The following is a 57,671-nucleotide window of genomic DNA, read 5'->3' on the forward strand; positions in this document are numbered from 1 at the left end:
GAAGTCCAGCTTCGGATCCACGCCGTGGGAATACATGTTCAAAGCCATGGTCACAATATCCACATTTCCAGTGCGCTCGCCATTGCCGAACAACGTCCCCTCAATCCGATCGGCGCCTGCCAGCAGACCCATCTCGGAATCTGCCACCGCGCATCCTCGGTCATTATGCGGATGAAGGGAAACGATCACGTTCTCACGGTACTTCAGATTTTCGCACATGTATTCCACCTGGCTGGCATAAACGTGGGGCATAGAGTGGGAAACCGTGACCGGCAAATTGATGATCACTTTATTGTCCGCCGCCGGCTTCCAGACATCCAGCACCCGGTTGCAGATTTCCAGCGCAAACTCCATCTCCGTACCGGTAAAACTCTCAGGAGAATACTCAAACTTAAAGTTTCCCTCTGTTTTCGCCGCGTAATCCAAAAGCATTTCCGCTCCGGAAACCGCAATGTCTATGATTTCTTGCCGGGACTTTTGAAACACCTGTTCCCGCTGTGCCACCGAGGTGGAATTGTACAGGTGGACAACCGCCTGTTTTGCGCCTTTCAGCGCTTCAAAGGTTTTTTGGATGATGTGTTCCCTGGACTGAGTCAGCACCTGAACCGTCACATCATCGGGGATCAAATCTTTCTCAATCAGTGTTCTCAGAAATGCATACTCCGTCTCCGAAGCAGCCGGAAATCCCACTTCAATCTCTTTAAAGCCCACCTTGACTAAATATTGAAAAAATGCAACCTTTTCTTCCAGCGACATGGGGACGATCAGGGACTGGTTCCCGTCCCGCAGATCCACACTGCACCAGATCGGCGCTTTGTCCACATACTCCTTTTCCGCCCATTTCATACAGGGTTTGGGCGGCATAAAATAACATCTTGCATACTTCTCCGCGTTTTTCATTGTCACACATCCTCTCTTCTTTTTCTCATTTCCTTCGGAAACTACGAAAGCCTCACCCCGCGTTGTTGCAGATCAAAAAAGCCTTTCGTCCCTCTGTTAGAGACGAAAGGCTTCCCTCTTTCGCGGTACCACTCTAATTCGCATACGGAATATGCGCACTCTGTCAGATACAGGCCTTCTCCCGGCTTATATATCCTCCTGTCTGATAACGGTCAGGCTCCGTCCTCGCCTACTATGTTTCAGCGGGCTGCTCAGAGGTGAGTTTCGATTTCTTCGGCAGCTGTTTCACACCGGCCAACAGCTCTCTGGATACCTCGAAAAATCCTACTATTCCCCGTCAACGCATTTTTCTTTTTCTATATGATATGTCAAAACCATCCCTTTGTCAACCGAATTTCCCGTATTGGCAAAATAAAGGAAAACTTCTTAGAAAAAGAAGCAAAAAACGGGATTTTCTTTTTTCAACGGCTTCCAATTTTTCTATTGGTCTATCTCGTATTTTTCAATGACCCGTGCGGCATATAGATTGACATACAGGCCAATCAGAGACAGCAAAAAAGTTCCGCAGAGAAGATAGATAAGCACGATATTCTGGGTAAAGACCAGCCCGATCAGCAGGCAGCATACCCCCAGGGCCAAGAGATTCTGAGGCAGATTCAAAACCGCCAGAAAGAGCGATTTCTGAATCAGTTTACCGAAGGTCAGCCGGTAACGGATCATCAGCTGGTACAGAAAGAAATGCGCCATGATATCAATCAGCAGAAAAGCGACAATCATCATTTTAAAGCCGGAACCGCCCAGCTGGTGCACAAAATAAAAGCGGACATTGACGACCAGCATATACCCGATGACGCAGTCAACTGCAAAAAGAGCCATAGACTGACGGATGTTTTCCCGCACCGCCTTTGCAAAATCATGAAACAGAAAAACCGGCGTCATTCCCGCATACTGGGCCAGCACATAATGGATTCCAACGGAAAGGGGAGGAATCCCGATGACAGCGATATACAGAATGGCAGCCATATAGTACACGAAGACAAGTCCGTCCGCGGGCTGTATCTCCCTGTAAAAAACCGCGAGCAGGGCGATCAGTGGCAGAGTGATCGCCACCTGAAGCAAATTCAGAACAAACAGTCCCCTGAACTTGCTGAATACAATATCCATGAAGGCAAGAAAAAGATTCTTCTTCTTTTCCTCCTTGGCTACACCTTTTCCCGGCCTGTCAAAATGATAAAACATAACCTTCCTCCCTTCCCTTACAGAGAAAGGGCAGCGCCGCAATGGGTACACTGCGGCTCAGCCCTCTGTCCTGCTTAGAGTATAATATTTACCGTGTTGACGGATTCCTCCCAGCGCACCTCCGCGCCAAGGCTTTCTGAGACAAAGCGGATGGGAACCATGGTTCTGTCCTGAACCAGCTGTGCTTCCACGTCCAGCTCCCTGGTCTCGCCGTTAACCGTCGCAACCTTATTCCCGATGGTCAGCACAATGGTCTTTCCGTTTTTTGTGGCTGTAACTGTCTGGGTGGGATCGTCCCACTCCACCGCAGCACCGAGGCGCTCGAAGATCGCCCGCAGCGGGACAAGGATCCGATCGTTTACCATGACAGGAGCCGTGTCTGTCACCAGGGACATACCGTTGACTGTGATAGGATAGTCGGTTTTGCCAGCTCTGGCGATATAGCCATTCAGATCATTGTTGTAGACCTGCTGGTTGAGTGAATATTCGTCTGTTTTGATACCATAGACTTTATCCAGCGCCTTGACCGCGAACCGAATTCCCAAAAGATGCATGGAATCGGAAGTGAAGTGAGTTCCGTCTATGGTAGAGGTGCCCGCGCTGCTGACCCAATCTGAGTTTGCAACCGCCGAGCCGATGTTCACAATTCTGTCATTGTTTACAATATAGCTGGGCGGATTCATGCTGGCGATGAAAGGAACCTCCTCGGTAACCCCTAACTCGGAGCGAAGCCCTGTCGCAATATTGTTCAGCTTGCCAAGATAATCCTCGGTGTTGGCATCGCCGCAGCCCTGCAGCCAGAAGATTCCTTTCAGGGTTCCCCCTGCGTCAATGGCAGCTTTCGCCCGTTTTACCGCTTCGCCGTACAGATCGTATTCATAGCCGGAATTCTTCTGCCATTTGCCGATGGAGGTTCCTCCTCTGGCGTTGGATACGATGCCGATTCCCACGTCATCGCCCAAAGAGCCAGTCATGGCTCTTGCAAAGGAGCTGGCAAAGTTCAGCCCGTCTATCGCTTCCGTGGTATGCGCAACCACCGTGGAGTACCGGTTAAATCCTTGCATCAGCGCCGGGAATTTGGAGTTTGTGTCCACCCACGGCTGTGCTTTTTCCCATTTTCCGTCACCGTTGAACAGGTAAACGTTATTCAGCTTCACCATCTCCTCCGGCGGCACAATGTCCCTCCCGTTCATGTTGGACTGTCCGATAAACAGGTAGATATGGAATTTATCCTTGCTGTACGGAACGGAATCTACCACCTCCGGTTTGGAAAGGGTAGGTGCAATTTCCTTCTGCGGGACAGCATTGTTCTCATAATTGGGTTTGCCGGAACCATTGTAAACTGAAATTTCACTGATAGACAGCCCTGCCAATGTCTCAGTGACCTTCAGCATCACATATCTCGCGGATACCGCTTCAAAGCTGATCACACCCTCTTTCCCCAGTGCGCCGCCCTCAGCGATCTTTGTCCAGGAGGCCTGGTCATTGGAGGTGTATAATTCATAGCTCTTTATCTTATCGGAATACTCATTCACCCGAATCTGGCTGAAGTTAGCCTGGGCACCCAGATCAAGGATAAAGTGCCCGTACTTTTGCCCCTTGTTTCCGTTGACTTTGAGACGGGTATTTTTGTCTCCATCCACAACGTGTTCCACAGCCGCATCCACCGTACTGTATGCGAAGTCCGTGAATATTTTACAGTTCAAAGCCAGATTGTCACCGGTGACCACTGAGGGCGCCGGGGTTGCGGTCGCAGTAGGTTTGGGAGCCGGTGTGATGACACCCGGCTGGCTTGGATTGTCGATCACTCCGCCGTCCGGATTGTAATAAACCTCAATTTCCTCCAGATAGCCCACCACGGATTTCCCCGGATCCTTCGCGCTTGCGGTGCGCTTCAGCAGGACGCGGACATACCGGGCGTTGACTTTCTCAAAGTTGACGGTGCCGGTGTAATGTGCCTTTTCCCTCTCTGTAGGACAAGCGGGCTGATCGTAACCACTCTCCGCAAGGGAGATCCAGTTGGATTTGCCGTCCTGGGAATAGGAGATGCTGTAGCCGAAAATACGGTTTTCACGGTAGGAATTGTATTCATAGAGATTGATCTGATTAAAGCTGACAACCTCCCCCAGATCAATCACGGCGTTGCTGTTTGCCCTCACCTGCCAAGCGGCGCTGCCGACCGAGATGTTTTTGTCCCCGTCGACGACATACATCTGGTCGCCGGATTCTCTCACCGGGTTTGAGGTAACCGTTTTGTTTGCCGCCAGGTTCGTCTTCGGAGCGGCACTGCCGTATACCTTGTTCTTATTATCGCCGGTGTTTGCCTCATCCTTGGCGATGCTCTCATCCAGATAGACTTCCAGTTCCTCTATGTAGCCGACAACCGATTCTTTCGACGGATCTCTCGCGTCCATTGTCATTTTCACCGTCAGTTTGACATAGCGCGCTTTGGTCTTTTCAAAGGTGATCGTTCCGCTGTAATGGGCATCCACCACATCGTCGGGACATACAAAATGGTTTTCATCCGCCTCGGCGACCTTTGTGAAGCTGCTCCCGTCGGAGGAAACCTCCAGCGTATAGCCGTGAAGCCTTCTGCTCTTGTAGGAGTTGTACTCGTAAACCTTAACCATATTGATTTCTTTTTCTTCGCCGAGATCAACCATGGCATAGCTGTTTTTCCGCATAACGGTAGCTTCTCCGCCGGTCGTAGCATGTGTATTCCCGTCGGTCAGAAATTCTGGATTACTGGCGCTTCCGCTGGCACTGCCTGTCTTGTTCAAAGCCAGGTTTTCCGCTGCCAGCCCTGTGAGCGGCAAAACAGAAAGGCAGGACAGAATCAAGGCGATTGTGAGTAGGGCCGCCAACCCGTTCCTTTTTAACATTTTCATAAAAACCTCCTGTTCTTGTGTATCTGTTTCTTGTAATATATTTTGTTATTGTGTAATTGTTACCGTGTTGGTTGCGCCGTCCCATTGGACGTCCGCGCCGATGTTTTCCGCCAGGAAACGCAGGGGAACCATTGTCCTGTCATTGTGCAGCATTGGAGCTACATCGCAGGTGATCACCTCGCTGTCCACATCGATCTCGTTGTTCCCGATCGTCATAACAATGGTCTTATCGCCCTTGCTGGCAATAACCTGCTCCAGTTCCTCATTCCAGCTCACTTCCATCCCCAGCGCTTCGCAGATAGCGCGGAAAGGCACCAGAAGCCTGTCATTGACAAGAATTGGCTCCACATCCGTGACAAGCGGTTTCTGATTGATCAGAATGGTGTATTCTTCTTTTCCCGCGCCCGCTGTTCCGGAATGAAATATGCGGATCTCAAAAAATGCAGCGGCTTTGTTTTGCTCTGTCTTAGGCACCAGCTTCAGATATCTTGCCTGCACAGGCTGGAATTTTACCGTCTGGTTTCCGCCCGGTCCTCCCGCCGCCTCTGCAGCTTTCTGATAGGCCACGTCATCGTCAGAGATCAGGAGTTCGTAACTTTCAGGAAGACGATTGTAGTCCCAGTCGATTTCAATGGTATCAAAGGTTTTCTTTTCTTTCAGATCGATTTTGAACCACTGTTCCGCAGCGGTGTCCCCCTGCCATTTCGTGGTCGTCGTATTGTCCAGCGCCAGCTGAGCGCTGTCAGAATTGGCGGATGCGGCCGCCTGCCCGCCCAGGGCCAAATTTTCCGCGTCACAATATGCTTCCGCCTCTGTGACCGTCGTCCCGCCGGGAACAACAAATTTCAGATACCTTGCGTTTACAGCGGGAAAAGCGAATATGTCGCCAGTGAAGCTTCCGCTCACTGGCTGATACTGCTGGTTATCGGAAGAATAGAAAACGGTGTACTGCGCGGTGTCCGCTTTCAGAATCGTCCGGTTTACGTTTTTTTCCTCTCCCAGATCCACCGTCAGCCACTGTTCCGCACCGGTGTCCGCTTTCCATGCGGTCTCCAGGCGCCCGTCGTTCAGAAACGCCGCGTTTTCCTGATTGGAGGAGACGTCCGCTTGACGGTTTCGCGCCAGGTTCATCTGATCCCGCATCACCTTCGCCGCACGGATGGCATTTCCCGCCTCAAAAATATACCAGGTCCAGTTTCTGCCTGTCTCCATATATTTTTTACTCATGTTGTACAGCTGCTCGTTTGTTCTCGCTTTATCTCCCATCATGGCAGAAATCACAGAGGTCGCCATCCAGGGGAACTCCGTCTTGCCTACCCGGTAAACACGGTTCGGCTGTTCCGCGCTGAATTTGCTGTACAGATGGATTGCCCGCTCTGAATCGGTAGGCAGAATCTCATAAAGGATCGGGAAAACCTCGCTGACCGAATCGCCGTAAAAAACACTCCAGTCCACCAATCTGGTTTTCGTCGGGACAATATAATAAATATATTCATTCCGGTCTTTCAGCCACATACTCTCCAGCCCCTTGGTGCTCAGCTCCAGCTTCTCCTGATAATAGGCGGTTTTGGCCGGGTCCTTCCAGATATCCCGCTGAAGTTCCACCATATCGGAAAGGGAAGCGTTCACCTGGCAGTTGTCCTGCAGGTATTTTGTCCGATGCCCGTCCTGATTCTTGGCCTCAGCCAGCCCATCCTCCCGCAGGGTTGCGATGGAAGAATCAAAAATCAACTCGATATCCGCTTTCCGCTTGGTGATGAAGTCCAAATCCCCGGTCACTTCATAGAATTTGCGGATCATCATCAAGAAAGTGGATCCCCTGGAGTCGGACGCGGAATACTCATCGGTGGAGCGGTAGTCATTGGGATCCACCGCATTCACTCTTCTGGTATAGATGGTACCGGTCAATCCGTATTTATCAGGCGTCCGGTTGATATGCCCGATATACCAGTCAATCCACTTTTTCACCGCGGCGATATTCTGTTCTTCCGGCACGTCCAGCAAGCCGATACATGCCAACGTGGCAAAATAAGGCTCTATGTTCCACTCGTCTTTTCCGGTGTCAGTATCCCTGGTGAGATTGGCCTTGTTCATGACGATAGCTCCGTCGGTATCCTCTCCGGGATTGTCGATCTGCTGCGCCCGGATCCAATCCGCTTCCTCCTTCATAATCTTGGAGTAGTCCACCATAGCATAACGGCTGGGTTCATCCTGTGTCTGCGCAGGTGCGGCCCCTTCGATCACCTTGCCCTGCTCCTGGGGCTTGGTGTCAAACATCTCGATTTCCTCCACATAGCCGATACCCTTATTCTCATCCCCGCTGGGATCGATGGCGGCCACAACAGTGAAACGGAAAAACCGCGCGGTTACCTTCTCAAACTCTATTTTGGTATAGTAGTGCCCCGGCTTGATCACTGTCTCACAGAGCACATTGTCGGTTCCTTGCGTCTGAATTGTCTCCCAGCTGACACCGTCCTGAGACGCCTGTACTTTATAGCCCCGAAGACGCTGCACCTTATTTCCGTTGAACTCGTACACGTCGATCCGGTTGATTGACTGCTGTGCGCCGAAATCAAATTTTACCCAGGTGTTTTTCCGCACAGTCCAAGCCTCTCCCTGTTTGGAGACACTTTTGTTTCCGTCAATTAGAAACAGGTGATCGTTGGTTGCCCGAAGTGTCAAAGGGGTAAGCTCCGCCTTCGGAGCCAAATTTTCAAAACTGTCCTCCCCGAGAACCGGCAATGCACCCCATATCAGGCAGGCGCACAGCGCCAGGCAGATGATTCTTCTCATAACATTTCTCCTCTCTATCCTTTTACCGCGCCGATCATGACGCCCTTTACAAAATATTTCTGCAGGAAGGGATACAAAAGCAGGATCGGAACCGTCGCCACCATAATGGTCGCATACTGTATAGTCTGAGATATCTGCTCTTTTTCCGCCGCCGAGGAATCCATCAGCATATTGTCCATGCTGTTTGAGATCAGAATCTCCCGCAGGAACAGCTGGAGCGGATACAAATCCCGGTCGGACAGGTAGATCATTGCGTTGAACCAGGAATTCCAATGCCCCACCGCATAATACAGCGTGATAACCGCAATGGAGGGCAGGGTAAGCGGAAAAATAATCTGAAACAGAATCACAAAATCGTTGGCTCCGTCAATCTTGGCCGCTTCCTCGATGCTGTCCGGCAAATTGAAGAATGCGGTTTTCAGGATCATCAGGTTATAGGTGCTGATAACCGTAGGGATAATCAACGCCATTCTGGAATTCAGCAGACCCAAGCTTTTTATCAGCAGGTAGTTTGGAATCAGCCCACCGCTGAAAAACATGGTCACCACAATCATGGTGGTGATCGGCTTGCGCCACATGAAATTCTTTCTGGATATCACATACGCGCCGATAGATGTCATAATGACATTGCAAGCGGTTCCCACAACGACATAGAACAGGGTATTCATATATCCCGTGTAAATATCTTTGTTGGAAAAGACCGCCTTGTACGCGGCGAGGGAAAAACCAACCGGCTTATAGACAATTCCCGTATAGGCCGCGTATTCGTTCGCGTTGCTAAACGACACAAAAACAACATATAAAAAAGGATACAGTGCAATCAGGGTAATCAGCGACAGCAACAGCACATTAAACACGTCGAAGAGCCTTGAAGGCACACTTTTCTTGATAGCCATAATATTCCCCCCATTTCTACCACAAGCTGGATTCGCTGAATTTTCTGCTGAGTGTGTTTGCCGTCACGACAAGAATCAGGTTGATCACCGAGTTGAACAGTCCAACCGCCGTGCTGAAGGAATAGTCCGCATTGATCAGACCTCTCCGGTACACGAAGGAGGAGATCACATCGGCCGTCTCGTACACATTTTCATTGTAGAGAAGAATAACCTTCTCCGCCCCCTGGGACATGAACTTGCCGATATTGAGAATAAAGAGAACGATAATGGTCGGTGCGATGGAGGGCAGCGTCACATGCCAAAACTGCCGGAAACGGTTCGCACCGTCGGTGTATGCCGCCTCATAAAGCGCCGGATCCACACCGGCGAGAGCCGCCAGATAAATGATGGAATCCCATCCGACGCTCTGCCACAGGCTTGTGGTGACATAGATGGGCCGGAACCACTCCGGCTTCAAGAGAAAACTGACCCGTTCCCCCCCGAACATTGCGATAATGTCGTTGATCAGTCCCGACTGGGAGGTGAATTCCACCACCATGCCGCAGACAACCACGACGGATATAAAATGCGGGAGATAGGTGATGGACTGCACGGTCTTTTTAAACCATTTTACCCGCACCTCGTTCAAAAGTAAAGCCAAAATAATGGGAAAAGGAAATCCGAACAGGAGCTGGTAAAAACTCAGAAGCAAAGTGTTGCGGATCGTCCTCCAGGCATAAATGCTGGAGAAAAATTCCTTAAAATGCTTCAGCCCCACCCATTGGCTTCCGAAAATCCCCTTTGATACGTTGAAATCCTGGAAAGCCATTGTAACGCCGTACATGGGAAGATAATGAAATACCACATAGTACGCTACAACGATGATCATCATATAAACGACGATATAGTTTTTGGAATAATCTTTTTTTATCTTGGACCAAAAACTGTCGTCTCTCACTAATAAACTGCTTCCCTTTTCTGTTGTCTTATTCTTATCTCGAAGCATTGTTTCTGTTATGTAGCCGATTGATGCCTACATTCTCCTTTCTCTGTTTTGTCAGCGCCTTATCTATATTTTAATCTTGAGGATGTCAGAAGTAAATCTTCATTTTTTGGAATCCATATTAAAAATATGAAATTTCCTCCCCTCCTTTCCGCTCCAGTGGATTGCTGCCAAATCACCATCACCGTTTTTTATTTTTTAATGATTCATTTTGCAAAATGAATATTTATTTTTTCGACGGTTCATGTTAAGATCTAAAATAAGAAATCTTGATCGAGATATTCATAAAAGCAGGCATGTTTTTCCATTTCTAAAAATAAAAATACATGTCTGTTTTCCGCATCATTTTTATCTGCCGGCGACGAAAGTAAAAATTTGAAGCGGAGGAAAACATAATATTAAATTCCGTTTTTCTCTGTTTACACAACCTTTAAAAAAGGGGGACACAATGAGAAGACATTTATTTTTCAAGAAAGCATGTATTTTCACAGTCATTCTTTCCCTGGCCGTATTATCTTTCGGCGGCTGCAAAGGGGGGGACGATACGGCAGGCACCTTTGACGGTGACGTGAGCTTTCCTTTAAAAGAGCCCGTGACGCTTACCTACTGGGTTCCGTTGGGCGGATCGGTAGGCGTTATAGACGACTTTAGCCAGATGGGCATGTATAAGGAACTGGAAAAAAAGACAAATGTAAAAATTGAGTTTATTCATCCCATTGAAAGCCAGCTCTCTGAGCAGTTCAACATCATGATCGCCTCAGGTACATATCCGGACATTATCGACGGAATGAGTTATTACAGCGGCGGTCTGACCAAAGCTTACAACGACGGCATCATCGTCCGGCTCAATGACCTGATCGACCGCTACGCACCCAACTTAAAAAAAATATATGAAACCTATCCCGCTCTTCTTCCGTATGTACTGGACGAAAACGGGGATCACTTTGTTTTCCCGTCTCTGAAGGGCGGTGCGGTACTCCGCCAGGGGAATGGTCCCATCTTCCGGAAGGACTGGCTTGAAAAGCTGAACTTATCCGTTCCCGAAACCATTGACGACTGGACAAACACGCTGCGCGCATTCAAAAACAACATGAATGCCAAGCGGCCGCTGATCCTCACTACAAAGGATCTGAAAAAGGATATTCTCATAGGGGCTTTCGGCATCAAATACGATTTTTATGTGGACAACGGAAAAGTGAAATACGGTCCCTATGAGCAGAACTATAAAGAGTATTTGAAGCTTCTCAAGCAATGGTATGACGAAGGGCTGCTGGACAAAGAATTCGGTACCCTCAACACCAAAATGATTGATTCGAGCATCTTAAACAATGAGGGCGGCGCCTATATCGGTGTGCTTGGCAACGGACTACAGCGGTATCTAACCCTGACGACCGATCCCTCGTTTGCCCTGCAGCCGGTTCCTTATCCTGTTCTGCACAAGGGCGACAGCCAGACCATAGAAACCCTCGCCAGCATTGTGGGGAGCAAGAACTGTGCGATCACAACAGCCTGCAAAAATCCGGAGATCGCAGCGGCATGGCTCGACTATGCTTACAGCAAAGAGGGAAGCCTGATCTGCAACTTCGGCGTGGAGGGTGAAAGCTACACCATGGAGAACGGCTATCCGACCTTTACAAAGCTTTTAACCAACAATCCGGAGGGAAAACCCTTCTCAACCATGGGCAGAATGTACGCCAGAAGCTTCAGCGTGGGCCCCTTTGTTCTGGATACCCGCTATGGAGAACAGTTCTTCTCCATGGATGTGCAGAAGGAAGCGGTCGATGTGTGGGGAAAATATGCCAAGGAGGCGGAGGAAGCCAGTCACGAGTATCTTGGAACACTGAATCCCGATGAGATCAGCCAGACTACTTCAAAGATGAACCAGATTCAGACCTATGCGGACGAATATTTCATCAAATTTATCCTTGGAAATGCTTCACTGGATGAATTCGACAGGTATCTGGCTGAGATGAAAAATATGAAGATGGATGAAATTCTCGCCGTATACCAACAGGCTTATGACCGATTTATTCAGAAATATCCCAATTACAAAATCCCGTATGATACGGATATCAGCGAGATATATCGGAAATAATGGAAGGAAGTAGCGCATGGGAATGGGGGAAAGGGGATGAAATTAAAAAGGGAAGGCTTGAAAAAACTGAAAAGGAATATTCAAAAGAAGAACAGTATACTGAACTATTTTCTGTTATCGTATATTGTTGTGTTTCTCATACCCGTTTTTATGAATGTCATGGTATATTTTCAGGTCATCCGCGTTGTCAGGAACGAGACGATTGAGAAAAACCAGGTGATATCAAACCAGCTGAAATCAAAGGTGGAGCCTATGCTCATTCAGCTGGAAAAGATCCGAACCCGCATCAACGCCAACAATCTTTATATGGCGACGCCCATCCGGGACAAGGACTTTTCCGACAGCGAGAGGTATGATTACCTCCAGCTGGTGAGCCGGCTCAACGAGGTCATCGTTGACAACGATTTTATCGAAAGCATATACCTGTACCGGAATGACACAAATCTTGCCATGGGGACAAACGGCGTTTTTACCGCCCCTGAGCTTTACCGGAATTATTTTTCCGATACAGATTTAAATTATGAACAGTGGATCCGGCTCTTCCGTGAAAAAAATCGGATCTACTCCCCCTATACCACCCGGACAGTCAACGGCATTCCCGAGGAAGACATCATGTGCGTCCTGCCCATGGAGACAGACATCAGCAACAGCCCGTGGTCCCATCTGGTCATCAACATTTATCAGAACCGTTTCGCCAGCAGCATTGATGGGATCGAAAACATTCACAAAAACAATATTTTTATTCTGGATAAAAACAATAAGGTAATTCTTCTGTCCGGACGCAAGGACAGCATAGACATCAGCTATCAGATGCTGACGGATGAGAAAAAAACGCTCAATATGAAGGTGAACGGTGTGAACAGCATCGTCTCCTTCTGCCAGTCAGACACGAACGACTGGAAGTATGTGATGACGGAGGTGACCTCCTCCTATATGGAGCGTGTCGAGTACCTTCGGAATTTTCTGATCCTCTGCAGCCTGCTTTCCATATTGATAGGCATTTATTTCGTATATAAATTTTCCATGCGGAATTATACAGAAATACGAAGCATTGCGGATTTGTTTCGCCCCGGTGAGGATGACAAGGTTCTTGAATCGGAAAATGAGCTGGCCTACATCAACAAAAGTATCCAGAAAACGCTGTCTCAAAACCAGAAAATCAATGAAATGCTCACCAAAATCAGCTCCGAGACCAAGGATCACTTTTTGATTGAGCTCCTGCGGGGCAAAAAGTACGTGGGCTATTCCGATTCGGAATACGCCGACGAGGTGGCGCTTTATTTTACCAAAGACAATTACCTTGCAGCAGCTATCAATATCGAGAGCTTTGAACACATTTATTTTGATAAATCAGAGTTGGAACTGAAAGCAAAATATAATGATGCGTTTTTTATTATATCCAACGTGTTCAATGACTTTCTGTACAGCTATACCACAATGATAGACGGTATGATGGCCTGTATTATCAATGAGGAAGCAGACGGCGGCGATGACCTGGAAAGGGTTGAAACCATCTGCAACACTGTGCTAGAGACGCTGCGGAAGGACTTTAATATTTGGGTTACCATCTCGCTTGGCAATTTTCACAGGGGAGCCAACGCTATCAAACTGTCTTATGACGAGGCGGTTGCGGCTTTGAATTACAAACTGCTTCTCGGAAAAAACCGTTTGATCCGCTACTATTCCATCCACGACTGCGGCGGGACTTACACCTACACCATCGAAAATGAGCAGATGCTGTTAAACTGCGCAGCAATCGGCGCCTATGCGGAGGCGGAGAGTATCATAAACGATATTTTTGGACGGACTTTTGGAACCCAGACCGTTTCGATTGAAATTGCCAAATGCTTTGTCTTCGACATTGCCAACACGGTCTTAAAAATCATCGGACAATTGGATGAGGAAGGGAAAAAGATTCTCAAAATCGGTAAAAACGATGTGATGAATCAAATTATCCATGCGGATACGATTGAAGAAATGAAAAAAAATACACTTGAAATACTTAAAGCAATCTGCGATTACAATGCGCTTTTGATCAAAGATCAAACCGGAATCCTGGTTTCACAGGTTCAAAACTACATCAACCAAAACTTTAAGAACCAGGATTTGAACGTATCCGATATCGCAAACCAGTTTGAGCTGACCAGCGCTTATATTTCCAAGCTATTTAAGAATACAACATCTGTCAGCATTCTGGATTTCATTCATACAAAAAGAATCTCCTGTGCAAAGGAACTGCTGGAACAGGGAAAAAGTATCGCTGAGACGGCAACGGAGGTTGGCTACAATAACAGCAACGCTTTTATCCGGGTATTCAAGCGTTATGAAAAGATTACACCCGGACAGTACAGCATGAAATATAAGCAAACATCTGAGAAATAAACAAGGGAGGTATTTTATGTTCAGAAAAACGATGACTATGCTGCTTTTAACCGCAGTCATCACCGGCAATATTCTCCTTCCAAACGAAACCGCCGCGCAGGCGGGTAATCTGGCAAACGATCAGAACGTCACCGTTACTGCGTCCAAGGCAGCCGCCGGAGACAGCAAATTTCTGTTTGATGGTGATTCCGCCCCCGCTTCCGGCAGCAATACATTCCAGTTTGGCGAGGCGGACGGAAAGTGTTGGATGGAACTGGAATTTGCAGAAATGCTCCAGTTTAACCATATTGTCATTACACAGTATGCACAGGATCCGAAAATTAAAACGTTTCTCTTGGAGGCCTGTGACACGGAGGAGACGGTTGATGAGAACGGTGAAGCCGTTGAACTCAACTATTTTACACTGTTGGAAGGTACCGCAGACGGTAGCGGCCTCATCACCTGCCATTCGGAGTCTGTTATCAATGCGAAAAGGGTGAGACTGACCGTCCAATCCTATCAGAACGGAAAAAGCGGAAATGTGGCTCTGTCGGAATTCTGGATCGGCAGCAACGGTTCCGACCCTGCGGATCCCACACCTACTCAAAAGCCACAGGAGCCGGATACCCCGCAGGAAACCGCCCCTGTTATCGGAAATAACAGCAAGCTGCTGGACGCGATGGGCGTTATGCCGATCAGCGACAGCTCCGCCTTTGACGGGAATGCGGCTGTGACCCGCGGCGCGTTCGCGGGTATTCTGACCCGTCTTGTCAAAGCGAATGCCGATTGGGCGGATTTCTCTGTGAAGCTGCGGGATGTAAAGGAAACCACTCCAAACTACAAAGAAATTCAATATGTGTTTTCCATGGGCTATATGACGCCCAAAAGCCCCGGAAAATTTCAGCCTGATGCACCGATCACAACAGAGGAAGCAGCCTGTGCACTGCTGAAGGTTCTGGGTTACGGATACATGGCGGCGGATGACAGCCGTCTGCTTGGCACAAGCGGCGCTTCCGCCTTGCTTTCCGGCGTATCCTCTCTTTCCTCCGCACTAAACCAAAATACTTGCGCCAAGCTTCTGGTTAACGCTCTGGACGTTCCCCTGGTGGAATACAACTTTTCTGACGGATCCGCCTCGGTGAAGAATGGGGAAACTCTTTTGAAAAACGTGTGGCACATGGCCTCCTCTGTCAATACCGTGACGGCAACCCACGTTTTGTCTCTGAGCGGGGACGCGGGTGAAGTGGGGGCAGGTGTCGTCCGAATGGGATCCACCGACTTTAACTGCGGCGCTTACGATATGACACCCTATGTTGGATACCGGATAAAAATCTATTATGAATACACCAAGGATATGGATCGCCCCCTTCTTACCTGGTTTGAATCCAAAGCGCAGAAAACCGTGACGGTTTCCGGTGAGGATGTAGTCTCCGTCTCAAGACACGAGATTGTCATCCAAACGGAGAACGAGGCGAAGGATCAAAAATTCAAAATTCCTTCCGGCGCAGTGATCCTGTATAACAACAGAAGACTTGTGTCCTACACGGAGGACGTGTTCCGTCCTGAAAACGGACAAATCACGTTTGTCAGCAATGACGGAGACGGCTATGATCTGATCGTCATCCGTGAGGGGATCGACGTGATGATCTCCGGCGGAACCGAGGAAAAACTCCTCTTTGACAATGAGGAAAACATGTCCGGCCTGGATATCTCGGATCCGGATTCCTATCGGATCACAAAGAATGGGACTGACATAACACCTTTCGAAATTCAGCAGAGCGATGTGCTCACCATATTCCCAAACTACATAAAAAAGGTGGACAATCAGACACTGATCGGGGACGAGGCGGATTACTTTGAAATTCTGGTCTCCACCCAATCTGTGAGCGGAACCATTGACTCTCTGGAGGAGGATAAGCTCTCCATCGGAGGCAGCAGCATTGAAATGACCGAAAAATACCGGAGAAAATATACCCATAAAATCGGCCAGTCTGGTACTTTCCACCTGAATATCTATGGAAAGATCGCCTCCAGCACCCTGACGGCAAGGGCGACGGACAGCATCGGATATGTCTATGCCTTCCACTGTGAAAGCAGTGAGATTGATCCTTCTGTGTCGCTGAAAATTTATACCCAGAAAGGACACCTTGTCCTCCGTTTGGCAGACAAGGTATCCCTGAACGGCGATTCCAGAAAGACCGCAGGTGAGGCATTGTTTGAGGGAACACTCTTCCAGCCGGACAGCACCGGCACGCTGGCCTTCAAACCCCAGCTGATTCAGTATTCCACCGATTCGGACGGGAACGTTTACAAGCTGGATACAGCGGTTCCCCGGGCGGAAAATCAGGATAAAACAGCAGGATTGGAACTCTCCGCGGAAAAACTGGGCCGAACCTTCCTGCGCAATGGTTATACCTTTAACAACGATTTTCTTGTCACCACGAATCCGGTAATTTTCAATGTTCCCCTCGACGCTTCGGAAACGGACGAGGGCCTGTTCCGGATCATGCGGGTCACCGAGCTTGCCACCAACGGGAACTATATCGTGGAGGCCTTCAACGCTTCCGACACTCTGCTGAGCTCCCTGCTGGTGATTTACCACAACGATACCTCCACAACACCGGACGTAAAAGCAAACACGGTGGTTATATCCAAAATTTCAGAGAAACTGGATAAGGACGGCGGGACAGCCACTTACATTGACTTCTATGAGAGGGGCATGCAGGACTCTCTGCCGGTCGCCCCGGAAAGATTAAACGCGTTCAAAGCACTGGAACCCGGTATGGTGATCCAGTACCATAAGAATTTCAAAGGCGAACTGGACGGATTCAACCTTGTATTTGACTATAAAGATCCCCAGTCCACCAGCCTGAACAACTCCTACTGGGCGCTTCAGGGCGTTTTCGGAACTGTCACCAAAAAACAGGGGGACACTTTCCTTCTCGCCACTCCCCTGCCCGGCGGCGGAGAGCTCACAAAACCCTATCAGTTCCGCGGAACTCTGACACAGGTTTACGAGTTTAACTGCAAAACCGGAAAGCTGATCCAGTCGGATACCAGCGCAATCCCTGTGATGGACGATTCCTGCATGGTATTTATCCGCTTCTATTTCGCCCAGAGCAGAGAGGTTGTCATCTACAAAAATTATCAATGATGAATTATAGGGAGGAACTATTATGAAATGTTATGAGAACCGAAGTGCTTTTTCGAAATCTCTGGCTTTCCTTCTGACATTTTTATTGTGCTTTCAACTTTTATGGATCCCTGCCGGTGCGGAGGCTACCAATATCGTATCCTCCGCGACAATCAGCGGCATCACCAATTCAAAAATGTATGACGGAACCAAAAATGTTGGTTCCAACGCTTCTACTACCAACAGTTACAGAGTTGGGGGTAACGGTGTTTCCCGTGAGACGAAATTCGATTTAGGGAAATCCATGCTGCTCACCAGCGTCGTGTTTGCCGGTGCCAGATTTACATCGGTCACCGTGGTCGCGGCCGAGGACAACGCATACACAAAAGAAGTGGCGACAGCGTCCGTCACATGGGATGATTCAGCCACTGCTACACTTGCTGAGAAAACCATAGTATTTGCAGACGGTCCCGTTGAGGCACAGTATCTTAAAATTACAGCCGTTACAACAACAGGCCAATCCTATGCCTTTTACAATGAGGTGGAAATCTATGGACAGGAAAAAGCCTTAGATCCGGAAGTTATTGCTCTGTTCGGCGGCGGTACGGGAACCGAGGAAGATCCTTTTATTGTCTCCACCCCACAGCAGTTTATGAACATGAGTGATGAAAGAGTTGCCGGCATGAGCTTCAAAGTGACCGCGGACATCACCCTGCCGGACGAGTACGAACCTTTTGCCTTCTCCGGCAAACTCGCGGGGGCCGACGCGTCGAATTTGAAAACCATCCGTGTTCATATCAATAAACCGGCGCAGAACGTTGGGGAAGAATTGGAAGTGATTCCGGAAAATGTTGGACTGTTCAGCGAAGCGTCCGGCGGCGTACAGATTTCCAATCTGCGGCTGACCGGATCGGTGACCGGAGGAAAATTTGTGGGCGGCTTTATCGGAAAGGCTCCCAGCGGAACCTCTTCCGGCGCAAAGCTGGAAAACTGTGTCAACGAGGCGGATGTCACCGGCTATGAGGCAGTTGGCGGATTTGCGGGGAGAATTTTTGACGGAACCCACAACATCACACTTAACAAGCTGATCAACAAGGGCTCTGTAAACGCGACGGTCAATGCAGGAGGAATCATAGCCACCTCCAAAGCCGCGATCACCAACTGTGCCAATCTGGGCGCCGTCACAGCCACAAACGTCGGAAACGGCACCGCGGGTATCGTCGGATGGAATTACGGCAATGTGTCATTCTGCTATAACAGCGGAGATATTAGAGGCACAGGCAATGTGGGCGGTATTGTGGGCTATCATTCCCAGACATCAAGAACGGTTGCATCCTGCTATAACAACGGTGACATTGTCAACATAAGCGCAGACGGCACCGCCGGCGGAATTATCGGGGCTGTTCAAAGCGGAAAAACCGGTGTTTCCCTCAACAACAGCTACAACACCGGAAAAATCGGAGACGCTCAAACCTTCCATCCGGTCTTCGGGTCCGGCGAGATCGCCATCACCGGCTGTCTGTATCTTTCCCCCAGTGCGCAGGACGATGCGGTTGACGGAACACTGCCCAAAACGCTGAGTGAGCTGGCATCCGCCGCCACAGATCTGGGCAGCGCCTTCACAGCCCCTGCCGGAACTTACCAGTTTCCTGAAATATCTGCAAATCTAAACCGGTCGGATTACAAGGTATATACCGTGACCGTGACAGCCGGTGCAAATGGAACGGCGTCTCCTGCCGGCACGAACTATGTCAAAGGAGGCACCACCTTTACGGTTTCGCTTCTGCCAAGTAATGCGTATCAGGTTGCAGAGCTGACCTTCAATGAAGTTCCTGTCCCGGGCGTTTCCGGCAGCTATACCACCAATCCCATCACTGGAGACGCTGTGATTGCCGTCACTTTTGAAGAAAAAACGGCTGCCCCTCCGGAGATCACAACCTATGCCAATTCTTTTGTCTATGAGGAAGGGCAAACCGGAAGTGTAACCTTCGGAAAGGTAGTTGACGGAAACGGTTATACCGTTGAGGGTTATGGGATACTCTTCTCCATGACCGACAGCGATCCAACTCTGGAAAAGGGAGCTTTGCAGCTTGCCGCAAAAGAACCGCTCAGCGCAAACGGAAATTTCGGTGTAGAGCTTGTCGGCCAACTGCTCAGCGGAAAAACTTATTATACAAGAGCTTACGTTATCTATAAAAACACGGACTCCGGAGAAACCAAAACTGAATACGGAGACGTATCTGTCATTACATTAAACTGATTGCCTTTTTATCAGACTGACAAAAAAAGAAAGGAAGGGATCACATGGCTCCGTGCCAAACTTATCAGATACATCCGGCAAGACGGCTGGCAGCCGTCCTGCTTGCAGGACTCCTCCTTCTCACCCTATGCCCTTCGGACTGCTTCCGGGTATCAGCGGAGGAGATTAACCTGGCGGCGGACGCCGCTGTGATTGCCTCGGAAAGCTTCAGCTCCCCCTCTGCCATCAACGACGGAGAAAGAGCCCCGGCTTCCTATTCAGGCGGGATGGCGGCATTTTCAAGGACAGTGCCCGCTTCCATCGGATACTCCTTTTCGGACACAGTGACCATAGAAAAGGTGGTTGTGTACGAATACTCTACCAGAATTGGTGACTTCACCCTTGAAGCCGCTACGGATGAAGGTTTTACCGACATCACGGGCAGGTTATCCGACAGTGGGATTGCGGCCAGCAAAAACGGAAGCAGAACGCTGAACTTTGATACTCCCGTCTCCGCGAAATATCTGCGGCTGACGATAAACAGTGTAAAGTCGGCAGGCTCCGTTTTTATCAGTGAAATTGAGGTCTATGCGCCGACGGGCGAATCGCAGAAAGGCGTGAATGTGGCGGCGGACGCCAGAGTTTTATCCTCCAACGCATCGGGCGCCGCCAATATCAATGACGGCGCGAAGGGCGGGGACGTGTCCACATCATCCCAGACTACCTTTTTCAACGGAATCGGAGAGGATCGCTGGATCGGCTTTGACTTCGGCCAGGCAATCCCCCTTACCGGCATGACCGTTTATGAATACAGCAAAACATCAAGACCTATTGAAGGCTTCGTGATTGAAACAGCGGACGACGAAGCCTTTACCCTGAATGTGCAGGCTGCCGCGAACGTTACGGACGGCGGCATAGGCGGGGAGGGCCGGGAGCTTTCCTTCTCTCCTTCGCTGACCGCGCGGTACATTCGCTTCCGCCCGACTTCCTATCAGAATCCATCCAATCCGGGCGTTATCTATTTTGCAGAAATTGAGGTGTTTTCCCCCTCCGCCCTGCCGCCCAAGCCGGACAACGAGCCAAACGATTCTGCCAATCTGGCACGCCAGGGAAGCGCGATTTCCGGAAAGAGTTCCGCTCGTTTGGGCTACCTGAATGACGGAGAAAAATTCATCTCCAACAACCAGGAGAATTTCTCCTTGAATTCTACCCTGAGCGATGCTCACTGGTTTGGCATCGATCTGGGCAGAAATATGTATTTCAACACAGTGGAGATTTATGAATACACCCAATCCCTTAAAATACAGAGCTTTGAAGTACAGTACTCCGAGGATGGAAACAGCTATAAAACCCTTGCAAGGATCGAGGAAAAAGGAACAGACCGCGGAAAAGCCGTGATTCAGTTTGACGCGGTCTATGCGCGGTATGTCCGGGTGATGCTTCGGAAGATAAGCGGAACCGTCTATCTGGACGAGATGGAGGTTTACTATAAAACAAAAAGAAACGAAGGAAACCAAAACCTTGTCCCGGCTTCCGCCGTCTCCTCCGCAACCGGAGGGGACAGTGCGACACCGTCCGCCAACGCGCATGACAGAAACGGCGGTACAGTGTGGAAAACCAATGGTTCCGAGGCGGAACTGACTTTACACCTGCCGCAGGAAGCTCCATTGAACAGACTGGCTCTCACCCTCTTTCAGCCGGAAAATATAGGCGGCATTTCCGTCTTTGCCGGAACGTCCCCCTCTTCTCTGGAAGCTGTCTATCAGGACGATTTCCAACGGGAAGAAAAGCAGATTCTCTTCCAAACTCCCCGTTCTGTGAAAGAGATCAAAGTTCGTTTGGAGGGTCTTTCCGGAACCGCCGGCATTTGTGAGATAGAGGCTTATCTGGACGCATCCTCAGACGCTGCGGAACAGTATATGTACACCGTCAGTGAAGCGGTAAACCGCTATGTGCGGCAGCAGCTGGCAGCCTCTTCACAGGCTGCTCTGCCCAACCTGAACAGTTGTGTCTGGTATTCGGACAACAGTGCCGCCGCCGCGGTCAACGGTTATATGCTCGCCGTTCTGGATCCCCATGCGGGCGCTTCCGTGTCCGCCACGCTGTCTTTCGGGGAGGGCTGCACAAAACAGGTCACCATTCCGGTGGGAAATCTGGATTCCCAGTCTTTCTCCCCCGTTCTGACCGAGACAGGCACCCAGTATCATTTTGCTGAGCTGGACAAATGCTCCTTTGCGGACATTCAAAACAACTGGGCTTATGACTATATCTATAAGCTGGCTTCCCTGAAGCTGATAAACGGCATATCTCCCACAGCCTTTGAACCGGATCGCTGTATTACAAGAGCCGAGTTCGTGAAGCTGGTTGTGGATGCGCTTGACCTGTATGAGGCAGACGCTACCAGCAACTTTGCAGACGTGTTTGCCAGCAGCTGGAGCTATCCATATATCGCGTCGCTGGAATACCACGGCGCTTTGGGAGAGGAACTGAACGGTGATTTTCATCCCGATTCGTTTATCACAAGGGAAGATATGGCTTTTATCGCTTACAATGCGGTGAATGCCGCCTCTCTGGAATTGAAAACCGGTGAGACTGCTGTTTACAGCGATTATGATTCCATTTCCCCCTATGCAAGGGACGGAGTGGAATTCTTAAGCGCAGCCGGCCTTCTCAAAGGAAAAGGCAGCGGGCATTTTGCCCCCAAAGATTTTCTGACTAGAAGCGAAGCGGCAAAAATCATCTATCTGTTGTACAGCGCATATTAATTTTTGTTTTCTCCTATTTTTAGTATATACAGCCCCGGGAGTGTTGAAACCCCATTCATTTCCACCGCTCCCGCAGCTGCCTGTGCGATTTAGAGCACAGGAATAATCAAAGAAACCCCTTTTCAGGGGAACTCCTTTTTTCACTGTTTTTCCGGGCGCAGAAAAATCCTGCGCCCGAAAAAAACACCTATAAACCCCTTCAACAAGGAGGTAATTTATGAAGAATTCATTTCCTATGTATCTATGGAAAGGCACTGCGCTTGCCGCAGCATTTTTTTTACTCTTTTTCCAGATGGTCTTTCCTTTCGCAGCTGACTATGACAGTCACTGGGCAAAAGAGGACATTGAATATCTAATAGAAGAAAATATCGTGGAAGGCACCCCGGAAGGCGTTTTGCCGGAGCACTCACTGCTTCGTGCGGAATTGGCCAAACTCGTGAACCGCACAGCAGGATTCCAGGAAACGGCGGCGGATAACTTTCCCGACGTTTCTGACGAAGCCTGGTACGCGGGCGAGATGGCGATCGCAAAAAAAGCAGGTTACCTGCAGGGCGATCCAAACGGACACGGGAATCCCGAGGCCGCCGTCACCCGCTCTGAACTGATGACTGTCCTGGCCAGAGTTTACCGGCTGGACACCTCGGATACAAGCCTTCCCTACTATAAGGATGAAGGTGAAATCCCCTTCTGGGCCCGCGGAGCAATTCAAGCTTTGGTGAAAAAAGGACTGGTCAATGGATACGACGATGGCACGATCCGTCCGAACCAGCTAGTTACCCGGGCGGAATGCTTTTCCGTTCTGGCGCGGATGATGCGATCGGGGATAACCAAGGAAAATCCGCCCGCCGAAACGGTTTCCCCATCACCTTCGCCTATCCCCGGCGTTTCGGGCGGTACAGTTCATACCGGATCCGGAAGTGCCGGAGGAAGCTCCGGTTCCTCTTCCTCCTCCAAACCTGCCAAGCCATCCGGGCTGTTCCTGTCAAAAGAGAACGGTAAGCTGATTGCTTCCTGGAATCCGGTTCCCCTCGCTTCCGGTTACTGTCTCAGCCTGTTCATAAACGGACAGGCGGTTCTCTCCGGCACAGCCGCAGATGAGCCCAGACTGGATGTGACCTCTTCTATAAACGCCGCGGAGGGAGGCGATATCATGTTCCAGGTTCAGACGCTCTCCTCGGGCAGGCGCTCTTCCTGGGCAGTCTCCCCCTCTTACCGCAAGCTGGAGACTCCCCTGATTTCTGTGTCGGAGGAAGGACTGTGCATCACCTCGGTTTCCGGTGCAGACAGCTATCATGTCAAAGCGCTGGGACAGAAAAATTTCGCCGGAGAATTTTCCCTTCCGGCGGATACCCTCTCCGTTTCCCCAGACGAATTAATGCAAATATTACAGCCCCCTGAAAGCGGATCTTACTCCTTGATGGTTCAGGCGGCAGCAGACAGCACGGCATTCGATTCCAAGTGGTCACAGAGCGCTGAAATTGTGTTCAGCCGACCGGAAATGCCCGGCAACGTCACCGGACTTTCCGCTGTCCCAGGCGACGGAGCGGTAACTCTCAGCTGGACCGAGCCGGAAAATGCGGAGGAGAAAGGCTTTGCAGGTGTCACCATTATGTGTGAGCCCGGCGGAAAAATCCTTTCTGCAGACAAGGGAACCATCTCATTCACCGTGGAAGGATTAATCAACGGAACGGAATACCACTTCACTGTGAAATCGGTTGGCCCATCAGGACTGCTCTCAAACGGCGTTTCCGTTTCAGCGGTTCCGGAAGTACCCGGGAAACCCTCCATCACCGGCGGAACCGTTACCTCCTACAGCAGTATCCCCCTGGCGGATCATGTGGATTTCCGCGAGCTGAACTTCACTTTAGACAGAGAGAACCAGTCGGTGAAATATGTATCCTTCGATCCCAACAGCGGCTATGTCCTCGTTCCGTTTCTGGCGCAGGATACTGTCCTTGGTGGGCAAACCGTCATAGAGATGGCGCGCGAACTGGAAAGCAGAGGCTATGAGGTTATCGCAGGCGTCAACGCAGACTTTTTCAATATGGACAGCGCCCTCTACGGCGTGCCTCAAGGTATGATGGTGATCGACGGCGAACTTATCTGCTCCCAGCTGGAGAGTGGCGTGGGCGTTCCCACCCGCCACGGTCTGGGAATCACGGTGGACAACAAACTGGCGTTGACTCAGTTCAACCAGTCCTCCAACAACTGCGGCCCCAAGCTGATAAAACAGCTCCGCGTCGGCAGTACTGCCTATGACGTTGCAACCATCAACCGGCCAATGCAGTTCTCCAAGGGTTCCTTCTCCGGTATCTCTATGTTTACAAGGCACTATGCCGGAAATATCACGGCGGATATGCTGGGGGAAAACAGTTTGCTCTGCGAAGTGGACGGCGGCCGGCTGAATATCAACCAAACATCCAGTCTTCGCATCCTGCGTGCGCTCGAATCCTCCCGCGATTACGGCTCCCTGTCCGAAAGCCAGGTTATCCTTACCCTGAAGGACGTCCCGTCGGATATTCTGAACCACTTTCAAAGTCTGAAACAGGACGATGTTCTGACAATAAATCTTCAGATTGACGAAGCCGACAGCAATTTCAAAAACGTCAGAACCGTTCTTGGCTCCATGTACACGCCTCTGATCGGAGGCAATGTGAAGCAGTATGCACCCACGGTTGTCGCCGGAAAAAAAGACTGCCGGATCTCCTTTGGTATCCGCGCGGACGGCACTATGGTTCTGGCATACCTGGACGGCGATGACACCGCCTCCAGAGGCTTTAATATCACAGAGGAAGGAAATCTGATGAAGGATCTCGGCTGTACCGACGCCGTCAATTTTGACGCCGGGGGCTCGGCTTCCCTGATCCTTCGCAGAGACGGTGTGCTCACTGCCGAGGTCAGTTACGGAAGAAGGGTGGCAAATGCACTGTTTCTATGCCGGGCGAAATAAGCATTCGGGAGTTGAACTGTAGGTGTGTTTGATTCCCGAAATAGAAAGCTACCACAAATCAATAGAAAAGCGGTATTCTTCTCATTGGAAGAATACCGCTTTTTGTTTTATGGCGAATTTTCCCGCTAATGTAGGATGGAAATATATATCGTGTTCTCTGCTTCCGCCCATTGAACGTTCCCTCCCAATTGTTCCGCTAAAAAGCGGACAGGAAGATAGATTCGATCGGACACCAGGCAGACAGAGACATCCATGGGAACCGCAGCCCCGTTCACCACTGCAGTACTGCTGTCCGCCTGCAGCCGGATCTCGCTGAAATCCGTCCGAATGACAGCGGTATTTGTTTTATCCTCCCAGAACACCTGGGCTTGCAAAGCTTCAAAAACCGCTCTTGCCGGAACCAGCGTTCGGTCATTCTCAATGATAGGCGCACTGTCCATCGGGATAAAACGCCCGTTTACCGAAAGCTTTATAATATCATTCGGTGAGAAAGACAGAATGCTGTCCCTGCCCAATATGACAAACTTCTCCCCTGTCCAGATTACGTCATAATAGCTATTGGCGGTGTCGCCCCACTCTGTCCTGCAGTCCCAATAATATCCATCTTTTGAAACATATATCGTCGCATCCAGCCCAACTGACATGAAAATATTTCCGTTATAAGCGCAGTTCTGCATCCAATTATCCCATTTTTGTATAATTCGTTTCCACCTTATTCCGTCGTATGAATAGTACATATTGGTGTTTCCGCCGCTGGATATAATGAAACGATCCTTTAACCAGGATACCTTCCCAGCTGTTGCAAAATATTGATTGTATTCGGCGGATTTCCAGTTTACCAGATCTTCGGAATAGAATACGCCATCCCAGCTGGTGACAACATAAACCGATCCATTGTAAGCGATCCCCTCCAGACGCATTGAATGTTCAAACGGAATCTCCGTCCAGCTTTTCCCGTCTGCCGACTGCATCATTGCACCGGAAAACAAGCCTCCAACCCCGCTTCCGACCGCAGCAAACCGTTTTCCGTCCCATATGACATCCTGCACTTCCCCCATCAAGGGCGCATCATACTCCACCCAACTTTTACCGTCGGAGGAGGCCAGCACCTGCCCTTTTGTGTTGAAAACCACAAAAGTCTCACCATTGTATGCCAAACCGGTTACCGGCTCGTCAACAACCGTTTTCCATTGTTCGAGATCCGACGAAACTTTCAAGCCCTGCATCCCGGACGTGATATAAAGCCCTTTTTCGAAGATAATTTCATCCGTATTTCCGTTTTTGTGATACTGCCAGGATATCTCCGGATAGGAAAATTCCAAAAGATTAAATTCATGCGGTCTGACAACGACAGAAGGCTGTTTCTTTTTTTCGGGAATTTGCTGTGACCTCTCAAGCTGTGTGAGATGCTTTCCGTCCCACTGCACGATTGTCCCGTCTTTTTTCAGTGCCAGGCAGCCGATTGCATTGTATGCAATGTCCATGGTTCCTGCCAACTCCCGAATTTTCACAAACGCTGCATGACCGTCAAGGACACAGCGCCAGACTTCATTTTGCTTATCCACCACTGTGATTTGACCGTTGTCCGCAACCACTTTCAGAATATTTTCCTCCATTTCCGGCGATATCAAACCAGTGAGGTCCAGTCCATTTCTCTCCAGCTCCATCCCCCAAACAGATAAATTTCCAGCCTTACTCCAAGCCGCGGCATAGCCGTCGCCAAGCGATATGAAATCAAACTTATCCATTCCCTCCGCCATCCGAGGCAGCCTGCTTCTGTAATCATCCTCCTGTTCTTCGATCGCTCTGCCCCAAATCCAAACGGTTCCATCCTCTTTCAGCGCCATCGAACTCTGCGCATTGGCGGAAATAGCAGTCACATTTTCAAGATAGTGAACCTGTACGGGGGAAGCGCATTGAAAAGGAAACAGGTTAATGCCCAGCTGGCCTTCTTTTCCGATTCCCCATGCCCAGACGGTTCCATCTTTCCGCAGAGCCAGCGTGTGACTGTCGGCGACCGATATATCCGAAATATCAGAAAGGTCATTTATTTGAACAGGCTCCCAGCAATCCTCATACGTTCCATTCCCCAGTGTGCCATAATAATTTTCTCCCCATGCCCAGACCGTACCATCCTCTTTCAGTGCAATGGAATAATGATTTCCAGCCTCCGCTTTTACCACATTCTCAAGATTACTTACCATAACGGGATTCTGCATCGGATCATTTCCGCCGTATCCAAGCTGTCCGTATGTGTTTTCTCCCCATGCCCAGACTGTCCCGTCACTGCTTACCGCAAGGCAGTGAGTTGCGCTCGCCGACACAGAGACATAGCCTTTCTCCTCTGCATAACCAGGAAACAATATCATACAAACACATATCACAATCCATATCGCTGTCTTTTTCATTGAAATTCCCCTCTTTCTTTACAAAATGCCCCTATTGTTTTCTATCCGCTGTTTTCAGCTTCATCATACTGAAATCTTGCTACATTGTCAATATTTTCTTACTATTTTCCTCTGTTCACCCCAAGAACTTCAATAAAAAAAGAATGCCTTTGGAAAGCACATGTGCTTTCCAAAGGCATTCCGAACAGGAAAATCAAATCTTTGTGTGAAGCGTCATCCACACTACACAAATTTAACCGCCGTACCGTAAGCAATCACTTCCGCCGCACCCTGCATGACAGCCGAGGAGGCATAGCGGATATTCACAACCGCATCGGCCCCCATCGCTTCCGCTTCCTCAACCATCCTTTTGGTGGCCAGTTCCCGCGCGTCATTCATCATCGCATTATAAGCCTTCAGCTCACCGCCGACAATTGTCTTAAAGCTCTGTGTGATATCGCGGCCGATATTTTTGGACTGGATGGTGCTTCCCTTAACCAGTCCCAGCATTTCAAAGCTCTTCCCCGAGATATAATCTGTGTTTACCAGTACCATTATCCTCACCGTTCTTTCTAAAAAGTTGCTCAGTTGGTGTAGTTGTCAAAATATCCCTGGATATAGATGATTGGGGTTCCCTTATCACCGGAGCCGGAGGTCAGGTCACAGAGGGATCCGATCAGGTCGGTCAGCCGTCTGGGTGTTGTCCCCTGGGAGGCCATCTTGCCCTTCAGATCATCATCCTTTTTCTTGATATAATCGGAAATGGCATTTTTCAAAGCCTCTCCGCTCAGATCGGCAAAATCGTTATCCGCCAGATATTTCAGCTTTACCTCGTTGGGCGTCCCTTCCAAACCGTCGGTATAGCCGGGGGAAACCACCGGATCCGCTAGTTCCCAAATCTTTCCGACCGGATCTTTGAAAGCGCCGTCGCCGTAAACCATCACTTCCACATGCTTTCCGGTTTTATCCAGCATCTGCTTCTGAACGTTTAACACAAAGTCTTTGCATTCCCTGGGGAACAGCTTGACCGTCTCCTCGGTTGCCTTGTTGGAACCCAGCAGGCCGTAGTTTTCATTGCAGCCGCTGCCGGAAACCGGACTGGTGAGAATATCATCCATGCCCAGCACCACTTCCGCACCCGCCGCTTTTAAAATGCGTTTGGTACGCTGGCGGGTATGAATATCACAGGTCAGCACATACTTGGTATACCGCAGAATGGTTTTGGGGTCATTGGCGAAAATTACTTCCACCTCAGCGCCCATTTCCCGAATCAAGGAGGTGTAGTATTCCACATAGTCCACGCCGGTAAACGTATGCTTCTCATAGCCGAACAGCTCGCGGTACTGCTTTTCGGTCAGCACATCACTCCAGGGATTGATTCCCTTTTCGTCCAGCTTATCCAGATCCACTAGATGGTTTCCAACCTCGTCAGAGGGATAGGAAAGCATCAGAATCACTTTTTTGACGCCCTTTGCCATCCCTTTCAGGCAGATGGAAAAACGATTTCTGCTCAGGATCGGAAAAAGAATCCCAATCGTATCGGAGCCGAATTTCTGTTTCACATCCTCCGCAATCTGGTCAATGGTTGCATAGTTGCCCTGGGCTCTTGCCACAACCGCTTCGGTGATGCCGATAACATCCCTGTCCTGTATTTCAAAATTGGATTCTTCGGACGCCTGCAAAACGGATTCCACAACGATGTCTGCCAAGTTGTCGCCCTGACGGATAATGGGAGCACGCACGCCCCTGCTGACTGTACCGACTGTTCTTGCCATCATTCACACCTCATATTTCTATTTTTCGTTCATTTCTGTTGTTGCATTCTCAGCGTTTTTATAGTATCATATTTTTATATATAAGTAAAGTTACTATTTCTTATAATTATCATAAGGTGTGATTATAGATGAATGTAAATTTGGAATACTATAAAATCTTCCGTTCCATCGTGCGGCAGGGTAGCTTTTCCGGCGCCGCCAAAGAGCTGTTTATCACTCAGCCGGCAGTGAGCCAGGCCGTAGGCCATCTGGAGATTCAGCTGAAAACCAAGCTGTTTACCCGAACAAAGAAAGGCGCGGTTCTCACCGGGGAGGGCAAAATTCTTTATGAACACATTTCGTCCGCTCTGCAATTGATCTCCGCCGGCGAGGAGAGGTTGGAGCGGATGAACAGCCTTCAGGACGGCGAGCTGAAAATCAGCTCGGGAGACACTATCTCACGGCATTACCTGCTGCCCCACCTGGAGCGCTTTCACACCTTGTATCCCGATATTAAAATCAAAGTGACAAACCGCACCAGCAATCAGGCTCTGGCTCTTCTGAAATCCGGGCTGGCGGACTTGGCGTTTGTTAACCTTCCTGTGTCAGAGGAAGGGATTGAGGTGATAGAGGTTCTTGAAGTGGAGGATATTTTTATTGCCGGACAGAGCTATTCGGCAAAAACACCGCTCACCCCGCTGGAATTATCCCGTATGCCTCTTATCATGCTGGAGGATATTTCCGTCTCCCGTCAGTATGTAAACCGCTGGTTTGAAGATCAAGGGATTCAGCTGGAACCGGAAATTGAGCTTGGCTCCCACGATCTGCTCATCGAATTCGCCAAAATCGGGCTTGGCGTCTCCTGTGTCATAAGGGAATTTGCCCTTGAGTCTCTTCAAAGCGGGGAATTGGTTGAGATTCCTTTGACACGGAACGTCCCAAAGCGACAGATTGGACTTTGCTTCTTAAAGGACGTGTCCCTCAGCATATGCGCCAGACGTTTTATTCAAATGCTGAATCTGGAGGCATTTCGGAATGAACATAAGGAATCCCGCTGATCAAATTTCTGCGTTTTCCCCTTGTCAAACCGGCAAAAAAACGTTAGAATAAAAGAATAGAATAACTGAGGAGAAGCTTTTATGGAAGTTCGCGGCATCATTTTAAAACAAGTGGAATACAAGGAAAACGACAGGATATATACCATTGCCACCGACCGGCTTGGAAAAATCAGCTGTATCGCAAGAGGGGTGAAAACCCCCAACTCCAAGCTTGCCAAGGGGCTTGCGCTTTTCTGTTTTCTGGAGCTGGAGCTTTCCAAGCACAACGACATGTACATCATCACCTCCTCCCAAAAGGTGGTAGACTTCCGAAAAATCGCCACCGATCTGGAAAAATGCTCTTATGCCGGTTACTTTATGGCCCTGTCCAACGATCTGTTTCTGGAGGAAGAACCCTATCCGGAGCTGTTAAAGCTGCTGCTGAACACCTTCTATCTGCTGTCGGAAACCCAGAAGGATCCGGAGCTGATCAAAATCACCTTTGACCTGCGTTCCATCTTTCTCTCCGGCTTTGCCTTGATGCTGGACAGCTGTGAGGCCTGCGGCGGCGAGAAGGTTGAATGGATTGACTTGGATGAGGGCATAGGATACTGCGGCGGCTGCAATCCGGGCGGAACCACCTTGAAAATCTCCCCCGGAGCAGTGAAAACGCTGGAGCATATTCTGACGCAGGAGGATCAAAAGCTGTTCGCCTACAGCCTGAACAACGAACTGAAAAAGGAGCTTTCCCATCTGAGCGAGACGTATATCCGTCTCTGTATGCAGAAGGAATACTCCTCTTTAAAATATCTGCGCAACATTCAGAAGGGGCTTGCAAAGGGATAAATCAATCCTTTTCCCAAAGATTTTATCATCTATCAAAATACAGGAGGCAATCAGAATGCTTTTAAAAGAAGTGAAAATGAATAAAAAATCTCTCATCTTAAAAGAACTTGAAAAGAAAGGCGGCCAGGATTACCACTTTTATGAATACGAACATCTGACCGTCGTAAAAGGCTTGGAGCCCAAACGAAAGAATAAAAAGGAAATGGGCATCCACATCAATATCAACTCCAAAAAACGGTACGGCGTGACCAAGGAGGAAATTCAGATGGTGATTGACGAGCTGTTTCCGAAGGGAAAAGCATATAAAATTGAAAAATCTTTTTTCATGAAAACCTGCGTTCATGTTTATGAGGTATAAATGATACCTATTTTTTACTATACAGCGGGCGAATTCAATTCGCCCCTACGATGGATAATCCGGCGATGCCGTTGTAGGGAAGGGGTTCCATCCCCTCCCGCCGTAGGGGCGGATATCATCCGCCCGCATTTCAGCGCATAGAACAGCGTGCAATGCGCATTGTTCTTTGCCCTTTGCGCTATTTCTTCCGTCCTCCGCACTTCCCCCCTTTTCTATCCGCTTACCAGACGAAACAGAACTTAAGATTTTCTCTTTTCCCGTTCCATCAGGACAGCGGCATATGCAAGAAAACGCGGAGTTCTTTTTTCAATATCCGATTGAGATACTCCCTTATATATCACCATTTCGTCAAGGATCGTTTTTATCTCTGTATTTTCCGCTTCGCTCAATTCCGTGCAAGGCTCTGTGTCCGTGATGAAAAAACCGGATTTTTCTTCCGCGGTCACCCGAAAATTCACTTGCTTTCCGCTGGCAAGCGTTCTCTGAAACACACAGCATCGAATCACGAAACCAAGCTTTTCAAACGGATAAGCAAGCGCTTCCTGCCATCGGATATCATTGTTTTCCGACCACGCCAAAAACTCCTTCCGGGAAGCTTTTTCAGGAAGCTTTTTTTCCGGAGTGGATAAAAGCTCCGGATAAATATTTAAAATGATCTGCGCTTTTACCATTTCCGCTCGCTTTTCACTCAGTTCAGAAGGTTCCGCCTGATATTCCGCTTTTAAATATGCGAATAGCTGAGAAATGCTTTTCTCACAAGGTTCCAACTCTTTTGCTATCTGCTCCGCTTTCTCATAAAAATCATTTTTTCCTTTGTCATCTGCTACAAAAACAGCGGTTGCTCCAGCTGTTTCGCGTCCAGGGCGGTATTTAAAACCATAATATTTCCGCTTTATCCAATCTTTTATTGACATTTCAATTCATCGGTTCCTTTCATTTTTTCTTTTCCCTCATACAGAAGGACAAAGGATATCAGCAGACAGGAAAAGCGGAAAACATAGCTGCGGTTCGCCGTCTCAGCAGTCCAATCTATTTTGCTGTCAACTGTATACTCAGCTGTCATTCCGAGGTACGAGGAATCTCTTTTCTATATCGAACAAAGAGATTGTGAAAAATGCACTTTACACGTTGTTCCTTGTGTATATAATACCATACCTTTTCCAAAATCACAATTTCTTCTTGACAGGCAAAAAAAGCTGTGCTATATTATACCTAGATATACAATGTATTTTAATCGGAGGTATTGATATGGCTGTTGACAAGGAACTGCTGAAGGGCAGCACCACCATGCTTATCTTGCGCTTACTGGAGACTGGAGACATGTACGGGTATCAGATGGTGAGGGAACTGGAACTGCGCTCAGAGGGCATTTTTACCCTAAAAGAGGGCACGCTTTATCCCATTCTGCACACGCTTGAAAACAATGGGACGATTGATGCTTACTGGGAGGACACTTCCTCGGCACGCAAGCGGAAATATTACCGCATCACATCCGCGGGCAAAAAATTGCTCTGTGAAAAAAAGAAGGAATGGAACACCTATTCCGGCGCGGTGAGCAAGGTTCTGAAAAGGGGGAAAATTCTGTGAATGACGCCGTAAATCATTTTATACAGCAAGTTTTGGAACGGATTCAATACAAGAAAATCCGACAAAATATTTCCCTGGAAATACAGGATCATATAGAAGAAAGCAAAAATGCGCTCATGGAATCTGGAATGCCGGAGGAGGAAGCCTGCTCTAAGGCTGTGCAGCAGATGGGCGATCCCTGCTCGGTCGGTGACGCGCTGAACCGTGTTCACCGTCCGCGGTGTGCCCTGTCGTTATTCTTTCTCATCGGCATTTTGGCGGCGGCAGGAATCGTCATTCAGTTTTTTCACGGCCGCACCTTTCCCGATACCCTAAACTATGTCAAACAAATCGTTTATTTTGTGCTGGGAGCCGGCTGTCTGTTCAGTCTCTACTTCTTCAATTACAGACTGCTGTACCGTCTCTCCCTTCCCGGTTTTCTCGCCGTCAATGCACTGTTTGCCATCCTGTTTCATTTGTGCGGCGACAGTACATATGGAAGGAGCTTTCTGCACGTTTCCGGCGTTACCTTCCAGCCATCCCTTCTTCTTTTACTTTTTAATCTGGTGTTCTATGCAGGAATCGTGAAGCGTTTCTGCACAGGGAATGCAAAAGGGTTCGCGGTTGTAATCTGCCTTCCCTTGCTGCCGTTCTTTCTGATGCTGCAAATACCGAGTATGGCAGGAGCATTGCTGATGGCCGCCGGATTTTATGCCATTCTTGCTGTATGGATTACCTGTCCGGAATACAGAGGAAGCCGCAGAAAAACACTTTATTTTCTGATTGGAGGAGTCTTTCTGCTCTGCGCGGCCGCACTGCTGTTCTTCCTGACAGAGCCCTACCGGCTGGAACGCCTCACCGCCTTCCTGCACCCGGAACAGGACATGGAGGGAGGCGGATGGGTCAACTATCAGATCCGCATGCTTCTCCAACAGTCAAATTGGATCGGTGACAGCGGGAAGCTGACGGCTCCTATCGGCACAGGGGGAGCTGCTGTCCCTATGATTCCCGGCCTTTCAACAGATTTTGTTCTGGATTTTGTCATCGGAAGATTCGGCTGGCTGGCCGGTGCTGCCGTTATGGGAATTCTGCTGATCACGATTGTACAGCTGACCCGAACCTGCCTGAAAATCCGGGAATCCTATGGCAGAGTTCTCAGCTTCAGTATCTGTGCCGTTTTCTCTTTACAGGTACTCATCAACCTGATGATATCTCTGAACCTCCTTCCCATCATAAGCATTTCACTGCCCTTCCTCTCCTTTGGCGGAAGCAGCTATCTTGTCAATATGGCAATGCTGGGACTGCTTCTGGGGATTTACCGCAGGAAGGACGTCACGATGCTTGAGACAGCTTAGACGTATCCGTCAAAAATTGTGTGAAAAAGCACGGCATTTCAAAAATGCCGTGCTTTTTGCAATTACTACTGCAAGCTGATTGTTTTAATCTCGCCGTATACTGTTTTTTCTGTTCCATCCGCTGCCTGGTAGATCACATAGGTTCTTGTATAGTAAGTGGTATTCAGCAGAAGATCACCTTTGATCTCTATCCCGTAATGGCCGTTGGCGCTGAGCGCCTTTTCTGCCTTCAGCTTATAACAGTTCTCTTTTCCAATCTGAGGATCCGCACTGTCGGTTGCGGAATAAACGATGCCGTATTCCTTCACGGTTGTCTTGCTTCCCTCTGCAACTGTTCCGAAGGTGACGCTGTTCGTCTTGTCATCAGGAACATAGGTTTTGTCAAAGGTATTGATCGTCGGCGGTGTCTCCGGAAGTTCCGCAAAGGTCACCTCCACGGTGGTATCCGCGTCAACCGTCACGGAGAAGTTCTCCTTGATCGGCTGTTCTACACTGTTCACGGTAATTTTACTGATTTCCCAGCCGTCCGCCGGAACTGCCGTGATAGTCTGCTGGCTGCCTTTGATGACAGAAGTAGTTCCAGAGGGAGTAACCGTTCCGTTTCCGGTGCTTGTCACCGTCAGATTTTTCTTTTCAATGGCATAGGATACTTTCACATTGTCGGCTTTAAAATTGTAACCTCCCCAATTGTAATGCGCCAGTATAAATACGCGAACATATTTTGTTCCAGCCGGAGCGGTTCTGGTATGTTCAAAATGAGACCAGGTATTTTTTTCGGGTGCGGGATTTGTATCGCCTCTGAAAACGCCTCTACAGTTCACTCCATTCGCATCATTTTTCTGATGGTCGTTGTTCCATGTCCCGGCGCTTCCCCATGCCGTACCCGTCCAAAGCTGTTTATCCGCATTATAAAATGCGAAAGACATCCCTAAAACACCTGTTGTATTATAATCAAAAGAAAGGGTATACGCAGTTTTGGAATTGGTGTTATACTCCGGTGTTTCAATCAGATCGCTGCCCAGGAACAAGCCTTCATTCCCATCATTTTTATAGATATGAAGCACATTTCCCGCGTCGCCGTCCGCCGCTTTTCTCTCATCGTCCGTCAGAATGTCAAAATACTTGCTGTCGTCATAATACTGATTTGCTTCGATGGAGAACTGCGGCGTCCAGCCTACCAGATTGGTGTTTTTTGTACCTGCTGCAGTTCTCTCAAAGCCAGGGTTTTTCACATTTAAATAACCTACGGTATCTGTATCCGCCGGTTTTTCGTTTGGTACTTCCTTGATGGTTACCTGAATTGTGTCAGTGGTGACACCACCCAAGCCATCGTCCGCCGTGATGTTGAGGACAGCAGCCTTTGCTGCAATGTCTTCCGCACTCGGCAGATAGGTATAGGAAGAACCGGACACGGTTCCCTTATCTGCGCGGAAGGTCATGACGTCCTCATCCACATCCGTGAAATAGGTTGACAGATCCAGCTCGATTCTTTCATCTGCCCAGATGGTTTTGCTTCCAATGGGTGATGGAACGGTAGGTGCGCTGTTTACATCCGGCGCTTTCGGTGTAACTGTCTGAATGATTCCCACAGAACCGTTGTTGGAGGAATCATAGGATACCAGTTTGATTTCATAAGCCTGATTGTTAGTCAAATCGCTGAGTGTGTATGCCGTGGTGCCTTTTTTCAGAATGGCGGTCATCACATTGTCCACATACAGCTTGGTCATGGTATAGTCCGCATCACTCGGTTCGGTGAAGCTAATGTCAATCTTTGCGTTCCCCGCTTTAATCTGTGGATCGGCAACATCGGAAGGCGCTGTGATATCAGCTGCCATCGGTGTTTCCGCAATGGTTACATCATCAACATGAATCAGGTAGTTATTTCTTGCGGAAGTGCCGTAGAAAGCGATTGCAACACTGACCGCATCCTTTGGAGCGGTATAATTCTCGGTGCTGAGAGTTGTATAGGTGGATTTTCCCCCGTCATTCAGCACTTTGTTCGCCGCAATGCCATTCGGCATTCCATAGTGATCTCCCTCATTGGGATTCAGCCATTCCTGTGTTGCAAAGTCATACACATTTCCTTCTGCATTATAGAAGTTGACCGATGTCGGGATGCCCCGGCTTGCCTTATAGCTGTATGTAAACTGATACCGGTTGCCCGGGACAACGGTTATCTTATTTGAGATAACGCCCAAAGCATAGGTTGCACTGTTATCATGAATGTACAAGCTTTGATCGCCCTCGTCCGCTTTGATTTCATAGTACAGATCAGTGTCGTTTAACGCAGCGCCTGCATTAACCGCATATGTCCATCCGGTGATTGTTCCGTTTTTCGCCGGAACGTCCGCCTCGAAGTCACCGTTTGTGACAGAAGCGCCTGATACTTCAATGTCCGGCTGAATATAGGACATTTTTACATTATCGACTGCGAAATCGTATTTAGGATTGCTACCCGCGACGAAAAAGATTTTCGCTTTGGTTGCTCCCACCGGCGCAGTTTTTGGAAGATTAACGGCTCCCCATTTTCCGGATTGAATCGGATATTCCTTTCCGTCGTTTTTCCACTCGTATATATTTCTAGCGCCGTCATTCCACTGTGCATTCAGAGGACAAACCGCGGAAGCCGAGGGCAGCGCCGTCCATGCACTATTCTTGTCATTATAGTACTGATTAGCATCATTGTAAAAAATGATCCCAGCCCACATACGAGCATTCCCTTTGAAATATAGATCCTGCCCGCCGCTTCCATCATATCCCGGCGCAATGTAATCAAAGTCGACTTCGTAATCCACTGAGGTTGATTTGCCAAAAGCCGGCAAATTGAGATATTCCGTAGCCAAAATAATCTGCCCATATCTGTAATCTCCTAAGCTGGTGTTTGTGTCACAATTATCATAAATATGAGCTACATTTGAGTTGTTCCCGGAACCGCCGTTTATTACCTGGTGAAACAGCTTGTCCCCAGCTACAGGATTTGTCTCTTTGCTATTGACATAGGCACGGTATTCCACATCCCATCCCGAAATAGGATCCGTATAGGTTTTCTGAGTAATGTCAACGGCCTTGCTCTGTTCAAAATCGCCGTTGGGAACTGTGATAGAAACCTTTTCCCCCGGCGCCGGTACCACCGCTGTAACACCAAATGCAGGGAACATTGTAAACAGCATTGCAACGATCGTGATGAAGCCTATTGTTCTTTTCATGAACAAACCTCCCTTTTCAAATCTTACATTTTTAAATTTTTTGATTGAAGCTTTGATTTTTAGACAGTTTGAACAATTTTACATCATTATTATACAACTTTTTTGACAAAATTTGAACTGTCATTTTCGCCTTTTTCTATGCAGTTTTTATTCTTTCTCGTTTCATTCTGCACAGCGGCAAACCAATCCTTCCAATCAGAATAAAGTATGCTTCATGCTGTCTCTTCTCCTGTCAGCTTCAGGCGGAATGTTTTTTTCTTATTGACCTCCGCCCTGCGAACGGAACATCGCAAAGGCGTGGATGAAGCGCCTTTGTGGTATCTAGGATAAAATATAACTGCGGCACTGACAAGCAGTGCCCTTGCCCTCGTTGAATGACGGGACAAGCCCTTATTGAACGAAATGAAGATGTCCCGCACCTTATAGGCGGCGGGATCCACTTCATTTTTCCGCGGCGTTATCATCCGCCGCGGAAAAATTACATGACGGAGCTGCTGCTCCGGTTGTGCGCAAAGCTGTGCGTCTTCCTTTCTTCCGCAATATACGGCTATGCCTGTTTACTGCGCGGAATCGTATCTCTTCTGGGCGTCGTTATAGATCTTCACAATATCCTGGGCGCCCAGGTTGTTTGCTTTCTCCACCCACGCATTCCACGCTGCATCTCCAGTCTCCTGTCCCAGAACATACTTCGCAAAAAATTCCTGCGCCGCCGTTTTCAGCTTCACTTCTTTTCCGCTCAGCGCGTCCTTTTCCTCTGTCGTGAAGGCCAGGATCGGATCCTCCGGTTCGCTCATGTTCTCCTTGAGCACTTTATCCTGCGCTTCCTGTTCCTTCTCCGAGAAGTTGAAGTAGGTACTTCTCTTGTCAAACCGGCGGTACATTCCTTCCAGGAACATTCCGTATTTCTCTTCCAGTTCTCCGATCTCCACCTTCTTGCCCGCGTCAAACGCTGTGTACACTGCCATTCCCTTTTCGTCCAGCGTGTAGGTCTCCCCTTCCACACCCATCGTGATCAGCTCCGCTCCCGCAGGGCTCAGCAGAAAATCGTTCAGTTTCATGGACAGTTCCGTATTTTTGTTGTTTGCTATGGTCGAGGACGCGAATACTTTGGAAAGCTTTTTGATCGTCTGCTTCGGTCCGATCGGGTTGCCATACCGCAGATCGTATTCCGGATAGGTTCCCTTCGTCTGCTCCTTGAAGGTGTCCAGACGTCCGATCCAGTCAAAGGTCACAAACGCCTTATCCGGCTGGGTCATTTTGGACGTCCAAGCCGCTTCCGTCAGCGTCAGGAATTCCGGATCCAGAAGCCCTTCCTTATAAAGCTTCGCCATATAATCCAGCATATTCTTCATCTGCGGGTCGGTGTCGGAATATTTCCATTCCTTCGCCGCCTCGTCATAGTATGGTTTGTATGCTATCAAACCCCAGCTGATGGACAGCTGGTTGAACAGGTTGTCCTTGTTCTTCGATGTGAAGGGCGCTACGCCCGGATACGCGCTCTTGAGTGTTTTCAGCGCCTGATAGAACTCATCCGGACTGTTCCACATCGGAATATTCAATTTGTCAAAAATGTCCTTCCGGTACAGAATCCCGTGATTGACGTCCCTCTGTACTTCGTACCAGGGCAGCCCGTACAGTTTTCCGTCGGACGCCTGATAGGATTTGAAGACCCAGTTGTTTTCCGGATCGTCCACGAAGATTTTCTTAAAGTTGGGCATCACGTCGATGTAGTCGTTCACCGGAGCGAACGCGCCCTGCACCCCCAAGTCATTGATCTCGTCCATGGTTGCAAAGGAGGATCCCATAATATCCGGGATATCCTTGGACGCAACCATCACCTTGCGTTTCTCCGCAATGGTGGAGCTGGGGAATACCATCAGCTGTACATTGATTCCTGTCACTTCCCGCAGTTTCTGCAGAACATAGCTGTCGTTCATGTTTTCCTTTGAGGAGCACACCAAAAACCGCAGTTCTGTGTTCTTGGTATCCAACGGAAGCTGCAGTCCGCCGGTGTCTCCCAGTTTTACATTGCTGTTTGTCCCGGTTGTGCTGTTATCGCTGCTGCCGCATCCTGCCAGGCAGGACGCCGCCATTACCGCTGCCAGTGCGGCTGCTATTATCTTTTTCATCGCTACATTCCTCCTTGTTAATATCCTCTTATCATGTAAGCGGAAGCCATTCCCGCATAGAAATGGGAGATGCTGTGCTTTCCATTAAAAGGAAGTCTCTTTTCTTCCAATTCTTCCAGCCTTGCGGTCTCTCCGCTCAGATAAGCCTCCAAGCGGAGCTCCGCCGTCTTCAGACGGTTCACGGTAGCGCCGTAGCGCCCGTCAACCACCTCAAAACCAAAGGGACGGCAAGTCTGATGCCATATTTTATAGTGCAGAAGCTTCAATGCTTCATAGTCCTGCCGGAGGGCCGGAAGCAGCTTGTCTTTCACTTCCCGGAGAATTTCTTTGCTGCCTGTCCTGTATCCGTCATGCAGTTTCTGCGAAGCTTCTATCTTTCCGGCGGCGGCTCTGCAAACTGCCGCTGTATAAGCGAAGTATTCGCTGTAATAGCCTTCCTGCCCGGAAAGCTTCCGGTAGGTTTCCTCCAGTTCCCGGTAGTGGGAAACCAGCGCTTTTTCCTTGATATCATCATCCAGCAAGCCGCACAGGGGATCGCTGTAAATGATCTGCTTCACGGACAGGGTTCTTTCCCCCACCGGATACAGCGCCTTGCTCATAGCAAGGAAAGCCTTTCTATCCGCCTGAAACAGAATCTGGAGCTTCATGTTCAACGCTTCCATATCGATTTCTTTTTGATAGGAATGCTCGCCGTACAGCACGCATCCCACCAAACTGAACATCTGATCCGTCTCACAGCCGTCGTCTCCCCAGATGGTGGCGTAGACATCCCGAACGCCTTCCTCTTTGCACACCTTCAGACCTGCATTGGTCGCTTTGAAGGTGTGGTCATAATCCGGCAGGAAGCCGGTCCACTGCCAGATACCGCCCGCAAAAACCAGATTTTCCGTAATCTCTTTATGCTTCTCAATCATAAACCGGTAGGTTTCCTCGTCATGATGGTAGTAGTCCCAGTAAGTGAGCCGCACATTCTCCGGCAGCAGTTCCTTCACATAGGCTGGAATCTGAGTTTCCTTATCATAGTAATCCCCTGTCTTGGATCCCAGACGGAAATACATATCGCTCCATATCATGGGCTTTAAATGGTACTTGTCGGTGATTTGCTTCACCGCTTTGATATGAGCGCAGAAAATTTCCGTACCGTTTTTATAGCCCTTCTGCTTTAGATAATTTCCGGTTCCCAAGCCCCAGGCCTCGTCCATTCCGATATGGATTTTACGGGTGGTGAAGCACTCGGAAACCGTACGGATGATGTTATCCAGGAAAGCGTAGGTCTCTTCCTTTTCCGGCATAACAACGGTGTTCGTGTCGGATAACTTTGCACCCTCTGTCCATTTGATATACTGCTCAAAATGTCCCAGCGTCTGGATGCATGGAATCACCTCCACACCATACGTTAGACCGTATTGATCGATTTCTTTCAAATCGTTTTTGGAATATCTGCCCCGCATGTATCCAAAGTATTCCAGACCATCCACCTCGAACACATCCTCCATATACAGCATCAGGGAATTGAGCCCCATCAGCGCCATATATTCGATGTATTCCTTAACCTTTTCCACCTTCATCACGCCTGCGCGGGACATATCCAGCATGACGCCCTTGGTGTCAAACTGCTCCTCCTGGCGGATCACGTCGTCTTTCTTGCCGGCAATCAGCTGCGCTGCCAGCAGAAGCGAGCGGTACAGCTCAGTATCGTTCTGATAGGTTACTTTGATTTCATTTCCGTTTTTTTCTGCTGCAAAACCGCTGCCCTGCTCAAAAACAATCCGGTTCAGTCCTTCTTCTATATGGAGTTTCTGCCACAGCCGCCGCAACCGCCGCTGTTTGTTCTCTTCTACCCCTTCAAATTTTATTTCCATTGTTTACCTCTTCATGTTCTTCTTTAAAATGCGAATTTTGCAATCATCACTGCGGCTTCCGCACGGGTTGCCGTGTGATGCGGCTGGAACGTGTTGTCCTCATAGCCGTTTACAATACCGGCTTTTGTCATCGCCCGGATAGCTTCTACAGCATAATCGCTGATGTCCGCTTTATCGGAAAAATCTTTTTCCGGATTGTTCTGTTCCAATGCCACATTAAGGTTTTCCGCTGCGCGGTATACCAATGCGGCGATATCCTGCCTGGTAACATTTTGTCCAACGCCAAAGCTGGTATCGCTGACTCCTTTTACAACCCCTTTGGAAACCGCGGAGGCAATATAGGGATAGAACCAATCCGCTTCACTGACGTCATCGAAGCTGCACTGTGCATTTTCATCCAGAATATCCAGAGATACCACCAGCATTTTCACAAATTCTTCTCTTGTGATACTGTCTTCCGGACGGAAGCGCTTGGATGGATCTTCCGCAATCACCTGATTGTCATATAATTTTTGGATGCTCTCTTTGGCCCATGCCACACTGTCCAGATCGTGAAAAACATTTCCGATATCGTTGGGCGTATTGGTCGGCATCGGGGTAGCCGTCGGACGGATCACGATATCGTCCGGACCGGGTCCCGGTCTGCTTCCGCTGCCGCTGCTGCCACCGTTACTGCCGCTTCCGCTGCCCAGACTGTCCGCATATTTGTTGATCTCATTCTGCAGATCCTTTGCGTCCTTGTAATCGTCTCTCTTGGACAGATAGGTAAACAGAGCGTCCTTGGATTTCACCTTAGCGGGGATCGTGATGGTGAAGTATTTGCCGTTGTATTCCTCAAACAGATCCCGCATGGCTTTTTTGGAGCCGGCCGCATTAAATTCCGCAAAGAACACCGCAGTCATCAGCTCATTATAAAAGTCGTCTGTATCGTCAAAGGTCTTTCCCTTCAGACTGTTGTAAATGCCGTCCAAAAGTCCCTTTTCCTTGGCCTGATCGTATGTTGTCAGATCAAAGCTCACATATAACCTGTAATCGGAAACGGCGCTGTCCATCTCGGAAACGGAGCTGGAGAGCTCGACCAACCCCTGCATCATCGCACCGCCGAAAAGAGCCTGCAGCTTCACAATCTCAGCATTATAATTTTCCGGATCGTAGGTGACGCTTTTGATTTGACGGAGCACATCGTTTTTCTTAGCGGAGAAGGAAGACGCACTGAAATCCGTCAAGTCAATTCCCAGACTGGATGCGTTTTCAGTAACAGCAGTCTCCACTGCGGAGTAATCATTTCCGGTGACCTGAGCATCGTTGACCGCCTTCAGAGCGTCCTTGATCTCCTGGGGCTGAACAAAGTCAAACTCTTTCATCACCGCTTGAGGCAGACTGACGGAGGAGAGCACCAGCTTATAGGTGCCCGTCTCCACGGCAGCGCTCAGCCGGATTGTGGCAGTGATGGATTTTGAGGAATCCAGCACGCCGGAATCCAGCGCTTTGATATGGGCGAGAAGATCCCCCTCCTTGCCGTCTAACATTTCCTGTGTGGTATCCTTGGTGACGATCATGTAGTTGACCGCATCCCCCTCCAAACCGTCCGGAAAGGTTGCGCTGAACTCAACCTTCTCTCCAATTGCCCGCACCGATACCTCGGGGAGCGCCTCGTCTGCGGCGAAAACCGGGCAGGCAAAGCATGCTGCCAGCATGGAGAGTATCAAAAGTATGGATACTGTCTTGTTTCGTTTCATTACCTCAACTCCTTTTTTGTCTGTTCCGGTTTATTCCTCATAAAATTTATAGATAAAGACTTCCTGCATTGCAGCGTATCTGCTCTTCGCCACCAGATAGGTTGCCTTTTCTTCCCCGGCGGATTCGATATCTATGATGTCGTTGATTGTCCCAGTTCTGGCACGGAACTGACCTGGCTGTTTCTCTTCCACATAGACAAATTTCGATTTTTCAAAATTCCAAAAAACTTCCTTCAAAGCGGAATGATCTCCAGCAGGATTATGAATCCTCACCAGGCTAGTAGTGGTTCCCAGGCTAACTGCCCATCCTCTGACGATTCGAAGCATATCCGCATAGTTGCCGTTCTCCTGTCCCTGGATTTTTAATTCGCCGCTGGTTTCATTTCTTTTTTGAACGTCAAAGATCTGTTCTAACAGCTGCAATGTATTATCCTCCGGATTGATGGCAACACGGCAGATATCACCCGGATGGATATCTTCATAGGTAAGTACTTTATTGTCAGCGGCCAGGAAGCTGTAATATCCAGAGCGTTCTGAGGTTGTCACTTCATACTCGCTCTGATTCTTGGCGTTGAAGAAATACATTTTGTCCACGATATCTCCGTCATCCGAAGCAACCTGAGTCTTTTTCAAAAGAACGCTCCAGGCCACGTCGTTGTCCATTTCCGCTTTGATATCGCCGAACAGCGCCACTGCCCCGATTTCGCCTTTGGAATTTACATTAAATGCCTTGATATCATAGGATCCGTTTGTCACGTCCGTATATGTCTTAACACCGTAAGATTCCGTTTTGGACAGATCGTTGGGGATACTAAAAATCACACTATTCTCGGTTAAAATAAATTTCCCCTCAAAGGATTTTGAATCGTTGCGGTAAGCCTGAGACGTCGCATCCATAACCATCGTAAGCTGATCATCCACATTCGCAGAATTTGGCAGAGTGGTGTCTATGGCGGTTATGATTCCCGCTTCATTGATTTTTAAGCGAACCATCTGGGAGATATCCCCACCGGCGGAAACGTTTTTCGCATTCTGAAGAGCCTCAATGGCTTTCATGCCGGAAACACCTGTCTGTCCATCCAGCTCAATCTTGGATTTCACTTCATATACGTCCAGAATACCTTCCTGAGTATATAGCTTCAATGTAACAGTTTCCAGCAAGTCCTCTGATTCCGCGCCAATCACATAAGCATATTGATACGCGGAAGTGGTTCCTTTTTTGATGCCGGTTACCTTTCCGTCTCTGTCCAGCAGAATAGTTGTATTGTTGCCAAGCACTAAATTCCCTATTTTATCCTGGTATTGCTTATACTCTTCTGAAATCTGATAAGTCTGACCGTTAATTGTCACAGCTTCATCTGTGAGTGATTCAATGGTTCCGGAAACCTCATCGTTGGAAGCATAGAGCTTGCTGACTTTTACGCCCGAGGTGTTTTTGGACTGGTAAACAGCGACCACATCCCATTCGTTGAGCACACTGATAGACATCTCGGTGTCAAACTTATAAAATTTATTATAATTCAGTGTATCTTCCTCGTCGAAGAGAACATTCCGCGATGCCGAATATTTATCCACCAAGGTCGTGTTAACGGAAACATATTTATTTGCTACAACCGTTTTGAATTCATTTACCAAAATCAGGTCATACGCACTGTCGTTGTCTGTATCGATAAGTGTCATATCACCGGTTTTAATGAGCATATCCGCATCGGTATATTCCGGATAAGCCACCCCGTTATAGATAACATCCGCTCCTCTTAAAACCTTCGCCTTCAACTCTTTGTCTTTCTCCAGGGGATCCTTGTAGTAGGTCAATTCCCCACCGCCGAACGCTTCAATCTGATCCGCTTTCAGAACCAGTTCGTTTGTGCCTTTCGGATCTTTCATGAGAAAGAGGAGTTCATTGAGATCATCTTTGCTTTCCTTCGCATAGGCAATTACATTGTACCCAAACAGATCGATTGCGTTGGTCTCGCCTGTTTTGAGGATAACTTCCGTGCCGTTTTTCTGTCTGAGCCGGATCTGATCCTCCGCCAGAGAGCCGGTACCGGTCAGGGAAGTAAAATAGTTCTCAACAACTCTGCCTTTGTAAGTGATGATTCCCATGTACTCTTCCAGCACAGTACCTCTTTTCTCAAAGGAGATATCATTGCCGCCAAAGGAGTTCTGCACATAGATCTGTACATCCGTCGCCGCATACAGTACATTGGCTACCACGCCTCTTGAGGCAGCCTCGGTGAAGGAAGTCCCGTTTGTCTTAGAGAGCAGACCCATGTCGTTTGCTATCGCAATATAGCCTCCGGGATATCCGCCCCTGCTTTTTGCAAGAGGACCGTATCCCAAAACTTCCACAATCACTTTCAAAGCCTGTTCCAGGGTTATATTGTCGTCCGGGCCGAAATTTTTGTCATCATAGCCGGACACGGCGCCGTTGGCTGCCAGTGCATTGATAATGCCGCATGCCCAGTGTTCCGTACTTACATCCTCAAACACGGAAACGGTTTTGTCCAGTGATTCCTCATCGAATCCCAGAATGCGGATGATCATTGCCGAAAACTCCGCTCTGGTTATATTGGCATCGGGCTTAAAGGTGCCGTCACTGTATCCCTTCATAATTCCCAGTCCAGAGAGAGCCTCCACCGCCTGCTCACAATTTGTCCCTTCAATATCTGAAAAGCTTGCCGCGAAGCAGACAGTATTTACCAGAATCATCAATACCAGAAGTATTGCTGTCTTTTTCCATCTCAACATTTTTCAGCCCTCCCTCAATATGTAATACTTGTAGGATTCACCATATTGTTCATCCCTATAAAGCTGTCCCATACAAAAATCTTGATGCTGCCGCCCTCCGACGGGATCTCCATCTGGACGTTGGCGTTGACCTTCTCGTTCATCACGGCGTCCGGATCGCGTCCTGCAAGGACGGCCGGCTTTGACTGGATGCTTTCCAGTGCGCCGTTCGCGTCATATTTTACCAGGATAAGACGGATTGTCACATCCTCGGTGGTATTGTTGTAGCAGTTTACATTTGCCTGAACAACATCCCCGGCAGAAAGCACAGACATGTCGGTCACCCGTTCTCCATCACATTCCAGATAGGGTTGAAGAACGGTTAAACCGGCAGGCACGGAGGAGCTCAGCTCTACCTTATCAAAACAGCTGGTGCTGTTGTCCCCTGCTTCCACCGTGTTGAAGCAGATTCTCACATAGGCAGCACCCTCTGGAGCCAGATATTCTTTGCTCTTATCCGCCGTTTCGCCGGTTTTCACCGATTCAACGGAACCCTGTTCGGTAAGCACAGCCGCATCCGCGTTGACAAATTCACCGCGCTGGGTATCGTAAACCTGACCAGTCGCGTTAAAGAACTTCAGGTCATAGGCCAAGGAGCTCTGAACGTTATACCGGAAGCTGAGGTTATAGGTCAGTCCGGAAATCACATCGATAGGCTCCGACCACATCCCGATCATTCTGCCGGGATCCTTGTCCACCAGCTTCAGAGAAAGATGACCGCTTAATTTATTGTCGTCGGACGCCATGTAGGCTATGGTTCCGTCGGTCTCTACCCCGTTGTAAACCGACCAGCCGGGAACCTCCATAGGCTCCTCGAAATCAGCATTCCGTATGGAAAGAGGCGCGAAGCCGGAAGCGTCGTCCCCATATTCGATCACAAGGTTGTCAAAGTAAGCGGAGGTTCCGCCCTGATTGACTACCTGGTAAAAAGACATCCGCACGTAGTCGTAATCCCCGGCGTTGCTGGCGTATTTCACAGGATAGTTATAAGTCTTCCAGTTGTTTGTCAGTTCCTGATAGGCAAACCGATAGTTGTCGGTCCCGGACAAAGCGTACTTGTCGCTGACACCCAGATATTGTCCACCGGTGAGTTCTCCTGTTTCTGAGTTGTATACAGCCGGAGCGATGCCGGTGGTTCCGCCGGTTCCCTTATTTGTCAGAACCTTATCATCGGAAGTCCCCGGGATTCCGTCCGCACCGTTCTGATAGAACTGCAGCACATATCTTCCCCGTGTTTTGCCATTCTCTGACCTGCCATCAAAGGTGACCTGAAAGGATTTCCCTGTTTTATCGCCCTCGGGGAGTAGGATGGGATCGGAATAAATATAAACACCTTTATTGGTTACATCTTTATGGATTCCCAAGGCCGCCGAACCATCCGCCGCTTTGTCATTGGAAAGGGTATAATACTCGTTCGCGTCAAAGCTGGTGTTGAAATAGGGGCTCCAGCCAGGGATCACATGGGTATCTTCAAATTCGCTGTTGGTGATCTTGGCAGCCTGCTTGGGGGAATAGGTAAACCTTACATTGTCCACGGCGAAATCAAACTTGTTGTTGGCGTTGGCATTGAATAGAATTCTCGCCTTGGTAGCTCCTACAGGAGCGGTTTTCGGCTGCTGAATGGTTCCCCACTCTCCGGATTTGATCGCTACATCGCCGCCTGAAGCTTGATAGATCACCCGGCAGCCGTCGTTCCATTGGGAATTTAAAGGACGCTCGCCTGTGGGTACTGTTGTCCATGCACCATTCTTCTCATGATAGAACTGGTTGGAATCATTATAGAAGATAACGCCGGCCCACATACGGGCAACGCCTTTCACAAACAAATCCTGACCATTGCTTTTATCATAGTCCGGTGCAATATAATCAAAAATCAGATTGTAATCGATTGACGCCGTTTCGCCCAAAGCCGGCAGCTCAATATAGTCCGACGCCATGATAATCTGGCCGTACCTATGATTGCCCAGGGAGGTGTTGCCGTCACAGTTGTCATAGATGTGAGCAACGTTTGTGTCATTCCCGGTACCGTTTTTGGAATTGCCGTTTATGATTTGGTGAAACAGCTTTTCACTGGGTTCGGGCGTCATATCCGATTTCGGCATGGAGCGGTACTCCACCTCCCAGCCCGGAATGGCATGCTCATACTTATATTGTGAAATGTCCACTGCTGGACTCTGCTCAAAATCCCCGTTCAATATGGGGATTTCTACTGTACCGTCGTCAGCGGAAAGGCCGACGACAGGAGCAAATGCCGCTGCGCTTAAAATAACAGCACAGACCAGCAAGATGCTTAGTGTTCTCTTCATAATACTCTCTCCTTACCTTAAATATATTTCATTTTTGCTTTGAACTCTGTGGGGGAGCAGCCTCTCACCCTTTTATAAAGACGGTAGAAGCAGCTCTGATCGGAAATGCCAACCTTGTAGGATACCTCTGATACGCTGTAACGGTTTGTGAGCATTAATTTCTCTGCCTCCGTCACCCGCACATAGTCGATATACTCTTTATAATTTTTGCCGGTGACCTGTTTGAATATTTTGGAGAAATAGTGATAACTCACATTACATTCCTCGGCCAGCCTTTGCAGGGTAATATCCCTGCTGTAATTTTCCTCAATATATTTTAAGGATTTTTCCACCTGCCTGACGTGCTCTTGCTTATAGTTCTCCGGCATAACGGCCACGCATTTTTCACGAATCAGGAGAGCGATCATTTGATAGATATATCCTTTGATAAACAGATCGTAAGCGCTCTTCCCAGCCATGTATTCATGATACATTCCGGCCAATACGGAACTTAAGTCAACTTTTTTCTTTTCATTCCGAATAATTTTGTAGTTGTATTTTGAACCAAACGTACCCAGAAAGGATTTGATATATTTGGTTTCCAGAACATTGGCATTGGCCATGCTGATCAGGCTGGAGTCGAAATACAATACAAATGCCACGCTGTCCAGCTCCTCTTTCTTATCCGTCGAATGCACGGTATGACCACCCAGAAAAGCGATATCCCCTTCCTGTAGGGTATATTTCTCACCGTTAATGGAAACCAGAATGCTCTCCTTCACAACATAAATCAATTCCATGTATTCATGCCAGTGCGGAAGAGAAAACAGCTTTTTGTCTCCAACTCCCTGCAAGGCAATACGGAAAGGGAACAGAGGGTTTTCATTGAACAGGGCATTCTCTTTTTCAACCAACACGCTTCCCTCTTTCATTGTCTTTTTACGCATTTTTCATCTTTGCTTTGAATTCAGTCGGTGAGCAGCCTCTCACCCGCTTATACAGCCTGTAAAAGCAGCTTTGGTCCGGAATGCCCACTTTATACGAAATTTCAGAAATGCTGTAATTATCCTCCAACATCAGCTTTTCCGCTTCGTTTACCCGCACAAAATCAATATACTCCTTATAATTTTTCCCCGTTACTTTTTTGAATATCTTGGAAAAATAGTGGTAACTGATGTTGCACTCCTCCGCCAGCTTATGCAGCGAGATGTCCCCGCTGTAATGCTCCTCTATGTATTTAAGCGACTTCTCCACCTGCTGGATATGTTCTTCCTTGAATTCCTCCGGAATCATTTTGATGCAATTTTCCCGGATCAAACAGGCGATCATCTGATATAGATAGCCTTTGATCACCAATTCATAGGCTTCCTGTTTGCCGAAAAACTCTCGGTAGATACCGCTTAGAATATCGTACAATTCGGTATTTCTGTTTTCATTGCGGATAATGTGGTAATTATATTTGGATCCAAATGCGCTCAGAAAAGATTTGATGTATTTGCTTTCCAGCACATTGGAATTGATGCTGGATACCAGAGTGGAATCAAAGAACAGTACGAAAGAAATTCCAAGCTGTCCTTCCGGTTTATAGGACGAATGAACCGTATGCTCTCCCAAAAAGGCGATGTCTCCCTCATTGAGAAGAATCTCCTCCCCGTTTACCCCAATCTGGATGCTGCCTTTCGTGACATAGATAAGTTCCATGTATTCATGCCAGTGGGGAAGTGAAAAAATTTTCTGATTTTCAAGCCCTTGCCAGGTGATGCGAAAGGGAAACAGCGGATTTTTATTCAGCAGAGCGCTTTCTTTTTGACCTTCCATATACTTACTCACCTCTGTCTGTTAAGTGTGCAAAGGACATACCAGAAAGTATGTCCTTTGCCATAATGCTTATTGTAATTTGGCGATATATTCGTCAATCTTGTCTTTGTCTTTGGTTTCGTCCAGCATGGTGTCACCGATAACAATCAAGCCGGAGTCGGTTCCGAGTTCTTTCCAGAATACCTGTTTATCCAGCGCTTCGGCAACGGCACGCAAAGGAAGGAGTGTTCTGTCATTCTGTGTGAATGCCGCAGTATCCAGAGAAATTTCGGTTCCATTTTTCACCATCTTGGATTCGCCTAGAACAATGGTAATGGTTGTGCTGTCCTTGGTGATGGTCACTTTCTGTTCCGCTTCATTCCAGTCCACTTTCGCGCCGAAGGATTCTGAGATAAACCGAACCGGGACAACCGTTCTGTCATTCACAGTGGTCGCAGGTACATCCAAAGCGGTCTCGGTACCTTTTACCAATGTTTTCTGACTGTTAAGCATCAGGACAACATTATTATCCGCTGTATTGGAGGATGGAATTTTAATGCGGTATGCATAATCCACATCAAAGTAATACAGGTAACCATCCTTGCCTAAATCAAAATGACTGGGTTTCGCTCCGTTCAGGGGCACATCCTTCGTTTCCATCGTCTCCGGATCCATCACGACCAGTGTATCTCTGGGTACGCAGTAGAGCATGCCGTTTTCATCAAAATGCATGTCATAGGGATCCCATCTGTTGGAATACCGGTTCCAGTCATATCCCTTTACATCTTTTTCCTTCTTCACTTCCAGAGTAGCTGGATCCATTGCAAAAATCAATCCATCCGATGTGCACCAGAGCAGTCCGTCAGGACCAAAGACCAGATCACCTGCCATTTTCATGGCGCCTTTCACCTCTTTGAACTGCGGAACAACCTCTGTCAGCAATTTACCGGTTGCCACATCCATTTTAAAGATTTTTGCGGACGGTTCCAGCGTATCATTGTCTCCGCCCAATCCGCCAAATATGGTAGAGGAGCCGTAAAGGATTCCGTCTTTATAGGTCAGGCCGGAAATACTCTGATTTTTTATGATATTCTTGTAGCATTCCGCTTTTCCGGTTTTTTTGTCATAGAGCACAACCGCGCCCTCTTTTTTACCATAGTCTGCGATGGTAGACATTGCAATCTTATCACCGCAGTCAACAATTCTCATCGGTCTGGATTGTCCCTGGCTTGCTACTTCAAACAATTGCTTCGGATTTTCATTCTTTTTGATTTCTTTTGCCGGATCAAATTCGCTCATAGAACAACTCGGATACGATCCAAAATAAATTTTTCCATCTATTTCAGCAATCGCCGTAGACTGTCCCATTTCAAATGAAGTTACCTCTTCCAGTGTGCTTGGATTTATCTGAACCGCTTTCGGTCCCATTAACCCAGAATACATTACATTGCCGTTTTCCAAAGCTTTTAGACCAACCAGTTTTGTCCCGACAGCGTCCAGTTTGTTTTGGAACAGAATTCTCTTGCCCGTTTTAAAGTCGATCAAGGAAATGTCTCCGCCATATGTAACATGCGCAAATGTTTTATTCGGGAAATCCGGGTTGTTCTTCAGTTCAACAACGCTGCCGCCACGGAAGCCGGTGCCGAAACTCCATCCGAGAGGAGTTATTTTTCCGGTAGCCAGTTCATAGCTTACAACACCGTTCTTTGTTGAAACATAGGAATAACCGTCAATTTCATGGGTGGCAAACGGACCATGTGCCGCCGGAATAATCTGCTCTTCAAATTTGCCGGTCTTGGTATCAAAAATAGCGAACTCATTGCCGCTGCTTTCAGTCTCGCACCAGATAAGGATTTTATCGCCAGCAACCGTGCATGCATAATAGGATTTCAACGCAGAACTCAGCTTTGGTCCGGGAATGATCGTTTTCTTCATGGTCTTTGCATCAATTTTAAAGAATTTTGTGCCGATGACCGCACCGCCGCCATAGAGATATCCGTCATGGTATGCCAGAGCACGGATATATTTTTCACCCGGCAGCTGGTTCCCCAGATCCATCATTTTCTGTGCCTTGGGATCCCATTTCACGATTTTTGCATTGGGATATGTACTCATAAACACATTATCCTGGTCGTCGATGGCAATCTGGCAAATTGCAGTTTCCGTGGAGACTTTTCCTAAATCTTTTACTTCCTTTGTCTCCGGGGAATACATGTAAAGGTTTACACCTACGAAACCGGCAAAATAGACATTGCCCTTTGAATCCGTCTGATGTGTCCAGAATGTTCTTCCAACCGGAATATCAAAGCTTCTTAAAAGTGTGCCGCTTTCCAAGTCAAACACATTAAACTTTGCCGGATCCCCGGAAGCCGTTGTACAAAGGATTGGTTTCCCATCCTCCATGCTGCAGATACTGTTTAACAACGTAGTTGCTTTGATTGGCTGCGTCAGCTTTTCCGGCTGACTGAACTCGTATGTGCTCAGCGTGCTGTCCGCCGCCGAAACCATAGCGAAGGACGCCAGAACCATAACACAGGCCAATAAAATGGAAACTGTCTTCTTCATGATAATTTTCCTCCTTGTCATTTCACACATTTATAATATAAATTTTGTGTACAAGATAGCTAAGAGACAAAAGAGTCCTCCTCTTTTGCAACCGGCAGAATGAAGTACAGTCTTCTTCTGAATCTCCCCATTCCGGAATAGCATTGCTTATCAAACTGCATTTTTTATAAAAATTGAATTTGCAAGAGGAACTGTCTCTTTTTCAAATACTGCCTTTTTATAATTATCCAATTCTTCTTTCCTGTACCATCAATATAACAAATATTGCGGTATAAATGAAGTGAATTTTTTGCCAAGCGTACTGCATTTTTTGTTAAAATATTTTTCAGAAATTTCCTTTTGTATCTCAAGAAGGACAAATCCTGCATATTTCATTTTCCATTTTTCGACAAAAACAATTTGTTTGATCTGTTTTTTATTAGCGCTGAGCGGGATTGATTCGTATCAAAGAATTTATTTGAGTCGTTTTCTAATTTTATAAAATTGCATTTTTTGAAAATCATTTCTTTCATATTTCTATTTTTTGTTTTTTCTTCTTTTTTCAAAATTGCCACTTTAAATGAATCCAACTTTTTCAAATAAATTTTGATTTTTTTCCAAAATTGGCGAATGAATCTTTTTTTCATTCTGCAATTTTTGATTTTTTAATATTTCATACCCTATTCCGGAAATCCTTTTTTTCGTTTCCCGTCCCCAGTATCTTAATTGCCCGTCTCGATACGATTTAAAACATATCCTTCAGATATTCTTTGTTCTTCTCAAACATAGCGTCTGTCATCTCTTTGATCTCTGCCAGCCCGAGAACCGCCGAGGTGAGCGGATCGTGATAAATCGCCTGGTATATCAGATCCTTATTTCCGCTCAGCGCGCCTTCCACCGCCATCTCCTCACACATCGCGTTGACATTGTTAAGAACGGCAAGCTGAGGCGGCAGTTTCCCCACCTTTGTGGGAACCAGTCCGCGTTTGGACGCCACCACCGGAATCTCCACACAGCAGCCATAGGGCAGGTTATCAATCAATCCGAAATTACGGACGTTTCCATTGAATTCAAATATCCGGTTATCACCAAAAACGGCATTAAATATGTGGGAGGCGTACTCATCTCCACGGGCAAAGTCCACCGGCTGTTCAAACCATTCATCCATGTCTTTCTTCCAGGTATCCTCCCGCTCGAGATAAGTTTTTAGAATATAAGCATGTTCCCCTGAATTCCATCCTGTACTCCCGATGCAGTATTTCTCAATCAGATCCTTGCGTTTGCGGAACCACGGGTTATACTCGCTGTCATGTCCACTGGATTCTGTCACATAATATCCCAGATGCTTAAACACCTCATTGCGTACTTTCTCTTCCCTGTAAACCTCCTCTCTTTCTTCCACCGCTTTCCGAATCAATGGATAGGCGTCTTTTCCATTCCATTTGTATTCCAGATAGTGCGCCTGATGATTGATCCCGGCACAGAGATAAGTGATTTCCTCTATCGGCGCTCCAATCCATCTTGCAAGCATACCTGCCGTTTTCTGTACGCTGTGGCAAAGGCCGGTTATCTGCAGGCTGGTCTCGCTCTGCATCGCACGGCACAGCATAGCCATCGGATTGGTATAGTTCAGTACAATAGCATTCGGCGCATACTTTTCAATATCACGGCAGATATCCAACATAACCGGAATGGTGCGCAGAGCTCTAAAAATTCCTGCCGGTCCCCGGGTATCTCCTACATTGATGTCAACTCCATACTCCATGGGAATCTCCACATCATACCGCCATACATGAACACCGCCTGCAAGAATTGTAATCAGAACGCCGTCCGCACCTTCCAAGGCTTTCGCCCTGTCCGCCGTAGCTTCCACCTTCACATCGCAGTTTTTCTCCGCCACCAGGCGTTTTACAGCCCTTTCTATATAAGAGAGCCTGTCCGGATCGATATCCATCAGAGATATGGTACAATCCTGAAACGCGTCAAAGGTCAGAAGATCCCTGACAAGATTTCTGGTAAATCCAAAACTTCCTGCACCAATAAAAGCAATTTTTTTCATTTTTATGCTCCATTCTGCTATTTTTACAAAAGCTTTTCTACTATGATTCAGCGATTGGACGGCGCCGCCGTCCGCTTCCAAAAAAGGAAGCACTGCCATATAAGAAGCGGGAAACAGCCCGCTTTTGCTTTTATTTTAATCTTCTCCTGCAAAAAAAGCAATCCATCATTCTATCATCCATATGGATGATTATTTCATAAATGAGATGGGTTATCCATGGACAGAATATTTTATCAAAACAAAAAGTCGTCATGGAATCGTTAAAATTCCATGACGACTGCTTATTCTTGTGATATTTAATTGAATTTATTTACGATCTCTTCAATAATCGCCTTATCATCCTCTGCATTGAGCGCCTCTCCGTCACTTATCACAATAAGTCCCTGATCAACGCCTGTCTCCTGCCAGAAAATTGTCTTTCCTAAACCGCTTTCGACAAAGGCACGAAGCGGAAGCAAGGTACGGTCATTCTCATCCGTAAAGGCAGCCACATCAATGGAAATATCCTGCCCATTGACGGTAATCTTTTTCTCGCCAATCACCGTTTTGATTTCCTTGTCGCCGAGTTTTACGGTAACGGTTTCCGTTGCTTCGTCATAGCCCACTTCCGCACCGAAGCTTTCTGCGATAAAGCGAACCGGGACTACTGTTCTTCCCTCAATTGTTGTAGCTTTCACCGCTCCGGAGGCATCAATCGGCTTCGCTTCTCCTTTTACCAGTGCTTCCGTTTTGCCAAGCATCAATGCAACGGATTTCGCAAGGACGGTATCCGCTGATTTTGCATCGTGGGACAGCACAATCTTGGATACGCTTACAATATCGGGATCTACAAAATAGAGATTTCCGTTTTCCACAATATCCAATGTATTCGTTCCTTTGTTATACAGTTCTTTTGTTTCCTTGGTGTCCATATCAACGGCAGTAATCCGGTTGCCGATGTTTGTATACAGAAGTCCGTCCTGACCAACCGCAAGGTTATAGACAAGCGCTCTCGTCTTTGTTAAGGTCAATTCAGAGTTTCCGATCGAAACTTCTTTGTTGATTTTCAATGTGGCCGGATCAACAAAAAGAAGGGTTTTCTGTGTTGCTACCATCAATTCTCCATTGGGAGCGAATTTTGCTTCCCCTGCATAGTACTGCGTCTTTTTGTCAGTTGTCAGCTTAATATCTACTTCTTTTTCCACTTTTCCGGTTGCATAATCCATCACAAAAAGCTTTGCCGGTGCGTCAATCGGATCAATTCCCAGACCGCCGTAAACATAGGTGGAACCATAGATTTTTCCGTCTTTGACCGCCACGCCGCCTACGCTCTGGTTTTTGATTGGTTCTGCCACCACCCGGGTTTTCCCGGTTTCCTTATTGTAAAATCCAATGGCGCCCCCAAGTCTGCCGTAGTCCGGCATAGAAGCCCAGATAACGTCCTCGCCGCCGTCCACCACGACAAGACCTCTGTCCTGATGCTGTTCTTCCATGTTCGCAACATATTTGGGGTTCTCATTTGTTTTCACCGCTTTGCTGGGATCATATACCTGCAGTCTTGCCTTTCCATACATGCCGCAGTAATATAAGCCGTCAATTTCCCGAATACCCTCAATCTGAAGGGAGGGGAATTCCAATTTATTTTTATCTGTTTTCGTATCGAAAACAATCGCCTTTGACCCCATATATGCACTGACAAGCAATTCATCGTTGATACCTGCTTTCAGAGTCCGTATCTGTGTCGTATTGGCAGGAAGTACATCTTTTATCAATTCAACACTGTTTTTTTCCAGATTAATGATAACAATTCCCTCTGTGCCCCCGCCGGCAACGATAGATTTTCCCGGATATTTGGTCTGATCCTTTAAAGTTACAACTTTAGGACTAACCAAATACTGGCCGGTACCCATTTTAATTTCAGGGAACTCTTTTATCTCTTTTGTAGCTGGATTGTAAGAATACAAATGGGATTCCTTTGCACCGGCGGGGATGTTATGGAAATAAACAACATCTCCGTCAAAATCCGTGAAGTGCAAGTGCAGTGTTTTGGGAATATAGTCAACCCATTCTTCCTTTTCCATGTCAAACACACACAGATAGTATGCGTTTACAGAACCTGCAATTTTACATCTTGCAAACAGATATTTGCCGGCTGTTGAAATCGCATAGAAATTGTTGACGTCACTTTCCGTGAATGTTCCGTCCAGTGCGGGATTTTTCATTTCGGTTGTCTTTTTTGTTTTCACATCGTATTTCACAAAATTCGCGACCGGATCTCCCATGCTGCCCATAAATATTTTGTCATTATAGACGCCCATGGAACGGACATACTTTCCGACGACCATGTTGGAACCGACTGCCTCAAGCTTATCCGTCGCTGCATTGTATTTTACCAGCATAGCATTCGGATATGTACCAAAGTAGTAGTTGCCCTCCGAATCGAAGACGCCTTGCGTCATGACGGCGCTTTCTTCAAATACCGCCCCGTACCCCTTCAATTCATCCGTTTTTGGATTATAGCGGTAGAAATTACAGTAGGCCTGCGTTGCGATATTGATAATACCATCCGGCCCCATATCAACCGCATAGCTGACTTTTGCCGGCAAATCTTTGCCGTCTACAACATTGGTAAGCTCATGCTGAACCGTCACCTTCGCCTGATCCACATTATATGCAAAAAAGATAGCTGGAGGACCTGAAGTGACCGCATACACGATCGTCTCACCGTTTTCATCCA

General features: G+C 48.0%; 32 protein-coding genes and 1 other annotated feature (2 of these 33 cut by a window edge). Of the genes, 11 read left to right on the forward strand and 21 right to left on the reverse strand.

Annotation, left to right across the window (positions count from 1 at the left end; translation table 11 throughout):
• From KQI32_RS01970 to KQI32_RS01995, 6 genes are all read right to left on the reverse strand, one after another.
• Positions 1-900, reverse strand: the 5' portion of a protein-coding gene (locus KQI32_RS01970; RefSeq protein ID WP_216423726.1) for a 2-isopropylmalate synthase. Its footprint begins 795 nt before the window's first position; 900 of the gene's 1,695 nt are visible here — the first part of the coding sequence; its start codon is at positions 898-900; its stop codon lies off the left edge, out of view.
• Positions 901-995: 95 nt separating this feature from the next.
• Positions 996-1,250, reverse strand: a binding site (T-box leader).
• Between the two features lie 130 nt (positions 1,251-1,380).
• A complete protein-coding gene (locus KQI32_RS01975; protein WP_216423727.1) occupies positions 1,381-2,139 on the reverse strand; it encodes a hypothetical protein in 759 nt (252 codons plus the stop codon).
• A gap of 74 nt (positions 2,140-2,213) precedes the next feature.
• Positions 2,214-5,027 (reverse strand): discoidin domain-containing protein, encoded by a 2,814-nt coding sequence (locus KQI32_RS01980; protein ID WP_216423728.1) that lies wholly within the window; start codon positions 5,025-5,027, stop codon positions 2,214-2,216.
• 45 nt (positions 5,028-5,072) lie between these two features.
• Positions 5,073-7,820, reverse strand: a complete 2,748-nt coding sequence (locus KQI32_RS01985; protein WP_216423729.1) for a discoidin domain-containing protein — start codon at positions 7,818-7,820, stop codon at positions 5,073-5,075.
• Positions 7,821-7,834: 14 nt separating this feature from the next.
• On the reverse strand, positions 7,835-8,716 hold the full coding sequence (locus KQI32_RS01990; protein WP_216423730.1) for a carbohydrate ABC transporter permease: 882 nt from the start codon (positions 8,714-8,716) through the stop codon (positions 7,835-7,837).
• A 16-nt stretch (positions 8,717-8,732) separates the two neighbouring features.
• On the reverse strand, positions 8,733-9,653 hold the full coding sequence (locus KQI32_RS01995; RefSeq protein ID WP_308167028.1) for an ABC transporter permease subunit: 921 nt from the start codon (positions 9,651-9,653) through the stop codon (positions 8,733-8,735).
• Positions 9,654-10,146: 493 nt separating this feature from the next.
• On the opposite strand from KQI32_RS01995, the gene KQI32_RS02000 reads away from it, so the two are divergent.
• From KQI32_RS02000 to KQI32_RS02025, 6 genes are all read left to right on the forward strand, one after another.
• Positions 10,147-11,793 (forward strand): extracellular solute-binding protein, encoded by a 1,647-nt coding sequence (locus KQI32_RS02000; protein ID WP_216423732.1) that lies wholly within the window; start codon positions 10,147-10,149, stop codon positions 11,791-11,793.
• A gap of 36 nt (positions 11,794-11,829) precedes the next feature.
• Entirely contained in the window at positions 11,830-14,175 is a 2,346-nt protein-coding gene (locus KQI32_RS02005) for an AraC family transcriptional regulator (RefSeq protein WP_216423733.1), read from the forward strand.
• Positions 14,176-14,191: 16 nt separating this feature from the next.
• Entirely contained in the window at positions 14,192-17,308 is a 3,117-nt protein-coding gene (locus KQI32_RS02010; RefSeq protein ID WP_216423734.1) for an S-layer homology domain-containing protein, read from the forward strand.
• 22 nt (positions 17,309-17,330) lie between these two features.
• The gene (locus KQI32_RS02015) at positions 17,331-19,547 is read left to right on the forward strand and encodes a hypothetical protein (RefSeq protein WP_216423735.1); all 2,217 of its coding nucleotides are present in this window, start codon (positions 17,331-17,333) and stop codon (positions 19,545-19,547) included.
• A gap of 44 nt (positions 19,548-19,591) precedes the next feature.
• Positions 19,592-22,291, forward strand: a complete 2,700-nt coding sequence (locus KQI32_RS02020; protein ID WP_216423736.1) for a discoidin domain-containing protein — start codon at positions 19,592-19,594, stop codon at positions 22,289-22,291.
• Between the two features lie 217 nt (positions 22,292-22,508).
• Entirely contained in the window at positions 22,509-25,241 is a 2,733-nt protein-coding gene (locus KQI32_RS02025) for an S-layer homology domain-containing protein (RefSeq protein ID WP_216423737.1), read from the forward strand.
• A gap of 125 nt (positions 25,242-25,366) precedes the next feature.
• Here the strand turns inward: KQI32_RS02025 and KQI32_RS02030 are convergent, their stop codons facing one another.
• From KQI32_RS02030 to KQI32_RS02040, 3 genes are all read right to left on the reverse strand, one after another.
• Positions 25,367-27,649 carry a stalk domain-containing protein gene (locus KQI32_RS02030; RefSeq protein WP_216423738.1) on the reverse strand — a complete coding sequence of 761 codons (2,283 nt, stop codon included), beginning with the start codon at positions 27,647-27,649 and terminating at the stop codon, positions 25,367-25,369.
• A gap of 222 nt (positions 27,650-27,871) precedes the next feature.
• Entirely contained in the window at positions 27,872-28,183 is a 312-nt protein-coding gene (locus KQI32_RS02035; protein ID WP_216423739.1) for a YbjQ family protein, read from the reverse strand.
• Between the two features lie 29 nt (positions 28,184-28,212).
• Positions 28,213-29,403 (reverse strand): coenzyme F420-0:L-glutamate ligase, encoded by a 1,191-nt coding sequence (locus KQI32_RS02040; protein ID WP_177691869.1) that lies wholly within the window; start codon positions 29,401-29,403, stop codon positions 28,213-28,215.
• A gap of 128 nt (positions 29,404-29,531) precedes the next feature.
• Between KQI32_RS02040 and KQI32_RS02045 the strand changes: the two genes are divergently transcribed.
• The 3 genes from KQI32_RS02045 to KQI32_RS02055 all read left to right on the forward strand — a co-directional run bounded on the left by KQI32_RS02045 (position 29,532) and on the right by KQI32_RS02055 (position 31,623).
• Positions 29,532-30,440, forward strand: coding sequence for a LysR family transcriptional regulator (locus tag KQI32_RS02045; protein ID WP_216423740.1), 909 nt, complete (start codon positions 29,532-29,534; stop codon positions 30,438-30,440).
• An 81-nt stretch (positions 30,441-30,521) separates the two neighbouring features.
• A complete protein-coding gene (recO, locus tag KQI32_RS02050; RefSeq protein WP_216423741.1) occupies positions 30,522-31,265 on the forward strand; it encodes a DNA repair protein RecO in 744 nt (247 codons plus the stop codon).
• Positions 31,266-31,320: 55 nt separating this feature from the next.
• Positions 31,321-31,623, forward strand: a complete 303-nt coding sequence (locus KQI32_RS02055) for a hypothetical protein (protein ID WP_177691863.1) — start codon at positions 31,321-31,323, stop codon at positions 31,621-31,623.
• A 239-nt stretch (positions 31,624-31,862) separates the two neighbouring features.
• On the opposite strand, the gene KQI32_RS02060 is transcribed toward KQI32_RS02055, so the two are convergent.
• Positions 31,863-32,537, reverse strand: coding sequence for a hypothetical protein (locus tag KQI32_RS02060; protein WP_216423742.1), 675 nt, complete (start codon positions 32,535-32,537; stop codon positions 31,863-31,865).
• Between the two features lie 334 nt (positions 32,538-32,871).
• Here KQI32_RS02060 and KQI32_RS02065 point away from each other — a divergent pair, with 334 nt between their 5' ends.
• Both KQI32_RS02065 and KQI32_RS02070 read left to right on the forward strand, forming a co-directional pair.
• A complete protein-coding gene (locus KQI32_RS02065) occupies positions 32,872-33,210 on the forward strand; it encodes a PadR family transcriptional regulator (RefSeq protein WP_177691866.1) in 339 nt (112 codons plus the stop codon).
• Positions 33,207-34,544 (forward strand): FtsW/RodA/SpoVE family cell cycle protein, encoded by a 1,338-nt coding sequence (locus tag KQI32_RS02070; protein ID WP_177691867.1) that lies wholly within the window; start codon positions 33,207-33,209, stop codon positions 34,542-34,544. The genes KQI32_RS02065 and KQI32_RS02070 overlap by 4 nt, the downstream gene beginning before the upstream one ends.
• A gap of 65 nt (positions 34,545-34,609) precedes the next feature.
• On the opposite strand, the gene KQI32_RS02075 is transcribed toward KQI32_RS02070, so the two are convergent.
• From KQI32_RS02075 to KQI32_RS02125, 11 genes are all read right to left on the reverse strand, one after another.
• Entirely contained in the window at positions 34,610-37,750 is a 3,141-nt protein-coding gene (locus KQI32_RS02075; protein ID WP_216423743.1) for a hypothetical protein, read from the reverse strand.
• Positions 37,751-38,307: 557 nt separating this feature from the next.
• Entirely contained in the window at positions 38,308-39,879 is a 1,572-nt protein-coding gene (locus KQI32_RS02080; RefSeq protein ID WP_216423744.1) for a hypothetical protein, read from the reverse strand.
• Positions 39,880-39,896: 17 nt separating this feature from the next.
• Positions 39,897-41,741 (reverse strand): beta-N-acetylhexosaminidase, encoded by a 1,845-nt coding sequence (locus KQI32_RS02085; protein ID WP_216423745.1) that lies wholly within the window; start codon positions 41,739-41,741, stop codon positions 39,897-39,899.
• Between the two features lie 23 nt (positions 41,742-41,764).
• Positions 41,765-43,480: an S-layer homology domain-containing protein gene (locus KQI32_RS02090; RefSeq protein WP_216423746.1), complete on the reverse strand. Its 1,716-nt coding sequence runs from the start codon at positions 43,478-43,480 to the stop codon at positions 41,765-41,767.
• Positions 43,481-43,510: 30 nt separating this feature from the next.
• Entirely contained in the window at positions 43,511-46,231 is a 2,721-nt protein-coding gene (locus KQI32_RS02095; RefSeq protein ID WP_216423747.1) for an S-layer homology domain-containing protein, read from the reverse strand.
• 14 nt (positions 46,232-46,245) lie between these two features.
• A complete protein-coding gene (locus KQI32_RS02100) occupies positions 46,246-48,576 on the reverse strand; it encodes a hypothetical protein (protein WP_216423748.1) in 2,331 nt (776 codons plus the stop codon).
• A gap of 17 nt (positions 48,577-48,593) precedes the next feature.
• Positions 48,594-49,502, reverse strand: a complete 909-nt coding sequence (locus KQI32_RS02105; RefSeq protein WP_216423749.1) for an AraC family transcriptional regulator — start codon at positions 49,500-49,502, stop codon at positions 48,594-48,596.
• Positions 49,495-50,373 carry an AraC family transcriptional regulator gene (locus KQI32_RS02110; RefSeq protein WP_216423750.1) on the reverse strand — a complete coding sequence of 293 codons (879 nt, stop codon included), beginning with the start codon at positions 50,371-50,373 and terminating at the stop codon, positions 49,495-49,497. Before KQI32_RS02110 ends, KQI32_RS02105 begins: the two co-directional genes overlap by 8 nt.
• A 69-nt stretch (positions 50,374-50,442) precedes the next feature.
• Positions 50,443-52,917 (reverse strand): copper amine oxidase N-terminal domain-containing protein, encoded by a 2,475-nt coding sequence (locus KQI32_RS02115; RefSeq protein WP_216423751.1) that lies wholly within the window; start codon positions 52,915-52,917, stop codon positions 50,443-50,445.
• A gap of 724 nt (positions 52,918-53,641) precedes the next feature.
• Positions 53,642-54,955 (reverse strand): alpha-galactosidase, encoded by a 1,314-nt coding sequence (melA, locus tag KQI32_RS02120; protein WP_216423752.1) that lies wholly within the window; start codon positions 54,953-54,955, stop codon positions 53,642-53,644.
• Positions 54,956-55,251: 296 nt separating this feature from the next.
• Positions 55,252-57,671 carry the 3' portion of a copper amine oxidase N-terminal domain-containing protein gene (locus KQI32_RS02125; RefSeq protein WP_216423753.1) on the reverse strand. 184 nt of this gene lie beyond the right edge of the window, so 2,420 of the gene's 2,604 nt are visible here — the last part of the coding sequence; the start codon falls outside the window, past its right edge — the gene reads right to left on this strand; it ends in the stop codon at positions 55,252-55,254.

This window comes from Acetivibrio sp. MSJd-27, assembly GCF_018918095.1.
Classification (GTDB): domain Bacteria; phylum Bacillota; class Clostridia; order UMGS1840; family HGM11507; genus HGM11507.

Bases quoted from the DNA above. Each gene is read 5' to 3' on its own strand.
- KQI32_RS01975 (WP_216423727.1), bottom strand. From the start codon at position 2,139: ATGTTTTATCATTTTGACAGGCCGGGAAAAGGTGTAGCCAAGGAGGAA.
- KQI32_RS01980 (WP_216423728.1), bottom strand. From the start codon at position 5,027: ATGAAAATGTTAAAAAGGAACGGGTTGGCGGCCCTACTCACAATCGCC.
- KQI32_RS01985 (WP_216423729.1), bottom strand. From the start codon at position 7,820: ATGAGAAGAATCATCTGCCTGGCGCTGTGCGCCTGCCTGATATGGGGT.
- KQI32_RS01990 (WP_216423730.1), bottom strand. From the start codon at position 8,716: ATGGCTATCAAGAAAAGTGTGCCTTCAAGGCTCTTCGACGTGTTTAAT.
- KQI32_RS02000 (WP_216423732.1), top strand. From the start codon at position 10,147: ATGAGAAGACATTTATTTTTCAAGAAAGCATGTATTTTCACAGTCATT.
- KQI32_RS02005 (WP_216423733.1), top strand. From the start codon at position 11,830: ATGAAATTAAAAAGGGAAGGCTTGAAAAAACTGAAAAGGAATATTCAA.
- KQI32_RS02010 (WP_216423734.1), top strand. From the start codon at position 14,192: ATGTTCAGAAAAACGATGACTATGCTGCTTTTAACCGCAGTCATCACC.
- KQI32_RS02015 (WP_216423735.1), top strand. From the start codon at position 17,331: ATGAAATGTTATGAGAACCGAAGTGCTTTTTCGAAATCTCTGGCTTTC.
- KQI32_RS02020 (WP_216423736.1), top strand. From the start codon at position 19,592: ATGGCTCCGTGCCAAACTTATCAGATACATCCGGCAAGACGGCTGGCA.
- KQI32_RS02025 (WP_216423737.1), top strand. From the start codon at position 22,509: ATGAAGAATTCATTTCCTATGTATCTATGGAAAGGCACTGCGCTTGCC.
- KQI32_RS02030 (WP_216423738.1), bottom strand. From the start codon at position 27,649: ATGAAAAAGACAGCGATATGGATTGTGATATGTGTTTGTATGATATTG.
- KQI32_RS02035 (WP_216423739.1), bottom strand. From the start codon at position 28,183: ATGGTACTGGTAAACACAGATTATATCTCGGGGAAGAGCTTTGAAATG.
- KQI32_RS02040 (WP_177691869.1), bottom strand. From the start codon at position 29,403: ATGGCAAGAACAGTCGGTACAGTCAGCAGGGGCGTGCGTGCTCCCATT.
- KQI32_RS02045 (WP_216423740.1), top strand. From the start codon at position 29,532: ATGAATGTAAATTTGGAATACTATAAAATCTTCCGTTCCATCGTGCGG.
- recO (WP_216423741.1), top strand. From the start codon at position 30,522: ATGGAAGTTCGCGGCATCATTTTAAAACAAGTGGAATACAAGGAAAAC.
- KQI32_RS02055 (WP_177691863.1), top strand. From the start codon at position 31,321: ATGCTTTTAAAAGAAGTGAAAATGAATAAAAAATCTCTCATCTTAAAA.
- KQI32_RS02060 (WP_216423742.1), bottom strand. From the start codon at position 32,537: ATGTCAATAAAAGATTGGATAAAGCGGAAATATTATGGTTTTAAATAC.
- KQI32_RS02065 (WP_177691866.1), top strand. From the start codon at position 32,872: ATGGCTGTTGACAAGGAACTGCTGAAGGGCAGCACCACCATGCTTATC.
- KQI32_RS02075 (WP_216423743.1), bottom strand. From the start codon at position 37,750: ATGAAAAGAACAATAGGCTTCATCACGATCGTTGCAATGCTGTTTACA.
- KQI32_RS02080 (WP_216423744.1), bottom strand. From the start codon at position 39,879: ATGAAAAAGATAATAGCAGCCGCACTGGCAGCGGTAATGGCGGCGTCC.
- KQI32_RS02085 (WP_216423745.1), bottom strand. From the start codon at position 41,741: ATGGAAATAAAATTTGAAGGGGTAGAAGAGAACAAACAGCGGCGGTTG.
- KQI32_RS02090 (WP_216423746.1), bottom strand. From the start codon at position 43,480: ATGAAACGAAACAAGACAGTATCCATACTTTTGATACTCTCCATGCTG.
- KQI32_RS02095 (WP_216423747.1), bottom strand. From the start codon at position 46,231: ATGTTGAGATGGAAAAAGACAGCAATACTTCTGGTATTGATGATTCTG.
- KQI32_RS02100 (WP_216423748.1), bottom strand. From the start codon at position 48,576: ATGAAGAGAACACTAAGCATCTTGCTGGTCTGTGCTGTTATTTTAAGC.
- KQI32_RS02105 (WP_216423749.1), bottom strand. From the start codon at position 49,502: ATGCGTAAAAAGACAATGAAAGAGGGAAGCGTGTTGGTTGAAAAAGAG.
- KQI32_RS02110 (WP_216423750.1), bottom strand. From the start codon at position 50,373: ATGGAAGGTCAAAAAGAAAGCGCTCTGCTGAATAAAAATCCGCTGTTT.
- KQI32_RS02115 (WP_216423751.1), bottom strand. From the start codon at position 52,917: ATGAAGAAGACAGTTTCCATTTTATTGGCCTGTGTTATGGTTCTGGCG.
- melA (WP_216423752.1), bottom strand. From the start codon at position 54,955: ATGAAAAAAATTGCTTTTATTGGTGCAGGAAGTTTTGGATTTACCAGA.